The organism is Breznakiella homolactica (genome assembly GCF_016616095.2).
Taxonomy (GTDB): Bacteria; Spirochaetota; Spirochaetia; order Treponematales; family Breznakiellaceae; genus Breznakiella; species Breznakiella homolactica.
In genome coordinates, this window is sequence record NZ_CP067089.2 from 3165979 (window position 1) to 3223649 (window position 57671).

Here is a 57671-nt window from a genome sequence, read left to right on the forward strand (position 1 = left end):
GTCGATTTTCATACTTAAAAAATATATCCATGACATACAGCTGTCAAGGATATGTGATACCCTTCACTATCAAAATTACGAAGGAGTTATTTATGGAAATCATGTTCAGTGAAGCGGCTGAGGTTCTCTGGGATCAGATCGGCCCGGGAAAAAATATGGTCCTGGCTACCCGGAACGGGAAGGGAGTCAGCGCGCGTACGGTCAGCGCCGCGGCTTCGGAGGGAACGCTGGTATTCCTCACATTCTCGGATTCCCGGAAATACCGCCAGATGAAGGACCGCCGGGAGGCGGCTTTCTGTATCGACGGAATTCAGCTTACCGGAGAAGTCACCTTCCGCGGTCTTCCGGGGGATGAGCAAAACCGGGTTTCCGCGGCGGCCATCCAAAAGGCGTTCCCGGAGTGGTTTGCCCTTTATTCAGTTATGCCCGGAGCGGAAGTGATCGCCTTTACCCCGGAAACAGCCGCCGTCCCCGCGGATGAAAAACACATTTACACCATTGATTTCGTGAACCAGCGGGCGGAAAAAAGCGCCATCGGGTAACCCGGCAGGGGCCCCGCATTAGACCTGATTACTCAGCAAAGAAGCATGGAGATACCGGGTTCGGGGGTCCTGCCTGGGCACAGGAGATATGGCTCCTCGTCGGCCTTTGGCCTCGAAAGTCGCTCATATCCCCTGTGCCCAGGCACCCCGCGTTACCAGTACAACACCATGCTTTTTTGCTGCTTTCTCTGTACATAATGCCGGTATCCAACCTTAGATGGGGGTTGGGTATGGGAGAGCTTTTCCGGTGTGGTGTGAGAAGCTGGAAAGGAATACCTTTAGGAAGGGTACATGACCGCAGAACCCACGCTACCTCTGCTGAACCGGTAAGCATACCCAGGGACTCGAAGAGGGGGTAGTGTAAGACCCGCGGAGCGGGGCTGAAACGAGGGGGAGCAGCCCTCTTGACCGGGCAGTACCGAGCCGGTTAAGCCGGAAGGCACCCGGGCGTACTGGCTGCGCCGGGTGTCAGGGAAAAACGGTGTTGAGCGGCTTTCGAGGCCGCAGGCCGACGAGGAGCCAACACCGTTTTTCCCTGACGGGCCCCGCGAACCGGTATCTCCGGGTGCCTTCCGGCTTGTCAGACCCGGTGCTCCCCCCATATTGACAAAATATCTGTATTCTCTGATATTTTAATGAGAAAAGGGTTACAAATCATATTCTTTGTTTGTTTGTAATAAAGCAGGAGGCTTATCGTATATGATGAGAAAATTTGGATTAATTGCGGTTATTGCGGTTGTTGCAGCCGCTGCGGCTGGTGCCCAGACTTTACAGGACGGTTTTTTCTTTGCCCAGGATGACCGGTTTTCTTCCGACGGATGGCGGAATCAGGTTGTTCTTGAGGTAAAAGGCGGCAAGATTACTTCCGCCAACTGGAACGGCACAAACATCATTCCGGGTGTTCAGGACCGGAAAGGCTACGCCGCTTCCAACAGCGCGGCAGCCGATTGGGCTTCCCAGGCGCAGAAGGCCGAACAGTATCTGGTGGGCAATCAGAATATCAACTTTAACCAGTATAATGACCAGGGTGTTACCACCGCCATCAGCGGTGTCACTATTCCGGTAAAACCCTTCTTTGATCTGGTACGGAAAGCGGCTTCGTCCAACCCCGTGCCCAAGGGCATTTATAACAAGGACGGATGGTACTTCGGAATCGCCCCGGATTTCGATCCCTTCGGGACCAAGGATACTGCCCTGATCACCGTGGTGAACGGAACCATTGTGGATGCCATCTGGAACGGCGTTTTCCGGGACGCCAATAAGAGCTCAAAGATTGTCGAGTCGAATTCCGGCCGCTACAACATGGTACGCCTCGGAAAGGCCCGCTCCGAATGGCACGTCCAGGCGGCGGTGGGCGGAGCGGCTCTGGTACGGGCCCAGGATCCCACCCGGATTCCCGTCAAGGCCGATAAGAAAACAGACGCGGTCAGCGGTGTTTCCATCATGATGAAGGACTTCCTTGATACCGCGAACCGGGCTCTCCAGCCTGCCCGCTAAAGGATCGATCACAGCATAAAAAAGGGCTGTCCGGAAGGACAGCCCTTTTATTTTGCCTGTCTGGATGCGGCTCAGAGAGAATCCGCGATTTCCAGCAGCTTCTGTTCCATCGCGGTATTTCCTTTTTTGTTATACACTCCCGCGATATCGCTGAAAAAGACCTTCATTTTTCCCCGGGCTTCGGGGTCGTCAAGGTTTTTCTGCAGATCCGGGATGGACAGTTTCATACCCGGCTCAATCAGGTCCGGATCAAGAACCACATCGCTGGAGGCCAGCATAATCAGCGGGAAATAGTATCCCTTGTCGGAGCCGTAATATTTTACGGTAATGGCGGAAAGGGTGTCCCCTTTGACCACTTCATAGGATTTTGCTCCATCGAGAATAAGGCTCGACCGGTACCGGTTATATACTTTTTTAAATGCGGCGTTCGCGTCATCCTGGCTGAATTCCCCGCTGGTAGCGCAGGAAACCGCAAGAAGAACCGCGAACACGAGTGTTACAGCAGGTACAATTCTTTTCATTCAAATCCTCCTAGAAAAAAGTATATCGCAGTGAAAAAAATTAATCCCGCTGAAAACAGTACATTATTTTAAATAATTGTCATATAAAAATTACACCAACTTATCTACAGTAATAAAAGATGAGGTGCGTGTTTTGTACAGAGAAAGAATACAACAGCTTTTCGGCGGAGAAGTGGTCAGCTCGATTCGGGATAATGTATACCTTCTGGAACGGAATAACCGGCGGTATGTTGCCAAGGTCAGCAACAATTCATTTAACCATTTCGTGTATTCCAGCGAACTCTACCAGAATACTGCCATCAACGACCCCGATTCGCTGCTCAGCAAAAAAATCGGATTCCGCTATGATGGAAAAAACTACTTTGTCCTTGAAAAGTACGTTGAAGGCGATACGGATCCGGAAACCATCAGGGCAATTATGCCCGGTATTTTTTATAAAATAGGGGTATTCCACAGGGAGAACAAGGCCGAAGGGCGGGTCTGGTCCATGTATTCCGACGGCAGGAAGTTTGATTCCATTGAGGATATGGTACGGTATGAATTCTCCTACCATGAAAGTTACTGGGAGGATACCAAAACCCTGGATCCCTGCCTCAGCGCGGTGATGAATCTTACCAAAGGCTTCCGGACCGTGCTCCACGGGGACCTGCACTTGGGCAATGTGATCCTCAGGGACAGCGGACCTGTCCTGATAGATACCGAATGGTCCGCTTTAAGCCTCAATATGTTTGAATTTGAGCACGTTGATTTTTTTGGTATCAGCAGGGATTACAGCGAAAAAGTGACCGACAATGCCCTGGACTGTTACCGGGCGTATTTTTACGCCCTTGGAATTAACGAAAAAATCTCCAATGAGCTGATCCGGGGGTACAATGTCCTTAAGGTGATGCGGAAGAATACCTATGACCGGTATTACAAAAACTATGAAGACTTAAAAAAGATTCCCGGCCTGCTCCAGCGGGTTCTGGCCTGGCCGGCCAGCGGGATGGAACAGATCAGTATGCCTGTCCTTCCGGCAGCCGCTCCCTGAATTCCATCACGGCATAGGGCGCCCCGGATGTATTTGCGAGAATGACCGAAAAGGTTCCTCCGTCATTGCGGTGGGTATGGGGAACCAGGATATCCCCTTCCACCGCGGCCGTTTTGTATTCGGCCCGCATCATTCCCGGGGTAAAATCGTCCGGCACGTAATTTGAAGCAATATCCACATACCGGGCGTTATTCATGTGGCCGTATTTATCCAGGTGCTGTTTATGGACAACGATGTTCTCTTCCGTTGATTCCATGGTATCGGGCAGCCGGACCCTGCGGGAAAGGACTTCCATGTCCAGCGGTTCATGGATTACCACGGAATGGAGTATTTCCTTGGGCAGGCGGGTGGGCGTTCTTTTCTGCAGATCGATGAACGGACCGATGGCCGCGGAGCCGATACAGAGGCTGCCGGAGTCCGTGTACACGGCGCTGCTCCGGTAGCCGAAAAGGCTGTCGCAGCCGCAGACCCATGATTTTACGGTTACTTCTTCGCCGTACGCCGGCAGCCGTAAAATATTCATCTGGCGGTAGGTCAGGTACATGCCCGTCCCGCGGCTGCTGAAATACCCGGTGAGTTCCGGGTCGTCATCCATCTGGAACCATGACGCGTTCTGCAGAAGGTCCACAGCGGAACCGAGCTTCAGAAGGCCGTCTTTTCCGATATGGCCCATGCCGATTTTTATTGAATATTCATACATGCCGGTTTCTCCGGGGTATATTCTAAAAGAATACACCCCCGTGTGTCACCCTTCGGGGAATATCAGGATTCGTCGGGCACCGCGCTGAGGGAAGCCGGCATTCCGGCTTCCCTGTCCTGGGGAGCTGCCACCCCGGGGGATTTTCTGAGGTACGCTATGAAGAAAAAAACCGACACCAGGCAGTTGAGGAGCTCCCCGGAGAAAAAGGACAGGTAAATCCCCGTGATCCCCATGAACCGGGGCAGCACCGCCAGGCTGATCTGGATAAAACCGATGCACCGGAGCAAAGAAATTATAATTGACGGTCCTTCCTGTTCCGTGGTCTGGAACAGGAGAATGTTCATAAGAGAAACCGCGATCGGGAAGAATCCCAGGAAATAGAACCGCATCATATCCGAAGCCATCCCGGTGAGTTCCGGATTGTCCCTGCTGAAAAGCCCCGCCAGGTTATGGCCGAAAAAGAACACCAGTCCGTAAAAGACCACCGTCAGGACAAGTCCGGTTTTGATCCCCAGCTGGTGGATTTTCCGGACATTGGATTCGCTGCCCCGCCCATGGTTGAAACTCAGAATCGGCTGGGCTCCCTGGACAACGCCGATCAGGACCATGTTGAATATGGAACAGATATACATCACCACACTGTACGCCGCCACCCCCGGGGCGCCGAGCCGGGCGACCATGACAATATTGAAGCTCAGGGCAACCGCTGACTGGCTGAATTCCATGAGAAACGATGATGATCCGTTGTAAAATATTTTGAGCAGTTCCCGGGGTTTAAACACCGGCCGCCTCAATCGGAGGGTGCTCTTTGACGACAGGAAATGGGTCGCGAAGACCCCCACGGAAATCATCTGTCCGATCCCGGTGGCCACCGCGGCGCCGGCGATTCCCCATCCGAACCGCATAATAAAAAGGTAATCCAGCACGATGTTGACCAGCGCCCCCGCCAGGGTTCCCGCCATCTCAAGCCCCGGATTGCCGTCATTGCGGACGAAAATACTTATCCCCAGGCCGGGCATATATATAATACCGAAAAGCGCTATCCAGCGCAGATATTCAACGGAAAGGGGGAGCAGTTCCGCGTCGGCGCCCATGAGAGAACACAGCTGGGGCGCGAATAGTATCGACCCCAGGTTCACGATGACCGAAAGTCCCGCCAGGACGGCAATGCCCTGGCAGAATACATTGTTCGCGGATTCCCGCTCATTCCTGCCGCTGTACAGGGAGAACAGATTGGCTCCCCCGATGCCCGCCAGCATGGTTAGGGCAATCTGGAACATAATAAAGGGATATACGATATTTACCGCGGCCAGGCCGGTTCCGCCCACACCCCGGCCGACGAAGATGCCGTCCACCACGGTGTACAGGGATGACACCACCATCCCGGTGATAGCCGGAAGGGCGTACCGGAAGTATACCGCTCCAATAGACTGCTTTGCCAGTTTTGTATTCGCCATACATTCTCCCGCCGATGGGTCCGAATACAAAAAAACCGGATACGCGAATATCCTCTTTCTGCGATGAAACCCATCGTATAAAGACAAAATTCGCTTATCCGGTAGCTGGCCGGCACAGCCGGCGGAAACCCGTCAGCGGCTGTACCCGGGGCCGACAGGGTTTATTAATCCTGTCTACCTCCGCGTACAAAGAAATTTATACAATACCGCAAAAAATGTCAATAAATGCGGCAGGATACCCGCATTATACTGTGGTACTCGGTACAGAAGCATGGGGATACCGGATCCAGGGGTCCCGTCGTATGAAAAAAATCCCGCAGAGCGGTATTTCTTTTCATACGACACCCCGTGTTACCTTTTTTCACCATGCTTCTGTATCGTTTCTGTGTATAATGCGGGTATCCTGCCTGGTGGGGTGCTGGGTGTGGGGGAGCGCTTCCGGTGGCGGTTGGGCCAGGGTAACTGTATTCTACTGTGGTACTCGGCACAGAAGCATGGGGATACCGGATTCAGGGGTCCCGTCGTATGAAAAAAATCCCGCAGTGCGGTATTTCTTTTCATACGACACCCCGCGTTACCTTTTTACACCATGCTTCTGTGCCGTTTCTGTGTATAATGCGGGTATCCTGTCTGGCGGGGGTGCTGGGTGTGGTTTGCTGTATCGGGATTTTGTAACCGGCGGGGATCCGGAGTGGGGGTAGCGGAGAAGCGTTTGTGCCGTGAAGCGGCGCAAACCTTCGGAGCGCAGGGGGAGCAGCCCTCCCGCGAAAGGCAGCACCGAGCCGGTTAAGCCGGAAAGCACCCGCCGTACTTACTGGTAACGCCGGGTGTCGCATAAAAATGGGGTTGGTTCCGTGTCGGCCTTCGGCCTCGAAAGTCGCTCAACCCCATTTTTATGCGACGGGCCCCGCAGAACCGGTAAAACACGGGTGCTTTCCGGCTTGAAAGACCCGGTGCTCCCCCGCTTACTGGAGATCCAGGCCGTTGATGTTGTCCACGGGCATGGAGAATACGATGCCCCGGGCTTCGCTGGATATGCCGTAGGACTGGCTGATTGCCTGCATGATAGCCGTTTTTTTATCCCGGGCCGCAAGGATAGTGATGATTTCCCGTTCATCCTGGACGGAAATACCGAAGAACTTTACCGGTCCCGCGTGGGCGACGCTCCGGGCGTTGATAACCGTACCTCCGGTGGCTCCCGCTTCCCGGGCGACGGCCATGATTTCATCACTGTAACCCTGGTTTACCACCGCAATTATAAGATCATGCTTGGCTTCAGTACTCATATGTTCCACTTCCTTCTCAAGTTGGTTTTTTAGTTTTTCCCGGATGCTTTCCTTAAATACCTGAACGATGGGATTGTTTATTCCCGAAAGGGGAATGGTAAAGGCGATGCCCGCTCCGGGACTGTGGAGGCCGAGTTTTTTGCTGACCTGTTTGAGGAGCTGGGGTACCATGATGTCCTGCTCGAGGCAGAGGACCACGGCTTTTTCGCTGCTGCCGATACCCAGGAGGTCGAGAATTTCCGAACTCGCGGTTCCCCTGCCTTTGCAGATAAAATGGAACCGTACATCCTCGGCTTCAAAAACATCGGTGAGTATATTCGTCTTGTTCCAGTCGATGATAAAGACCACCAGCTTAAGTATGGGTATCTTCATATCATTATTCATTCGGATTATCCTCCCCGTATTCGATAATTTCTCCGTTGTCCATACTGAGTATGCTTTCTGCCTGGTCTTCTTCGGCCTGGGCCGCGGCCTGGGCGGCTTTCATCTTCTTGCCGTACAGGAGACCCATAATCTGTATCGTTATCAGGGGCGTCATGGCGACCATGGCGACGATACCAAACGCGTCGGTCATCATATTTCCCCCAACGCCCTGGCAGGTTCCCATGGCCAAAGGCAGCAGGAATGTGGATGTCATGGGCCCGGAACAGACCCCGCCGGAGTCAAAGGCGATACCGGTAAAAATCTTGGGCACGAAAAACGTAAGGCCCAGGGCTATGGCGTATCCGGGAATAAGTATCCACATGAGCGGAACCCCCGTGAGTATCCGGGCCATGGAAATCCCCAGGGCCGCGGCCATACCGATGGAAAGGCCCCGGTTCATGGCTTTCTGGGGAATGGCACCCCCGGAAACATCCTCAACCTGTTTGTTGAGGACGTGCACCGCCGGTTCCGCTTGGACAATGAAATACCCGATAAGCATTCCCAGGGGAACAAGAAGCCATTTATACGATGAAGACGCCAGTTCGGACCCGAAAAGCTGCCCCACCGGTATAAACCCCACATTGACCCCGGTCAGGAACAGCACCAGGCCAATGAGGGTATATATAAAACCAACCCCGATCCTCGCCATCTGGCGTTTCTGGTACCGTTTCGATATGAGCTGGAAAATGATAAAGAAGACCACAATTGCCGCCAGGGCAATGGCTACTTCCTTAAGGTACTGGGGAAGATGAATCGCAAACTGGGTCACCACATCCCGGGATGTTTCCGCCACGGGAATCGTGTGGGTTGCCACCACCGCTTCGGTGGGTTTATAGAAAATCCCCAGCATAAGGACCGCCAGGATCGGACCGACGCTGCAGAGGGCAACCAGGCCGAAGCTGTCGTCCTGGGAATCCTTATCGGACCGTACCGACGCAATACCAACACCCAGGGCAAGGATAAACGGTACGGTAATCGGCCCCGTAGTAACCCCGCCGGAGTCAAAAGCCACGGCAATAAAGTTATTGGGGGTAAAAAAGGCAACAATAAAAATGATAATGTAGAAAATTATCAGCAGGATGGAAAGCCGTATCTTGAAGAGGATCCGCAGGACGGCGATTGCCAGGAAGACCCCGACGCCCACGGCGACCGTCATGATCAGAACCATGGACGGAATCGACGGTACCTGGCCCGCCAGGACCTGGAGATCCGGCTCCGCGATGGTAATAATCACCCCCATCACAAAGCTTATGACCATGGTGAGCAGCAGCTTAGTGGTTTTCGCCAGTTCCACCCCGATGCCTTCACCCATAGGCATCATAGCCATGTCGGCGCCCATGGTAAAGAATCCCATACCTACCACAAGCAGGGCGGCACCCACCAGGAACATCAGGATTGTACCTGACGGCATGGGGACCAGGAAAATGCTGACCACCAGTACTATTACCGTGATTGGCAGCACCGAAGAAAAGGCTTCCATTATTTTTTCTTTCAGAATTTTGTTCACATATTTACCCTTTCTTGAGCCCGGCAAAAACCGGAAGATTTATTATTATCGCTTCTGTCCGGCAATGTCTATCCATTCCTCCCGGAGGATACCGTACCGAAGTTCGTCGTATAATAGGCCTTCTTTGATCCGTTCCCGGCGGAGACATCCTTCCGGACGCATGCCGATTTTCCGCATGATCCGTTCGGATGCCGCATTGCCGCTGTGGCAGCTGGCATTAACCTTCTGAACACCGAAACCGGCGAAGCACAGGTCCATAAGACGTTCCGCGATTTCCGTGGCGTACCCTTGGTTCCAGTGCTCCCGCGCAAGGAAGTATCCGATTTCCGCGGAGACAGGATTATTTTTAATATACTTAAATTCGCAATCTCCGAGTCCAATAAAATTACGATTTTTCGTATTATATACCGCAAAAGAAACCCAGGGGCCGGCCGCCGCGGCGCCGGAGAGCATTTTGCTGAAATACGCCCGCTGGGCGGGCTCATCGGCGAGACATTCCTGGAAGGTGTAGCGCATCACCTCCGGGTCCGAGATGAGGGCGGCTATGGCAGGGAAATCCTCCTCCTGTACCGCCCGGCAGGTAAGGCGCGGGGATGTGAATTCATTAATCCTGCTGTCCAAAGCTGAAGTCCTCCGATTTGTAGCTGCAGTAGTACCGGCCGGTTTGGGCGGTGAATTTGAGAATACAGTAATCCGGGTCCGCAATACCCCGGGGATAATACTGTTCATCTCCTTTCCGCCAGAACCGCTCCCGGGTTTCCCGGTCTTGCAGGACTTCGAAGCTGCCCCGGAGCAGGACACCCTTGAAGTTGAAGATGCTGAAAAAATACACACAGCCCCGGGGATTCGCCCTGAACTGCTGCACGTGTTTCGACGATGTATTGGTGCTGAAGTATAGCTCATTCAGGCGTTCCCGGTGTTTCGACGGGAGTACCGCCTTGATATTGGGGAATCCGCCGCCGTCGACGGAGCCGATAAAAAAGAACCAGGCCCGTTTATGGAGCCTGTCTGCCTTTTCAAAAACACCGCTCATGGAAATCTCCTTGGGATTAATCTTTTCTGCCTGATTTTTTCCGGGTTTCTTCCCAGCGCCGGAGGTTAAAGAGTATTTTTTCCAGTACATCCTCGAAGCCTGCGATTTCCCGGTCCGAGAACCCCCAGTAGAATATTTCGTTCATTTTTTGGGAAACCCCTTCGAAGTCCCGCCGCATTTCCCGGGCTTTTTGGGTGAGACAAATCGTTATCTGGCGCCGGTTTTCCGGGTCGGGCTGCCGTTCGACGATTCCCATAGCGGCCATACGGTCCAGCATACCCGTGAGGCTGGTATTGGCCAGGCTCGTCCGCCTTCCGATCTCCGTCACCGTAAGGCGGTCTTTTTCCCAAAGGACAAAGAGTATCCGACCCTGGGGGCCGTTGATATCGAGACCCTGTTCCGCCAGGATTTTTCCGAAGATCCGGTCCTGGAGCTGTTTTATCCGGGAAATGAGCATTCCGCCTTTGGTTTCCATAGATTGCTGCCTTTAATTCTATATAGTATTATACGTGAAAGTATATTGCTATATAGTAGCAAGTCAATCAGAATGTGATTTATAGAACGGACGGGATTTGAAAAGCTTCAAAACTTACTATAATAACGTTATTGGGTTGATTTCATGGACAGCTTGTCCAGCTCCAGCTTCAGCGCGCCGATGGAAATGAAAATCTCGTACAGCGAAAACAGGAGTGAAACCATCATAAGCACCAGGCTCACCGCGAAGAGAATCTCCGCAAGGGTGATGTAGCTGAGCAGCGCCAGGAACATACAGAAAACGCAGAAAAAGAAGCTTAGGACACCGAAGAGCTGGGTATACTTGATTATGCTGAGCCTGACCCGGAAGTTATTGATCTGCTTAAGGATATGTTCTTCGGGTTTTTCCGTATAAATCGAGATAAACTGGCGGATCAGGCTGGAAATCGCCAGGAAACGGTTGGTAAAGGCCAGCATGAGCAGGGAAATGGCGGAAAACAAGAGCGCGGGGGTGGTTATATTGAATTCCATGGATACTCCTTAATGCGAACTGCTGTCACCTTTTAAGTATAGAACATCACGGCGGAACAGGGTATCCGAATCGGGACGATCTACAGGAACAGCGAAATCAAGGCATCAACCACTTTGCCGATGGGAAGGATTGTGATGTTTGTTGTGTTCTGAATTACGATAATCACGAAGAGCAGGGGCATACCGATACGCATAATCCGCTGTTCGGTTTCGGGCCTGAGATTGAGGCCGGAAAAAAATATATGGCTCCCGTCCAGGGGCGGTATGGGAAGTATATTGAATACAAAGAGCCCGAAGTTGATGGCCGCCCCGTAATACAGAAGTATTACCCCATGGACAAAAAGCTGTGAACTCCCGTCGTTCCCGATGACATAGACTAAAAAACGCAGGATCAGGCAGAAGAGTATTCCCAGCAGCAGGTTTGATACCGGACCGGCCAGGGCTATCAGGGCCTTATCCCGTCGGGGTCTGGACAGGTTCTGCGGGTTGAACTGCACCGGTTTTGCCCAGCCGAATCCCGCGAACACGATAAACAGCAGGCCGATTATATCGATGTGTTTCAGGGGATTGAAGGTAAGCCGTCCCTGGTCTTTCGCGGTGGAATCGCCCAGTTTATACGCCGCGAATCCATGGCAGAATTCGTGGACCGTAAGGCCGATGAGCACCGCCGGGACGGAATAGAGCAGATATTGCCAGTCCATGGCTAGTTGTACCGGATATACCGGAAATTTACTATAGGAACTTCTAAAAATTGAAGTTTTTAGAAGTTCCTTACAGCCGTTTCCCCAGATACTTCCGGACGAATCCCGAAGGCCGGTAGGTCATTTTCGCCTGCCTGAGGCCTTCTTCCCCGAGATCCTGTTCCCGGTTTATATGGGTGTAGTACCGGGGCAGGGCCGCGGCAAAGGCCTGGTTTATAAACTGGTAGATACCTTTGTATTCATCAATGCCTTTTTCGAAATGGATGGCGAACATCCGGCCTTTGGCGAGGCTCTCCCCCAGGCACCAGCCCGCGGGTTTCCCGTCGACGTAGTACATGGCGCCCCGCATATTGAGGTCTTCAAAGAGTTCCAGCGCTTCTTTAGCGGCCGTGTAATCCCCGTCGGTCCCCTTATCCGCACGCCACCGGTCCAGAACCTCCAGCGCCTGAGGGACCAGTTCCCGGGTCAGGGGCCGTTCCTCGTATTTGTAGGAATTGATAAAGGCGTTTACCAGGTTCCGTTTTTTGTGGTACTTCTTGCCCGACAGCTCCGCCAGGTCGGTCCTGAGGTACAGATAATCGAAATTGTCCCGGTCTTCGGTGACTTCAATACCCCACTGTTCCAGGTGAATCCGCTGGGGATCCAGGACCGAGTCGGATATTCCCTTCCAGTAATCATGGGTATTGAACAATTCGGTCAGCACACCGTGCCCCGGAACCGCGCAGGGGGTCATGAAGAATTTTTTGCCCTCCCGCTCGCCGGAAATAATAAAGGTCTTATCCGGTACCCAGGAGACCCGGTAATTATACCGCTCCCGGAACAGATACAGGTTTGAGAAGGTATATTCCGAGACTCCGTCGGGGGTCATGGAAAGCCGGGGGTGCATATCGGGTTTAAGCTCGAAGCTCATGGGTGCGAAATCCGGGAAATTAGGTACTATCATTATAGATTAAGTATAAGAAATCCCGCAGGGCGAGACAAGGAGAAAGGGAAGTAGAGACATGGCACCCGCATTATAACTGGCACCCTCCACAGAATCATGGTGATACCGGGTCCGGGGGGCCCGTCTGATGGAAAAAATCCCCGTACCGGGGTTTTCTTTCCATCAGACACCCCGCGATACCGGGAGGACACCATGATTCTGTGTCGCTGCCCGGATATGCTGCGGATACCCTGCCTCAAAGGGAGGTGCGCAGTACGGGAGCCTATTTGTTGCGTTTTGTGGCTTCCAACCGATGATGCTACCCTTCCGAGGGTCTTTCCTTTTTATAATGCGGTTGCCCTGAAAGTACAGAGACTTACAAGCCGGAACGCACCCAGGGAGGATTGGTGCCGCGGAGCTTGTCGTGCCATCACGGCCGGGTGCGTTCCGGCTTAACCGGCTCTGTGCTGCCCATAGAGGGGGTGGTTATCTCTGCGGTGGGGCTTTCTTATTTTTCCTCTTGTGTTTTTTTTGGGTACGGGTATCTTGTATTGCATACCGGCGGAAAATTCCGTATTTTTACGCCAGGATTTTACGTATTTACAATAAAGGACACACCATGATTCTGTCGGGACTTCAGATTAAGGAAAAAATCGGCAGGGAGATTTTTATCGAACCCTTTTCAGAAAAACAGCTCAACCCCAACAGTTACAACCTGAGGCTCCATAATGAATTGCTGATATACGATGACGGTATCCTCGATATGAAGCGGGCCAATAACTATTCATCCCTGGAAATACCTTCCGAGGGCCTGGTGCTGGAACCCCGGAAACTGTACCTGGGGCGGACGGTGGAATACACAAAAACCGAAGGATATGTCCCCATGCTCGAAGGCCGGTCCTCTATAGGACGGCTCGGACTTTTTATCCATGTAACCGCTGGATTCGGTGACGTCGGCTTTGCCGGCTACTGGACCTTGGAGATTTTCTGTATTCAGCCGATCCGGATATACTCCGATGTGGAAATCTGCCAGATTTACTACCATACCATCGACGGCCAATACACCGGATATACCAGCGGAAAATACCAGAACAACACCGGCATTCAGCCCAGTTTGCTGTACAAGGATTTTGAATAACCCGGCAATTCGCCGAACTGATTCAGAATATCCGCAGTAATCCCCTCCACGCGGGTCCAAAGACTTTCCCGTAAAAGCCCCCGCCACCCAGCCCTCCCTTCCAAGCCAGGGGCCCTGCATTACAACAACCAACGGCAAAGAAGCATGGCGCAGAACGGTAACGCGGGGTGTCAGAAGATAAAAATACCGCCCCGCGGATATTTTTATCTTCTGACAGGACCCCCGGCCCCATTCTCACCATGCTTCTTTGTTTTGTAAAAGTATAATGCATGGACCCTGGGCGCCCTTTACGGATGGTGATTTTCACTCCATACTGTACGTATGAGTACATCAATCAGCGCAATCAGCGATACTGAAATGAACGGATATGTGGTTCCGCGGTTTATAAAATACACGGGCTACTGGACCACCAGTGACCGCCATGTGGAAGATACTCCCTCCACACCGGGCCAGTGGGATCTCGCAAAAGCCCTGGCGGAGGAACTTAACGGCCTCGGTCTGGCGGATGTGGAACTAACGGACCACTGCTACGTCATTGCCCGGCTCCCGGCGACCTCCGGAAAGGAAAACAATCCCGTGGTGGGGTTCCTGGCCCATATAGATACCTCCAGCGACGTGTCGGGAAAGGATGTAAAACCGATCCTGGTAAAAAATTACGACGGCAGACGGATTGAACTTCAGGGTGGCTTTGCCCTGGACCCGGCGGAGGATCCGGACCTGGCCTCCCAGAAAGGAAGGGATATTATCCATACCGACGGCTCGACCCTTCTGGGCGCGGACGACAAGGCGGGGATCGCCGAAATCGTGGGAGCCGTGGAATATATTATTAAACACCCGGAAATTGAACACGGTCCGGTGGAACTGATCTTTTCACCCGATGAGGAGACCGGCAAGGGGCTGCCGGAGATTCCCCTTAAAACGCTTAAATCCAAGGCGTGCTATACCCTGGACGGCGGCCCCATCGGGGAGCTCGAAATCGAATGCTTCAACGCCTACGGGGTGCATGTTGAATTCCAGGGTAAGGTGATCCATCTGGGCCACGCCCGGGGAGAACTGGCCAACGCCGTGCTTATGGCCGCGTATTACGCCGCCATGCTGCCGCGGTCGGAGAGTCCCGAAGCCACCGACGGGTATTACGGCTATTACTGTCCCACGGAGATCACGGGCAAACTGGAAACCGCCTCCCTGGAGGTGTTTATCCGGGATTTCGACCATGACGGCGCTCTCCGCAGGATTGAGGCCCTCAAGACCTTCGCCAAAGCCGTGGAGGCCCAGTTCCCCGGCGGAACCGTTACGGTGACCCCGAAACTTCAGTATTATAATATGAAGAAGAAAATAGACGCCCAGCCCCGGGTCCTGGAAATCCTCAAGACCGCGGCTGACAATCTGGGATTGTCTTTTACCTTAAAACCCATCCGGGGAGGAACCGACGGCGCCCGGCTTACGGAGATGGGAATCCCCACCCCGAATATTTTTACCGGCGGCCGCAACTTCCACAGCCGGACCGAATGGGCCTCGGTGCCGGATATGCTGGCCGCGTCCCGGCTGGTGATCGAGCTGATCCGGCTCTGGGGCGGGGAAACGAGTTAAGAAACGTTAAGGAGTTGATGATGAAATATACCTTCAAAGTACCGGATATGAGCTGCGGCCACTGCAAAGCTCATATTGAAGAGAGCTTTAAAAACTGGGGAAAGGCGGCATCCTACGCGGTGGACCTGGAAGCCAAGACCATCACCGTGGAAACCGACGAACCCCAGGCTTCCGTGATCCGGGTAATCCGGGACGAAGGATACACCCCGGAAGCGGTATAATTCCGGAAAGAACGACGCCGCCGGCGTTAACCGGCGGACGCCGGATTATTCCGAAAGCAGCCTGTTGCAGGTCAGAGTCAGCTGCCTCAGGGCGGCTTCCGCGTCCATTGAGCTGCGGATTATCTCCGTCCGTTTGGTAAGATAGAGACTGTTTATTTCCAGGCCCTTGGAGCCGCCGGGCCAGGAAACCCCGGGGACCATATATTCAAGCTGGGCGTAAGCCGCTTCCTGTCCGGGAATTACCGGAACCTGGGCTTTGGTGGAACAGAGCCGCCCGGTGGAGCTGGAGGTCACCATGGCTTCGGGGTCGGTGATAAAATCCAGAAACCGCCACACCGCATCGTATTTAGCCCGGTCTTTGGTAAAGCTTATGATGGTGCCGCCCGCCGCGGGGAGCGCCCTCTGTTTTGTTCCGAAGGAAGGGAATTCCGCGACCTTCAGCGTGAAATCAGCGGAATTCCGTATTGATGAAAGCAGGGAACACAATTCCACATACATGGCGACTTCTCCGGCGATAAAATTCGCCATATCCTCATCGGGGGTACTGACCGGTTCCAGCCCCAGCCGGTTGATTGTCTGCCAGAGTTTAATAGCTTCCACGGTTTCCGGCGTATCGAATGAAACCCGGGTTCCGTCCGGTGAGAGCAGGGTTCCGCCATTGGAATACACCAGGCTCATATCGGAACCGAGATCACCCTTCCAGATGGTAATAGCGTATTTTCCGGTCCGTTCCTTGATTATCCCGCCGACCCTGATCACGTCATCCCAGGTTCTGGGAACGTCCGCGCCGCTGAGGCCCGCGGCCCTGAAAATATCTTCGTTATAATACAGGACATTGTTGGCCAGACCGAAGGGAACGGCAATCTGGTCACCCTTTACCGCGCCGAGGTTCAGTACCGGCGGGATAAACTTGTCCGCAAACGCCGCGTACTGTTCCAGGCTGGGAGCCAGCTCATTGACCGGCGTGGGATCCATTTCGGTATGGATATAATCCAGGAGACTGTACCCGCCCATGAATAAATCCGGAGCGGGGTTTCCCGCGGCTACATCTATGATCATATTCTGCAGCAATTCAATAAATTCTCCGGGTTTTGAGGTGACCTCTATCTTTATATCCGGATTCTGCGTCTCAAAGTCACTGATTATCTGCAGCACCGCGGCTTCGAGTTTTCCCGAGTACCGGTGCCACAGCTGCAGCGTAACGGTATTGTCCATGTCCTTTTTTCCTCCCGCCCATATAATTCCCGGCAGCAGCGCGATACCCGCCAGAAGTACTATGAATTTTTTCATTGTGCCCCCTAAAAATGTACCGGTACTGTACCACAGGTATTTTGTACATTCAATGAGTTATCTTATAATTCTGAGGAGTATCTTCCTCTGCGGACAGGAAATCTGCGGCATGTTCCGGGAACAGACGTAAAAACAAGTCCGGAAAGCCCGCCGCCCCCGGGAACCCGGAGTGGGGGCAGCGAAAGACTTGCCGCTTGCAGCGGCAAGTCTGCAGCGAGGGGGAGCAGCCCGCGCGGCCGGGCAGCACCGGGCCGGTTAAGCCGGAAAGTATCCGGCCGTAATGGTAACACCGGGTGTCATATAAAAAGGGGAATGAGTGACTTTCGAGGCCGCAGGCCGCTGAGGAACCATTCCCCTTTTTATATGACAGGACCCGCGGTACCAGTAATCCCGGATACTTTCCGGCTTGTCAGTCCCGGTGCTCCCCCCTTTCATTGACACCTCCTTGCCGGCGTGTTTATACTTATTTTTATGGAAATATTAAGTGAAGTATACCGGGATCTTATAAAGAAAGTTGTGGCTTTATCCAAATCGGAAACGGTAGTTACCGAGCATAATGTGTACCAGGAAGCCGTGCCGGGGCTTATGCCGCTGATCGATACCATGGTGGGGGATAAAATGCTCCCCGGTTCCGGTATAACCGGCATGGAAAACCTCAGCGATCTCTACGAAAAAGCCGTTTCGGGCAAATCCTGCCTGCTCCTGCTGGAACATTACAGCAATTTTGACCTTCCCATGTTCATTTATCTCCTCCGGCAGGAAGGGGAGCTGGGGCTTAAACTCGCGGAACATGTGGTAGCTATCGCGGGACTCAAGCTTAATGAGGACCCGGTGGTGGCGGCCTTCGCGGCGGCCTATTCCCGGATTGTTATTTTCCCCAGCCGTTCCCTGACGCATCTGGACGCGGAAAAGGACCGGGAAGAGCTTATCCGTATCAACTCTATCAACCGGGCGGCCATGAAAAGTCTCAATAAAGTTAAATATGAAGGAAAAATGATCCTTGTGTTTCCCGCCGGAACACGGTACCGCCCCTGGGAACCGTCGACAAAACAGGGTGTCCGGGAAATCGATTCGTATATCAAATCCTTTGATTATATGTGTCCCGTGGCAATCAACGGGGAGCTTCTCCATATACGGCAGGGAAAAATGATGGATGATTCCATCAGTCCCGATGTGGTCCGGTATACCGCGGGCCAGGTTATGCCCTGCGCCGAATTCAGGAACAGGATGCGGGATGAGGCGGAAGCCGCCGGGATCGAGGATAAAAAGCAGGCCGCGGTGGACGGTGTCATGAAAGTTCTGGAGGAACTCCATGAGAAAGCCGAGCCGGACCGGCAGAAGATTATCCGGGAGAATACCCAGTCATAGCACCTTCTTTACAATAAAATAAGAGGAGAAACCATGGCTTTTACGGAAAGTAAAAAACTCAACACCAAAACAGAGATTCCCTATCTCGGGCTGGGAGTGTTCCGGTCCAAGGAGGGGGATGAGACCTACAATTCGGTCCGGTGGGCCCTTGACGCGGGATACCGGCATATAGATACCGCGGCGTTTTACGGCAATGAAGGGAGTGTCGGAAAGGCTGTCCGGGACAGCGGTATCCCCCGGGATGAAATTTTCATCACCACCAAGCTGTGGAACGATGATATGCGCCGGGGCACCCAGGAAGCGGCCTTTGAAAAAAGCCTTAAAAATCTCATGACCGATTATCTGGATCTGTACCTTATCCACTGGCCCGTACCCGATCACTATGTGGCATCCTATAAAATACTCGAAAGACTGTATAAGGATGACCGGTGCCGGGCAGTGGGGGTAAGCAATTTCGAGCCCCACCATCTGGATACGCTTATGAAGGAAACATCCCTGGTCCCCGCGGTAAACCAGGTTGAGCTCCATCCGCTGCTTAACCAGCAGCCCCTGCTGGATTACTGCGCGAGCCATGGTATCGCCCTGACCGCCTGGTCGCCCCTGGGCGGCACCAAGGTTGATCTGCCCCATGACCCGGTCCTTACGGAAATCGGCAGGCACTATGGGAAATCCGCGGTTCAGGTTATTATCCGCTGGAATATCCAGCGTGGGGTGGTGGTTATCCCCAAGTCGTCCAACCAGCAGCGTATTATTGAAAACGGGCAGGTCTTTGATTTTGAACTGAACAACGAGGATATGGCAAAAATCAACAGTATGAACAAAAACGAACGCTTTGGGTCGGATCCGGATAATTTTAATTTTTAAGACCAGACTAGTTCAATAACCGCAGGTATCTCGGACACATAGTGTCCGAAACTAGTCTGATGAAACAACGGAGTATTACGGTGATCACGGCAATTATTTTCGATATGGACGGGGTGCTGGCGGATTCTGAGCTGCTCCATGTCCTGGCCAGCCAGCGGCTGCTTGAGCGTTACGGGGTTACCGTGGACGAAGCCTTTCTCCGGCGGTATACCGGCATGGATAACGCCGTTTTTCTCGGGGATGTGATCCGGGAATTCGGCCTGGACGCGGCTATCCCCGAACTGCACAAGCAGCGGGTGGATATCCTCGTAGGATTGCTCCGGGAACAGGTTGAACCCGTTTCGGGTATGGAAGAGATGGTCCGGGGAATCTCGGATCTCCCCGTAAAACGGGGCCTGGCGTCATCGTCGCCCCGGCCGGTGGTGATGACGATTCTGAAGAAATTCGACCTCTTCGAATGGTTTGACGCCGTTGTGACCGGGGACGATGTGGAACGGGGCAAACCTGATCCCGGGATTTTTCTTGAAGCCGCCCGGCAGCTGGGGGTTTCTCCCGCGGACTGCATTGTGGTGGAGGATTCCAAAAACGGTGTCGCCGCCGCTGTTGCCGCGGGCATGGACGTTATTGGGTTTTTCAATCCCAATTCCGGAGATCAGGATCTGTCCAGGGCCGGCAGAGTGGTGGATTCCCTTGAGGCAATTCCGGGGCTTATCAGGGCATCCGCGGTATGACCTATCCAGGCCAGACACAGAAGCGTGGAGATGCTTTTTGAGGGGGCCTGTCGTATGAAAAGAAATCAGCCTGTGGCTGGTTCTTTAAAGTATTGATATAAGGCCGTTCCAGCGGCCTGCGAATACCGCTCTGCGGTGTTTTTTCATACAAACCTCTGGGTTGTCAAACCAGAGGTTTGAAGACACCTTGTGCTGCCGGTTCCGCCATGCTTCTGTGGCGGTTTTGTTTTAAATACTGCAGACACCCTGCCTTATCAGGGGTCCGGGTATGGATAGTTAAAATTGTGAATATTTTTCAGAGATCCGATGCGTTTTACCTTCTTATTTTCTTTCTTATCCTGATTTCGGCGGGGACAGCCCTGCTTTTGATTCCCGGCGCGTGGAAAGGATACCCCGATACTCCCGATTCCCTTACCCTGGTCGACGCCCTGTTTACCGCTACTTCGGCGGTATGCGTTACCGGCCTGAGCACGGTTAATACCGCGGGGTTCAGCCGGCTGGGGCATATCATCATTATGCTGCTTATCCAGCTCGGCGGCCTGGGCATTATCAGTTTTACTTCGATCCTGCTGAGTATTCCCGGAAACCGGCTCCCCTTCCGGCGGCTCAATACGATCCGGGCATTTTACATTGACGGCGTCGAATACAATCCCCGGCGGATTGTGCGGAACATAGTTATTATCACTTTTCTGATTGAATTCCTGGGCGCTGTCCTGCTTTCATTCTTTTTTTATTCCGGCGGAACCGAAGACTGGTTATTCGCGGGAATATTCCACGCGGTTTCCTCGTTCTGCAATGCCGGGTTTTCGCCCTTCGCGGCAAACCTCGTTGATTTTGCCTATTACCCGCCGGTTCTTATTGTCGTGATGCTTCTGATTATAACCGGGGGGCTGGGGTTTATTGTGCTGAATGACATAAGCCGCCGGGTTTCGGGAAAGCGGAAACACCTGAGTTACCACAGCCGGGTAGTGCTGGGTATGACGGGACTGCTCCTCGCCGGCGGAACCCTCTTTTTCCTGATGTCTGAATGGGACCGGGCGTTCCGGGACATGGAGTTTCCTGTCGCCCTGGTGAACGCCCTGTTCCAGGCGGTTACGCCCCGGACCGCGGGTTTTGAGGCCGTACCTCAGGCGGCGCTGAGCCAGCCGTCGCAGATGCTCACCGGCCTGCTTATGCTTATCGGCGGCGCTCCGGGGTCAATAGCCGGGGGCCTCAAGGTAACCACGGTTTTTGTGGTTCTCATGGTAATGTTCCGGCGGCCCGACAAAAACGGCGATATAAAGGTTTCGCACCACCGCCTTGCCGCGGGTACCATAAACAACGCGGTGGTGTATTTTCTCAAAGCTCTGGCGCTGCTGCTGATCTGTACCGCGGCGCTCAGTGTTGTCGAAGGCCTCCAGGGGGACAGTTTCGGGGCGATTGTGTTTGAAGTGCTTTCCGCCTTCGGAACCGTGGGGCTGACCGTGGGAATGACGCCGGATCTGACGGTTCCCGGAAAACTGGTAATCATCGGCGCCATGTTCGCCGGCAGGGTCGGGCTCATTGCCCTGGCGTTCCCGGCGGCCCGCCACAGATCCTATGACATAACCTATCCTGAAGGAACGGTATTATTGGGGTAATATATAATCAAATAGTCTGAATTATTTGATTATATCCGATTGTAGGTGTTTCTGATGTAAGTATTGCTAATTCATTGCATCAGAAACGTACATTAAAGGTGGATATGAAACAGGTTGCTATTTTAGGGCTGAGCCATTTCGGAAAAAGCGTACTGGATGAACTTCTGGGCCTGAGCGTTGACGTTTTTATCGTGGACCGGGACCGGGAGGTCGTCGACCTTTACAAGGATACCTCCGCCGGATCGGTGGTACTGGATGTGCTTAACGTGGAAACCCTCAGGAAGGTGCTTCCCGACGGCGTGGATGCGGTGGTCATCGACATGGGTGACAGTATTGAAGCGTCAATTCTGGCCACCAGCTATTGTTCGAAGCTTGCCATACCGACGATCATCGTAAAGGCAGAGACCGAGCCCCACGCGGAGATCCTTGAACTCGTGGGGGCGACAAAAATCGTTTTTCCCAGCAAGGAAGCGGCCAAACGGATTACCCCGCTGCTCCTGTCTTCGGTGCTCCTGAGCTACCTTCCGGTGAGCGGACAGCTCGCTATTGTGGAAGTCGGGATACCGGAACACATGCTCGGCAAAACGGTTATGCAGACGGAACTCCGCCGCAAATACAACCTCAACCTCATTTCAGTGCGCCAGCCCATGGATGAATATGAACAGTTCGACCCATCCTACCGTTTTAAGTCCGGTGATATCGGTCTGTTCTCGGGTACCGATGCCGCCCTGGAAGCTTTTACGGGGAACGTACTCAAGGAGCGGGAGCACAAAGCCGTGGCGGACCAGATCCGGAAATTCTTTAAAATTCAGCAGAAGAACTCATAAGCGATGGCCTGTATTGCCCTGCGTTTTACCGCCTCGGGCCATATCTTTACATCCCCGGAGGACGATCCCGAAATCCTCGCCGCGGCGCTGACCACCATTCCCTATGAAGAAGAATTCTGTATTTCCCTTGATTTCGATCCCGGTTATATCGCCGCCCTTATGGCTGCGGGTTTTATGGTAATGTCCATGGAGCAGCAAATCCCGGGATACGAACCGGAAACCCTGCTCCTGCCCAAGCTGCACCGGGAGCGTTCGGTGGTTTTTTTCCCGGAACTCCACGCGGGAAAAACCGCCCGCCGCCTCATCCCCCGATATGAGCTCAATCCCGAAGAGAATTTTGAAACCGTACTCCGGGGCTGCGCCGAAACCCACGGCGAGGACTGGCTCACTCCGGAACTGCAGCGCAGCTTCGGGGCAGTCGCCCGCCGGGATGACCTTTCCGTACGGATGCGGACTTTCGGTCTGTACCGGAACGGCCGGCTCGCGGCGGGGGAGTTCGGGGTATCCATAGGCGGGGTCTATACCAGCTATTCCGGGTTTTTCCGGGAACCCTCCGCGGGCACGGTGCAGATGGTTATGACCGGCCGTTTCCTGGAACAGGCGGGCTATGCCTTCTGGGATCTCGGCATGCCCCTGGAATATAAATACAGCCTCGGCGCACGAACCCTGGACCGGGAGCGGTTTATGGAACTTTTCCGGGACGCCAGGGAAGCAGCGCCGCCGATTCATTTACATTGATATTACCGCATCCTATGGTAGAATTAGATGAGTTCCGCATTATAATGCCGGGATTGTAATTAAGACAATTATGTTTAGTTCAGTTGATATAATGGACGACGAAAATTACAGCATGGATTTTCTGATCTTCAGATATAAATAAACTGATACGTATGCCGTGCATTGTTTATACCCGGGGGGTAGATGGTATGGCGGAAAGTCGTATGCTGATATACAAATATCTTTCAAAATATATTCTTGATAAAATTTCACTGACCGAGTGGGTTGATATCGCATTAGAATTAATCGGCACTGGAACAGAGAATGAAAATCTGTATATTTTAGCCGGCTTAGACAGTAAATCGGATATCGACGGCATCAGAAAATATCTGGATTTCATTTTAGATGAAATGAAAATTTCTTCACCCTCGGAAGAAGACGCGGCGGCCTATCTGCTGTACTGGTATTGTTCGGATCTGGTAAACCGCAGGATGGAGCCGGAAGAATTTCTGAGAACGGTTTATGATGAGCTGTTCAATTATATTGCCGGAACGTATACGGACAAAGACTATACGCCGGCCCAGGAGTTTATTCTTTTTTATTGGCAGCTGGATGACCTGGAAAATGAATTGGTTCATTTGTCTCCAACGGCCGGCAGAGAGGATGAAAAGAAAAAACTTTTTAAGCGCTGCGCTGAGCTGGCTCTGATGTATGTAAATGAGAATGAAAATACAGAACAAATATTTTTACGTAACGGCAAAGAGAAAAAATGAATAACCGGAGTTTTAAGTCAATTAACAGGGAGAGAAAATGGTAAAAATAAAGGACCGTAACTATTCCATACAATCATCCGATGCCGCGATAGAAGTCAGGTCACTGCGGGATAGTGATCTGCCGTTTTACGCGGAATGGTACAAGGGCCGCTTTACGGATGATTTTACTGCCTCCTTATCCGAAAAAGAATTTGAACGGTTTCTGCAGCGGGATTTGAAAGAGAATTTGCTGTTTATCATTTTCAGGAACGCTATTCCCTGCGGCGAAATTACGGTGTGGAATGATACGACCCTGGTATTTGATAACGGGATTTACGCGAAGCCGGTTTACAGTATTTGGTTTAAATTTTACGGCGCGGGAGACGATGCCTTTAAAACCGAATCCCTGAAATTATTTATAGAATTGGCGAAGACGGCAAAAGAAAAAATCAATACTCTGTATACGTTAATCAGCAAAGAAAACGAAAACGACGCTCCGGTGTATAAACAATGCGGATTTGCCGAAATCGGGCCGGCCTTTTACAGATCAAAGACAGAAAAGTTTATGGAAAAAAACGGGCTGGAGAATGTGTATAAATCATCTCAGATGCTGATTCGGCAAATCGGATGAACCGCGGCGGTGTCCGGGATTAAGAGGGGGAAGCAGCGTGAAGAGGCTTCTGTTTTTTGGGTACAGGATAGACCTGTCTTCCTGAAAAAAGAAAACTATGGCGATGTATTTGAATATCTTTTTCCGGAACCGGAAGTATTGGATAAATGCCAATAATTTGTTTAATTTTAATAAAACAATGAACAAAAAGTTACCATAACAATTATATTTAGTATCTTTTATGGTAGAATAAAGATATGGGTTTTAAAGATTTTATTGCCGAAGCCGGAAAACCTCTTCCCCTGGGGGCGACCATTACCGATCAGGGGGTGAATTTTTCTCTTTTTTCCAGGAATGCCACCGGCATAACTTTGGTTCTTTTTGAATCCCCCGAACCTGACAGCGCCTATGAGGAAATTGAATTAAGCCCCCAGAAAAACCGCACCGGTGATATCTGGCATTGCCATATCCGGGATATCGGGGCGGGAGCGCTGTATCTGTACCGGGCGGACGGCCCGTATATTCCCGAAAAAGGTCTCCGGTTCAATGTGCAAAAAGCCTTGATCGATCCCTACGCGAAAGCCCTGACGGATCTTTCCGGCTGGGACATAAAATCAGCCATGGGGTTCAATCCTGAGCAGCCCTATGACGATCTTTCTTTTTCATACAAGGATGACATTCTCAAGAACCCCCGGTGTATTGTCATCGATGATGAATTTGACTGGCAGGGGGATAAGCCTCTCAATTATCCTCTGCGGTTCAGTGTGCTCTACGAAACCCACGTCCGGGGGCTTACCGCGGGCCGGGACTCCGGGGCTGAATATCCCGGGACGTACCGCGGGGTGATAGAGAAAATTCCCTACTTAAAAGAACTGGGTATTACCAGCCTGGAGCTGCTGCCGATCCAGGAATTCAACGAGCGGGAACTTCCCCTGGTCAATCCCAGGACCGGGGAAGAACTTAAAAATTACTGGGGGTATTCCACGGTGGCTTTTTTCGCGCCTAAATCTTCGTACGCGGCGGATAAAACCCCCGGAGCCCAGGTGCGGGAATTCAAAGAGATGGTCCGGGAACTCCACAAGGCGGGTCTTGAGGTTATCCTGGATATTGTGTTCAACCATACCGCCGAGGGCAATGAACGGGGGCCCACATTTTCCTTTAGAGGGCTGGACAACACCATCTATTACATGCTGGATGAAAACAAACGGTATTACAAGAATTATTCCGGCTGCGGCAACACGGTAAACTGCAACCATCCGGTGCTGCGTTCCCTTATCCTGGACTGTCTCCGGTACTGGGTTGTGGAGATGCATGTGGACGGATTCCGGTTTGACCTCGGTTCGATCCTGGGCCGGGACCAGGACGGCAAACTCATGGAGAATCCTCCGGTGCTGGAACGCATCGCCGAGGATCCGGTGCTGCGGCACACCAAGATCATCGCCGAAGCCTGGGACGCCGGCGGCGCCTATCAGGTCGGCTGGTTTCCCGGGGGCCGCTGGGCCGAATGGAACGACCGTTTCCGGGACGATGTGCGGAAGTTCTGGCGTGGCGACAGCCATGAGGTACAGCATCTGGCGACCCGTCTGGCGGGGAGCTCCGACCTGTACCTCCGGGACGGCAGGAAACCCTTTCACTCTATAAATTTTATTACCAGCCACGATGGTTTTACCCTCCGGGACCTGGTCAGTTACGAGCAGAAACACAATGAGGAAAACGGCGAGGAAAACCGGGACGGCGGAAACGAAAACTACAGCGCCAGCTATGGCTTCGAGGGGCCGGTTTCCAACCCCGCGATAGAAGCCCTCCGGGAACGGCAGATGAAGAACTTTATCGCCACCCTGATGGTATCCCTGGGCACCCCCATGGTATTGGGCGGTGATGAGCTGGGCAGAACCCAGAGGGGCAACAACAATGCCTATTGCCAGGACAATGAGGTTTCCTGGTATGACTGGCGGCTTCTGGAAAAAAATGAGGGACTTTTCCGTTTTGTTAAGGAAATGATTGCCTTCCGGCTCCGGCATCCCGCCTTTATGCGGCCCGAGTTTTATTCCGGCAAGGACGGCAACTACAACGCCATTCCCGATATCAGCTGGTTTGATGCCGAAGGTCACACTCCGGACTGGGAAAAAGCGGATATGCTTCTGGCATTCAGAATCGACGGAAGCAAAGCCGATATAATCGCCGACCGGGACGACAATGATTTCTGCATTATGTTCAACGCGGGCCCGAAACCGGTATCCTTTACCGTCCCTCCGTCCCTGGATGGAAAAAAATGGTACCGGGTTATTGATACGGGCCTGGAAAGTCCTGATGATATTGTTCCCGTGGGGAAGGGGCGCCTGCTGAATCCTCAGAATACCTATACCGTCAGGGACCGCAGCATGGTGGTGCTAATTTCCGTAAAGGTATGATAGTATACATCCATGGCAGAAGAAATTCCCTTTATTGAATTGTCGGATATTACCTTTTCCTATCCCGAGGCGGAAACCCCTGTTTTTTCCGGGTTTTCCGGAAACCTGCCCGGGGGATTTGTGAGTCTCGCGGGACCAAACGGAATCGGAAAGTCGACCCTTATGCTCCTGGCCGCCGGCCGGCTGCTGCCCCAGAAAGGGCGGGTCAGGCTTCTCGGAAAGGATACGGCGGATTTTGCCGACGAGGAGGAACGGAACCGGTTCGCCTCCTTTGTGTACCAGAATATGGAATTTGAAACTCCCGAACCTCTGGAAGCGGTTCTGTCACAGGTATATTCCGGGGGCTTCCACGAAAAAAAATCCGACCAATTTTACAAAGATGTACTCAGGACTTTCGGGCTCACGGATCTCGCCGGCCGGTCTCTTTCAAAACTTTCGAAAGGGGAAATGCAGCGCACCCTTCTGGCGTTTTCGGTCCTCTACGGATCCCGTTCAATTTTTATGGATGAACCCGTTTTTGCCCTGGAGGACAAACAGAAGGAAGAAGCCCTGGAGTTTTTCCGCGGCTACAGCAGGGAAAACCGCGTTACGGTGTACGTTTCTCTCCATGAGCTGGATCTAACGAAAAAATACGCGGAGACCGTACTGCTTTTCCACAGAGGACATACCATTGATGTGGGTTCTCCCGCGGAAATACTTACCTCCGAGGCGCTGGAAAAAGCCTACGGCGTTCCGGCGGCCATGCTCAGGCAGAAGGAATATCTGGACCGCAAAAAGCTGGAAGAAGAATCGGATTTATTGAAAAACCGCGGCGATTCGGAATAACCAATACTGAAAGGTAACGCGGGGTTCTGTGACAAGGCTGCCGGCAGCGGCGAAGCATCGCATCGTGGAGAAAAGGTCCCATGATCTTGCTCCAACAGGTAATTCATACGCCCCCTAATTCAGCACTACCGCATCATTGAAAAAGGTAAAACGAGATGTTGCGGAAAAGCTACCGATAACGGAGAAGCACTGCATTAGGGAAGAAAGTAGCATAGGGTGTCATGGGAGAATTGATAACCAAGGGTCATCAATTCTCCCATGACAGGACCCTCGGAAAAATTTATATGATGCAGTGCTTTGGAGGAAACCATGGATGAAAGCAGCTTTATCTTGGGTGTCGACCTGGACGGCGTGGTGGGTGACTTTTACGGAGCCATGCGCCGGATCACCGCTGAATGGGTGAACAAACCCGTGGAGGAGCTGACCGAAGAAGTTTCCTTCGGGCTGGAAGAATGGGGAATCGGCGAATACGGCGGGTACGACCGCCTGCACCGGTTTGCCGTGACCCAGCGGGACCTCTTCCGGGTGATGACCCCGGTTACCGACGCGCCGGCAATCCTCCGGAAGCTGTCGAACCGCGGCATCAGGATCAGGATCATCACCCACCGGCTGTTCCTCAAATATTCCCACCGTACCTCGATCACCCAGACCGTGGACTGGCTCGACAACTACGATATCCCCTACTGGGATCTTTGTTTTATGAACGACAAAGGCGCGGTAGGCGCCCATGTTTATATCGATGATTCCCCGTCCAATATTGTCCGGCTCCGCAGCCAGGGCTGCAGAACCATCGTCTTTACTAACTCAACGAACCGGGCGCTATCCGGCCCCCGGGCGGATACCTGGCAGGAAGTGGAACGGCTGGTAACCGACGCCATGGCCGAATGGACCACCGGTACCCTGGATCTTTTCGGCGCTACGGGTTTCCGCTCCTGCTGAACTGACCGGGTATGGCCGATATCGTCCTTGCCGCGATCAACGCCAAGTGGATACATCCCTCCCTGGCGCTGCGGCTGCTAAAAGCCAATCTCCGGGAACTCGAAGACCGGACGGAAATTCTCGAATTTGCCCTGCGCCAGCCGCTGGATGAAAAGGTCCTTCCCATTCTTTCAGCATCACCGAAAATCCTGGGACTGTCCGTGTATATTTGGAACCACCGGGCAACCCTGGAACTGCTGGAGGCCCTTGCCGCGGCCTGGGAAGCGGAAGGCCGGGAACGGCCTTTGATTGTTCTGGGCGGACCCGAAGCCGCGTATCTTTCCGCGGATTCCGGCCTGGCTGCCGCCGCGGACTGGATCTTCCGGGGAGAAGGGGAACACGGATTCCGGGATCTGTGCCGCTCTTTCCTTGGAGGACCGGAGAAGTCCGGAGCCTCGGGGAAATCCGCCGGCTTCGCGTTATCACCGCATATAAAAGCTATTGACGGAAAGTTTATTGAGACCCATCCCGCGGATCCGGCTTCCGCCGATCCCGGATACCGGCTGTACACCGGGGAAGACCTGGCCAGGAAACTTACCTACGTGGAGGCTTCCCGGGGCTGTCCCTTCGGGTGCGAATTCTGCCTCAGTTCCCTGGACCGGTCGGTCAGGGATTTTCCTCTGGATGGATTCCTCACGGAAATGGATGGACTTATCCGCCGGGGAGGGCGGTCATTCAAATTTCTTGACCGGACCTTTAACCTCGATACGGACCGGGCCCGGAGGGTTATGGAATTTTTCCTTGACCGCCTTACTCCCGGTATGTTCGTTCACTTTGAAATGGTCCCGTCCCGGTTCCCCCGGGAACTCCGGGAACTGCTCACCCGTTTTCCGGCGGGCAGCCTCAGACTGGAAGTGGGCATACAGACTTTTAATCCCGAAACCGCCCGGGCTATCGGACGGCCCAGCAGCCCCGAGCTGGAACTGGAAAATTTTGAATTCCTCAGGAATAATACCGCCGCCATTGTCCACGCCGACCTTATCGCGGGGCTCCCCGGTGAGGATTTCGTCTCCTTTGCCGAAGGCTTTGACCGGCTCTGGATGGTCCGTCCCACGGAAATTCAGCTGGGAATCCTCAAGCTGCTGCCGGGGACACCCCTGGCGCGGCATACGGTTCCCTTTGGCATGGTGTATTCTCCCGAACCTCCCTATGAAGTAATCGAGACCGCGGCGCTGCCCCGGAAAGACCTTGACCGGATAAAGAACTTTGCCCGGTTCTGGGAACTCATCGTAAACCGGGGCCATTTTGAGGATCTTGGCAGCCGCCTTTTTCCCGAAGGCCGGCGGATTTTTGGGGATTTCATGAACCTGTCGGACCGGCTTCTGGCGCGGTTCGGCAAAAACTGGGGAATTGACCGGGCGGCGCTCCGGGCCGCCCTGGAAGAAGAAGCGGCCCTCAGGGCACCGTAGCCATGAAAATGATAGATTCTTTCTTCATGAACTGCTTCTTTTTAATGATAAATTCCTCCCCGTCATAGGTGATGGTCACTTCCAGGGGTTTGCCGTCCTTGATTAATGGCGAAACCGTTTTTTCGAAAAGCGCTCTGCTGCTGTCGGAGGAGCCGACGGAAATCACATGGATCAGGGCCTTGAGGTTGTAATGTTTCTCTTCCGGGGGTTTCCCCTCACGGCCGTAGATCTCCCGGGCAATCTCCAGGGGTTCGACCAGAACGGAAAAGGCGGGTTCTTCCCCGACCTGCAGGTTCCAGCCCATGAAATCCCCCTCCAGCACTGAATGGTTCAGCATCGCGGAACCAACGGTGTTCCCGAACCGGAAGGTGCCATCCAGGTCCATGGGCAGGCCACCCACTTTCCAGTACCCTTCGCTGGTTTCGGCGTAACCCGGAGGCAAGGCGGCTTCCGGTTCTCCGTCGGCAAGCTGTTCCGCCACTTCGGAATAGCTCCGGATCCGGAGATCCAGAAGCTCCAGCAGTTTTTTATCCATCCAGATCCGGGAATCCGAGATATGGGACGCATAGGCGTCATTGGCGGTCATGATGTCACCGCCGAACCGGGTGATGGTATAAATTTTCGGAACATCAATACGGTAGATCAGGGTGATATGGGTTATAAAATCAATCGCCGAGTAGGCGATGCGGGAACGGGACGCCGACCGCTTGATGCTTTCAAAATTACTGATCCGTTCTTTCAGCTCTTTCTGCAGGGCCTTGTTCAATTCAATTTTATTCTGAATCTCCGCGTACTGGTTCCGCTGGAATACCGGTCCGCCCTGGACTATCAGATCCTCGGAATTGTACCGGGTAACTTCCTCAAATTCTCCCAGAACCCATGAACGGTTGAATTCCGGCAGGTATTCGGAAACATCCCCGGCGGTCAAAAACATGATGCTGCCGGAATCACTGGATTTCTGGGACTGCATAAGCAAATAATCGGTTCCCGCTTCCATAATGTAATGGAACAGTTTTTTATCACTGTCACCGATCCGCTGCTCCAGTTCCTGTTTGAAACTCTCCGAAAGCCCGTCCATCGCGTCCGGGGGAATATCCAGGGTAACAAAAAATATCTTCGGCGGGCCGTTCCTGCCGGGGAGGTAATCCCGCTTGAGGTAGGTCCACATTTCAACGGGGTGGAGCAGGATCGTGCAGGTTTCGTTGTTCCAGGTTATGCGGAGATCGCATTCACCTTCAAAAAGATTGAAATTGGGAATTTCATACAACCACTCGGAATCTTTTGTATCACCGTTCCAGAGATATCCCCGCATGGCCGTATCTATGGACGGACCCCGTTCGCCCTTCCCATCAGGGTACGATCCGGTATCGAGAAAATCATCGGCGGCAAATTCCAGGGGAGCCTCAACGAAACGCCAGGTATTCTCAAAGATAGGTTTTGACCAATAACCGGTTTTTCCCTGGGCATCGATTCCTCCGACCCGGAGTTCCCGGGCGGCATTGCCCTGGCCGTTCTGGAGAATGGTTATGTGCCGGGTAAGCCGGGCCTGTCCCGGCAGGGTGATAGGAAACTGTTTGAGCCATGTTTCCGAAGGAAGGCCCCAGGCCGTGAGGTTGGACCGGTAATTGGTTCCCGGAAGATTCGATTTATAGGGAACATACGTATATTTGAAAAACATGGGATCGCAGCCGATGATGTCAAAATCAGCCAGCCGCGTATACATTTCCCCGGCCTCATTGATGAGAAAAAGCGTGGATGCGCTCGCGGACATCGCCGCGGCCTTAAAGCTCCCCCGTTCCGGGCCGATATAGTTCCGGCTGAAGTCCGAGGGCAGGCCCGTATCGCCGTAGCAGATTTCCTGTCCATCCTCCAGCAGTATATATGTGGTGGCGATTTCCTGGGTTCCGTTGTGGTGCTGGTTGCCGAAGGGATCTTCATACCATAAGACCTGGGCGTTGCGCTTGCCCATGGCCCAGGCAACATTGCCGGCGGTCCGCTTGTCGATATACAGTGGTTCCACCGCCGGCCAGCCCTGGCCGTCGAACCATTCGTTGTTCTTCCGGGAAAAGATCCAGTCGAAACAGATACGGTAGAACTGCCCGTCCGAGGACAGGGCTACCAGCTCATCCGCGTCAGCGGAAATTTCCACAATCGCCCGGGGATCGCGGAATTTCTTGTTTGAACTGTTGTTGGGGAGCCCGGTTTTCATGAACAGTATCCAGTCCCGGGGCCCGGATTCCGGGGTGATCCCCTTATACCAGATAAGTCCGTCCTTAACCACGTAATAGTGGTAGGTATTAAAGCTCTGGGTCCGTGTTTTTAAATATACCGCATCGGGAAATTCACCGTTGATATCTTCTTTTTCATAATTATCCCGGGGAAACCCCTGCATATTGGCCATGTGGGGATTGGTCGCTTCACTGGACTTTCCCCCGGATGCGCAGGACCCGAGCAGCGGGAATAGTGCGATAGTACACAAAAGCAGCAGCAAATTGTGTAATTTTACGGTATTTCTCTTCATATTAAGAAGTATAGTAAAAAAATCCAGTCCAGCCAATTAAGTTACCGCTGTTTGTGCATACCGCAGTTTTGTATTACGTGAACAATCCCGACAGGTACGCTTCCAGATTGACCTTAATCGGCATAAGATACAGGTTGAAGTTGTTGGCGGTGCAGTAATTGAGGACCCTCCGGCCGAAATCCACGTTCCAGTAAAGGTCCGGTTTAAAATGCTTCGGAAATACCGCGCGGTTCCGGGATTCCCAGTAGCCGCGGCTCGATTCGGTGAGCACCGGAGAAATGCCCCAGAAGACATTTTTGCCCTCAAGATATTCAGCGTAAATTTCGAGAAGCCGGAGATCAAAAAAAGGCTGGCTCATGAAACCCGCGGCCCCGGCGTCTTCCTTTTCCTTAAGATAATCAAGCTCGAACCGTATATTTGATCGGTAGGGATCAAAGGCGCCGTAAATTTCGATGCCGGGCATTTCCTTTTTAAGTTTTCTGATAAAGGGAACCGTTTCCGTGGGATAGGTCCGGTGCCCCGGATCCTTGGGAGGATCCCCGGCAATCACCAGAACCTTGGTAATACCTCTGGAGGAGAAGAATTCCCGGTGGGGAAAGGGCTGATCCAGATCAAAGTCAATTGCCCTGAGGTGGGGAATAAAACCGAATGGGCGGGGCTTATCCGGTCCTGCGCCTGCGTCCAGTATATCGTTGGCTTCCCAGGAACGGATAGAAAAACGGAGCAGATCCGGAACATTGATGTGGCTGATCCGGGGAAAAGCCAGCGCGGCGGCGGCGCCGCTTTCCAGGGCTTCCCGGTCCCGGGGGACTATTTCGAGGGAAACAAGCATCAGGCACCGGTCCAGAGTTCCGCCCGGAAGGCAACCAGGCCGCTGTCCTGGTGCCTGCCCTCAACGGCGATGGTATCGGGTTTATCTCCCGCGGGCCCCGCCCAGATTTCGGAGGTTTCCCCGGGGAGGATTTCGGAAATATAATTGATATCCAGGCGCATCTGCCGGGCGGCGTACAGCAATTCCGGGTCCAGAATATCCTGTATCCACTGGACATACCGGGCGTTGTTAACGTGTCCGTTGTAATCTATATCGGAATACGCGGCGTTCCGTTCGGTTTTTTTTGAGAGACCCTCGATGACGTCAAGGCCGCGGGCGCCGTCGGGCAGGGAATCGATGCCCTCGTTTTTCGGCATGTTTTCCATTACGGACTGCGGCCTGAGGGGGCGTTTTTTCGCCACATCGAGGACAACCCAGCCGCTGCGGCCCTTAACAACAGGTATATCGGATTCATCCCTGATATCGTAATCCCTCACGGCAAAAAGTTTCTCCGCCCCCCGGGGCCAGGTTCTGACCTTTATGGGTTCCCCCAGCCTGGGCCGGCGTTCGAGCATGACCGACATTCTCGACAGAATCCATGCCTGTCCGGTCCTTTCCAGGGCTTCCCTTCCGACACCCAGATGTTCCGCGTGGGCAATGGCAACTTCCTGAAAAAAGTCGAATGTCCCCGAAAGCGTGAGCCGGTCGGTTTTATCCACATCCCAGAACCGCATAGGAAAAGATTCCTGCCAAATATCAATCATTTTTTTACTCCAAGGTTTTATTTTGATTAAAATACTATAAAAATTCAATATTGAGGGGGAAGTACAGAGACTGAAAATCCGGAAAACACCCGAGGAGTACCGGTTCTGTTTTTATATGACATCCGGCGTTACCAGTACGGTACGGAGGTTTTCCGGTATAGATACAACAAATATATAGAAAAGAAACCATTTTTCATGGCAATCGCAGAATTTTGATTGTACCGGGGATTTATTCAGATATAATTGTATAGTAGATAAAACAATGTAAAAAGAGGAAATTCATGGCGGTAAAAGTTATTTTTCATGTGGATGAAAACCACAAATGGGAGCTTGCGCTGAAAAACGCAGGCAATTTGCTCAAAGCTGTCGGCAAAAACGAGGCCCGGGCGGAAATTCTCGCCAATGCCGAGGCGGTCGGGTTTTACCGGAAAAAAGACCACAACAAGGAAACCGCCGAGTTGATGGATGATCTCCACGAAATGGGAATAATCTTTAAGGCCTGCAACAACGCCCTGGGGAATTTTAAAATCAGCAAGGATGATATTTTTCCCTTTGTAAAGATCGTTCCCGTGGGGGTGCTTGACCTGGCCCTTAAGCAGGATGAAGGATACGCCTACATAAAGCCGTAACTCATTACCGGGCAAAGAAATCTTTGGCAGCCGGGTTGAGGACCTGCCTGCAGGACAACGGTTCAGCGCTTTTTGAAAAACAGAAAGTACAGGCCTTCTATGGACATGCGGCCGGTGTCGTTGATCCGGTAATCTCCGTAGGAATCACCGTTAAGAAACAGGGTGCTGTCCCGGGTTTCATAGGAATAGTGCCCCGCGAGGCCGGCGTTTTCGAAAACCGAACCGCTCAGGACCGCCGATTCGCCGGTAAACAGTATCTGCGCGTTTTCTCCGTGGTACAGTTCCTGCCATACACCCGGCAGGGAAGGGTCGCTGCCTGACAAATCCGGGGCTGTCGCGCTGTCGCAGGCCGTTAAAAATACACAGCACAGCACAACAATGAGAATTCCGGCATGCGTCGTCTTTTTCATGGGCACCCCGCTGCAACCGAAAAATCCGGTACGTACATAATAATGCATATACCGCAAAACCGCAATCTGCGCGGCCATGGATATTTTTGAGCTTTAATTCAGCCAAATAATAAATTTGACAGATGTCATATGCTGTGGTATACTATTTTTAGTAAACTAGTTTACTAAAAGGAATTATCCATGGGATCAGTGAATATTACCGAAGTCGCCCGCCAGGCGGGGGTATCAAAGGCGACGGTTTCCAATTTTCTGAACAAAAAATCGGATAAGCTTTCCGACGAAACCCGGGCAAGGATTGAGAAGGTTATCAGCGATCTCAACTATATTCCGAGTTTCGGCGCCCGCCGGATGCTGAACAACCGGACCCAAACCATCGGGATAATTCTGGAGAACATGAGTATCCAGTCCATGTTCTCCATCGCCTTTTACGGCTTGGTCCATGCCGGAATCAGCGAAAGTTTCCAGGACCATAATTACCGTTCCCTGATCATTCCCATCTCGGAGAGTTTTTCCCGGGAAGGGGTGGATTATCTCAAGGAACTGAGCCGGGGTATGGTTGACGGATTTCTTCTTTTTAATATCCGCGAAAACGACCAGTACATCAAAGCCTTTGCGGAATTCAAAATTCCCTTTATGTGTTTCGGCCATGTGCAGGCGCAGAATGTGCCGAATTACGTTGGTACGGATTACCGGAACGGCGTTATAAAAGCGGTGGAGCATCTTTTTTCACACAACCTGAACAATATCGCCGTTTCCGCGGGCATTGAGGAATCCATTGTCGGAAGCCAGATTAAGGAAGGATTTATTGAAGCCCATAAAAAACACGGACGCAGCTGCAATCCGGCAAATGTGATAACCGGCAAGCGCGACCACGATGAGTCGGTTTACGATGAATGCCTCGCCCTGCTCAGTTCCGGTGAAAAACCGGACGCGTTTATCCTTTCGGAGAGCCACTACCATGACCTGGAGCGGGCGGCGAAAAAACTGGGACTAAAAATACCCGAGGACATTAAATGTATCCTCTTCGCGTATTATCCCCGCACCGCTTCCGGAAAATTTACGTACCTCAAGGCGCCGCTGCACGATATCGGAAAAAGCGGAGCCGAGAATCTCATAAAACTGATCAACGGCGAAAAAATAAAACCCTGCCTGTTCCCCCTGGAACTGGTGATGGGCCGTTCCTGCGGCTGCAGCTGATAAACCCGGCGGATTGTCCGCCTGTTTATATTAAGCATCAAAACGGAGGTCTTTAATGAAGAGATTTGTATTGTGTTCGGTACTTGCCGCAATGTGCGCGGCTGTTTTTGCCGGCGGTTCCCAGGATGGGGCAAAGCTGGTGGTTTGGGATAAATCCGAATACGTTGCCGCTTATAATGAACAGTCAAAGGCGCGGCTTGAGGAATTCGGGAGAAACAACAACATCGCCATTGAGTACGTCATTGTTCCGCCCAACGATCTCAGGTCAAAACTGTTCGCGGCTATTGAAGCGAAAAATCCCCCGGACATCGTGCTTACCGACGACTTCCTGGCAAAGCAGTTCGCCGGGATGAACCAGCTGGCGGATGTTTCGGAAATCCTCAACGCGGTACCGTTCACCAAATCCGGCCGGGACCTGGCGTTTAACGAGGCGGGCAACTACGTGGTGCCCGTGGCCATGCTCGCCCCCGGGCTGTACCTCCGGAAGGATAAATGGGAAGCCGCGGGGCTGCCCTATCCCAAAACCTGGCTGGAGCTGCTGGATCACGCGAGAAAGGTGAACGATCCGGCGAATGATTTTTACGCCCTGGGATACCCCATGGGCGCGTCCGGCGGCGGCGACGCGGAAGGCATGGTCCGTTCGGTGATACTTTCCTTCGGCGGGATTCCCGTGGACAAGGACGGCAAGGTTACGGTCAATTCGCCCCAGAGCCTGGAGGCCCTCAAGTATATCGCCCAGCTGTACCAGGAAAACCTCTGTCCGCCTTCGGCCATAACCTGGGATGACATGGGCAACAACACCGCCTACATCGCCGGTTCCGTCGGGGTCATCCAGAATTCCCCCAGCGTTTTTTCCCAGCTCAAAAGTGAAAACCCCGACCTGTACGGCAAGACCGCTATTCTGAGCTGGCCCTCCGGACCCGCGGGCAACTTTACCCTCACCGGCGGCAACGCCTATATCATCTTCAAGAACGGCAAGCAGACCGAAATGGCAAAGAAGTATATCACCGAATTCTTTGAGCTTGAATTCTACAAGAACCTGGTTATCCAGATGGGCGGCATGTGGCAGCCCGTGGTTGAAAAAGCCGACCTCGATCCCTTCTGGGAACTCCCGGAAAACAAGGGCTGGCTGGAAGCTTCCCGGGGCGGTGTCCCGAACACCCATCCCGCGCCGGCGAATGAGCTGACCACAAAAGCTTTCGCGGAGCAGCTCTGCGTCAAGGCGGTGCAGAAGATCGTCCTCCGGAATATGGATCCCCAGGCCGCTCTCAACGAACTTGAAGCCGACCTCAAGCGGGTGCTCAACCAGCGGTAATCCGTTTTACTGCGGACCGGGCAGCGGCGGCTGCCCGGCATTCGCTGCCTTTTTCCGGCGTCACCGCTGGTACGGAGGGCAGGTATTTTCTAACATCCCGGAGGTGCCCATGGTCAGATCCCTTAATTCGGAAGAAAAAAGAATAGGCACTTTTTTTACCCTGCCTGTATTCATCCTGATTTTTCTCGTCATGGGTTTTCCCTTTATATACACGGTGTACTTAAGCTTTACCGACAAGACCGCGGGATACGATCCGCGTTTTATCGGGTTCGCCAATTATATTTCCAATTTCAAGGATCCCCAGTACTGGCTGGTGATCCGCAACACCGTCATATATACGGTGAGCTGTATCATTTTCAAACTCGTTCTCGGCATGGCCTTCGCGCTGCTGCTGAACGAGAAATTCCGGGGCCGCAGTATTGTCCGGGTTTCCATGCTCCTGCCCTGGGCAATCCCCGGTATGGTTGCGGCCAACACCTGGAAGTGGATGTACAACGACCAGTACGGCATCATCAACGCCGTCATGCGGAATATCGGTATTATTTCGAAACCCATCCCCTGGCTTGGGGACATGAAGCTCGCCCTGCTTTCGGTCATCATCGTCAACATTTGGCGGGGAATTCCTTTCTTTCTTTTCAGTATCCTCGGCGCACTCCAGACCATTGACGACCAGCTCTACGACGCGGGAAAAATCGACGGCGCCAATATGGTCCAGCGGTTTACGAAAATAACCCTGCCGTCGGTGTTGCCCGTGGTGGCTATTTCGACGTTGCTTTCAACGATCTGGACCTTCAATGATTTTGACAATATCTGGCTAATAACCGGCGGAGGCCCGCTGAACGCCTCCAGCGTAATCGCGACCTATACCTATGAGGTGGCGTTCCTCTACAACGAAATGGGCAGGGCTCTCTCCATAGCCGTTTCGGTCATTCCGGTTCTCGTTCTTCTCATGCTTCTGGTGACGAGAAGAATGAACACCAGGGACGCGTAGGAGGAACCATGAAGAAATCGAATATACGAAACGCGAGAATCAAAACCGCCATGGTTTACATTGTGTCCCTCATCGGAATCGTCTGGTCCCTGTTTCCGATTTACTGGATGCTTAAATCATCCCTGACACCGAACTCGGAGATGTACGGCATCAACCCGTCGCTGCTGCCTTCAAAGATAACCCTGGAACACTACAAGCAGCTTTTTACCCAGACGGTTTTTATGCGGTACTTTCTGAACAGCCTCTATGTCGCGGTGTTCTCCACCGTGGTGGCCCTGGTCCTGAGTATTCTGGCGTCCTACGCTATGACCCGGCTCAATTTCCGGGGACGGAATTTTATGCGGAAGAGTGTGCTCTTCGCGTACCTGCTTCCCACTGCGGTGCTGTTCATTCCCATGTACATCATGATCAGCCGCATCGGGCTGGGGGACAACAAGAACAGCCTCATCATCGTATACCAGACCTTCATCATACCTTACTGCTGCTACATGCTGATGAGCTACTTTACGGCGATTCCGAAATCCATGGAGGAGGCAGCTTTTATCGACGGCTGCTCCCATCTCCAGGCTTTGATGAAAATAGTGCTGCCCATCGCGGCTCCCAGTATCGCGGTGGTGGCGACCTTCGCCTTCACCCTGTCCTGGAATGAATACCTGTACGCCCTGGTGCTCACCACCAGCGCGAGCCAGCAGACCGTAACCATCGGTATTTCGGGGTTCCGGTATTCGGACAATTATATCTGGGGACTGATCATGTGTTCTTCGGTGATCGCTTCCATTCCCGCGGTGGTGCTGTATATGATGGCCCAGCGGTTTATGGTGAGCGGCCTCGCCGCGGGAGGGGTCAAGCAGTAAGTCTGAAAAATTGAATGTTACGGTTTTACGGGTTGAGATAAAATAACACAGAAAAGAGGTTCCAAAATGGAAAAAGGGAATGATGGTATCGCCGGAGGGTTCAACAGGAACTCCGCGCCGTCGCAGCTGAGGATCACCGATATCCGGTTCGCGAAGATCGCCGGGGCTCCCATGGACTGCATCATGATCAAGATCCTGACCAACAGCGAGCTGGAAGGATACGGCGAGATCCGGGACTGGAGTTCGGAAACCTACGGCCTGATGCTCAAGAGCAGGCTCATCGGCGAGAACCCCTGCAATATAGATAAAATCTTCCGGCGGATAAAACAGTTCGGCGGCCACTCCCGCCAGGGCGGGGGCGTCTCCGGGATTGAGCTGGCCCTCTGGGATCTGGCGGGGAAAGCTTACGGTGTCCCGGTGTACCAGATGCTGGGCGGAAAGTTCCGGGACAAGGTCCGGGTATATTCCGACACCGACTGCGAAGGCAAGCCCGACGGCAAGAAGATGGGAGAAGCCCTGAAAAAACGGATGGGCCTGGGTTTCACTTTTCTCAAAATGGACTGGGGGGTTGAACAGCTTCTGGGGGAAAAGGGTGCCCTCTGCGCGCCCCTGGGTTACATCGACGAACTCAAGCAATACCAGGAATACATGAACGACTCAGCCCCGGAAAACCGGGATAAATACAAACGGGCCTACGATGTGATCAACATCGCCCATCCTTTTACCCAGCTCCAGATAACGGAAAAGGGCCTGGATATCCTGGAGGATTACCTCGCCACTGTCCGGTCGGTTATCGGCTACGATATTCCCCTGGCGGTGGACCACTGCGGCCACATCGGCGTCACCGAATGTATCAAGCTCGCGAAGCGTGCGGAGAAGTACAACCTCGCCTGGCTCGAGGATATACTTCCCTGGCAGATGACCGAAGCGTACAAGACCCTGTCCTGTTCATCGGCGGTGCCGCTCTGTACCGGCGAGGACATTTACCTCAAGGAAAATTTCAGGCCTATTCTGGAGTCGTCGGCCCTGTCGGTGATCCATCCGGACATCCTCACTTCCGGCGGGATTCTTGAAACGAAGAAAATCGGGGACATGGCCCAGGACCACGGCGCGGCCATGGCGATCCACATGGCGGAGACTCCCATCGCCTGTCTCGCGGCGGCCCACACCGCGGTGGCTACTGAGAATTTCCTTGCCCTGGAATTCCATTCTGTTGATATTCCCTGGTGGAAGGATCTCGTTAAGACCGGAATGGACCCGATCATCAAGGACGGCTTTATTGAAGTTTCCGACGCGCCGGGCCTGGGAATCGAGGCCCTCAACGACGAAGTTATCCGGGAACATATCCACCCGTCTTCTGACGGTATCTGGGTTTCCACGGATGAATGGAATCACGAATGGTCCCACGACCGGCTCTGGAGCTAATTCCGGCGGTCAGAAAAATATCCATGAAAGGAGCATACCATGGAAGCCAAAGCATACGATGAAATCCTCTCTCTGCAGAAACGCTGGATCCGCATCCGGAGCGCCAATTTATACGATACCATGGATCACATGGGTTACGGGGACCAGTGCCTGGACCTTACGATAAAACCGATCGTTCCCGGCGCGCGGATAGCGGGGGTTGCGGTTACGGTCCAGGGCCGGCGGGCGCCGCTGACGGAGGAGGATCTGAAAAAGAATCCCAAGCTGCAGCCGGACTTCGACGACTTCCAGACAATAGCCCATCCCGGCTGCGTCATTGTGGTGGACGGCGGCGGTGAAGCTTTTACCGGAAAATTCGGAGAGATGACGAGCTGGGCATTCAAGCAGAATGGGGCAACCGGCATTGTGGTGGACGGGTATATCCGCGATTACGAGGGGCTCGTTGAAATTCCGGATTACACGGTCTGCGCCCGGGGGACTTCACCCATCGAGTCGAACCGGCGCTGGATCCAGGCGGATTTCAATTCGATTATCGGAATGCCCGGAACGGTAACCTCCAGCGTCCGGGTCGCCCCCGGGGACTGGATCATCGGCGATACCGACGGGGTGATCGTGGTTCCGAAAGAAATCAGCATGGAAGTTCTTGCGGAGGCGGAAAAAATTGAAGACGCCGAAGAAGGCATGCGCCGGGATATGCAGAAGGGTATGACCTTTTCCGACGCCTTCAAAAAATGGGGCCGGGCGTAATTTTTTTCAAATAAAATGCTGAAATTACTTGACCCTCCCCCGCGGGGGAGGGCGTACAGTTGACGTATACCACCTGCAAGGAGGCAGTATGTCACTGTACAAATCAGCGGCCGGGCTCGGACTGGCCATTTTTTCTCTTGGGTTCTGCGGCTGCAACGGCGGGTTTTATAAACCGGGAGACGCCGGAAAGGAACCGGTTGCAAACGCGGTATCCGGCGCCATTCCCTATGACGGCAGCGGCACGGTCCGGATGGAAGACGGCGTTGATCTCCATGTTTTTTCCCGGGGGCATGGCCGGAACGTACTGGTTGTCCACGGCGGACCGGGCTATCCCAATGACGGCCCCTGGCCCGCCTTCGAGGAACTGACCGGGTCCTACCGGTTCGTCTACTACGACCAGCGGGGCTGCGGCGGTTCATCCCGGCCTATCCCGGAGTTCGGGAAAAACTTCTACAAAAACATGCTGGCCCTGGACGCTTCCCTGGGGCTTAAAAAACACATCGAAGACATTGAACGGTTCCGGCGGCTTCTGGGGGATGAAAAACTCATCCTGGCGGGCCACTCCTACGGCGGATTTATCGCTTCGCTTTACGCCTGTGAATTCCCGGAGAAGGTGGAAAAACTGATCCTGGTTTCCCCGGCGGATCTCCTGGCCATGCCCACGGAGATTGATCTGTACAGTTCCGTGGGCAGGCTCCTGGACGGGGACGATAAAAAGAACTTCGATGCCTACATGAAGGGTTACTTTGACTATTCGAAGATATTCGAAAAGTCCGAGGCGGACCTGGTCCGGCAGAACTATGAATTTATCCCGTTTTTTGCCAAAGCCTACGAAGCCGCCGGCAACGCTCCGCTGCATACGCTTCCCGCCCCGGATAGCATCGCCGGCTTCGGCCACCACGCGATGTTCCTGGGAATGCCCCGGAAGTACGACTGGCGGGAATGTTTGAAGTCTGTTCCGGTGCCGGTCCTGGTAGTCCGGGGCGGCCGGGATCTTACGCCTCCGGCGTCTTCAACATACGAGACCCTCTTCCCCAACACTGATTCCGCTGTAATTCAAAACGCCGGCCATTATATGTTCAACGAAACTCCCGGAGAATTCGCCGCGCTGTTTGATGCCTTTGCCGCGGGGAAATAAAAGTACCATTGAGGATTGATGCGGGGCCGTTCCCGCGGCTCCGCAGGCTAACTGTTTCCCGGCTGCCCCGCGGCTTCAATTTCCGCGGCCCGTTTAAGAAAAAGCTCCCGGTGCCATTCAAGATGTCTGAAAAAATCTTCTATTATACTATCGAGGGGTTTTTCACCTTTTTCGCTTATCCATACATTGGAAAGGCTTTTGGGGTCAGCGTTTTTTATGATATGGAGCAGATACAGGTTGTAGGATTTCCAGAGTGTGATGAGGCAGGAGTAATCGCAGGACTGGGCGTGGGATATGGTTTTCCAGCTTTCCGCATCGTAGGGCGGAAAACGAAGTTCCTTCTCCGTCTGCAGCCGGATAAACCGCTGGTGGTTGTTTGAGGCTGAGTCGATCAGGTGGCCGACCATTTCCTTAAGAGACCACGCGTCGGAATTGAGCACCACACCGGAAACCGGCGCGTATCGTTCCATCATTTCAAAGAAGCTTTCGATCTGTTCTTCATAAACTTTTGGTTCGGAAATCATGTCTCGGTGCCTCCTGCTTTATGTATATCCCGCATGGACCGGGAAGGCAAGGGGGAAAACTATGTGGTATGATTTTTATTAATGCTGAACCGGAGAGCAAATGTGAAACACAATGTACGGCGCCTTACTGCCGACGGCTGCCGCCTTGCGAAGGGAAAGAACCATATTTATTTCTTCACCGACCTGGATATTACCTATTATATAGAAAGGATTAAACCATCGGGAATTTCGGCGTCCGCGTATTTGGCAGAAACCATCGCCAAATTCCTGGCGGATAACTACCTGCATATAACCGGCGCGGATTACCTGAAAAATAAAAACCAGGAAATTGATATTGAAGTCCAGGTTGAGAAAACCGTTGACGGCTGCCGAATCCCCTACGGGTATATTCTGCGGGACGCGGCGAAGAAATCTTCGGAGGAACTCCAGGCGGAGATCGCCGGATTCAGGGAAAAGGAAGAAGACGGGACCCATCCCCTGGGATTTTTCCCGGGATTCCTCCGGCGGTCCGCGCTGAGGATTATCATGTCCAGCTTCGGCCTGCGGCAGAAATACCTGGGAACTATTTCACTGACCTCCGTCGGCAGCGTGAGCCGCCATTGCGGGTATGTGCAACCCCTGACCCTGGCGGACTTCTGCCTGGCCGCCGGCTCCCGGGAGGAACGCGGTGGCCGGTGGTTTCAGAGATTCACCTTCGTGTTCAACCACGACCTCATCGACGGCGGCGACTGCGGCCGGTTCATCGACGAATACCAGGAGATTCTCCTGGGGAAAAAGTGAGGCCGTCCCGTCCCGGCTTTCAGTCTTTCTGTTTTACGGTCTTGATCAGCTTTTTGATGCCGGCTTCAATACTGCAGATGTTCCGGTAGAATTTTCCGGGATGATGTCCAATTAAATTCCTTAAAACGCGAAACCCCCGATCCAGCCCGCTGCCGCCAGGACGGTAGCGCCGATGGCCGCGGCCCGCCAGAAGTTACGGGACTTCTCCATATTCCGCAGGCCGTCCCCTAACTGCGTGATAGAGTTCTTCAAGGTCTTCAACTGATCCGAGGATTGTTCCAAGTCCGTCCTCAGCCCGTTCAATTCCGCCAGTGATGTTTCGAGACTGTTCGATAAGCTCACGATTTTCAGATTGGAGTTCTCCAAGTTTTCCGTAAGCTGTACGGAGTTCATCTTCAAGGCTGCCAGCTCGGCGGAGAGCAGCTCCGTGGAGTTCCTCAAGCCGCTGATGGTCAGCGAGAAGCGCTGCAGTTCGCTCCCGGTAATCAGATACAGTTCTTCCCCATAGGAGCCAGCCGGCGAGCAGGCCAATGCCGAGGCCAGCAGCAGCACACAGCAGAATGGTTTTGTTTTCCCCCACATTATTCCTCCTTATGCTCCCGGTTGGTGTGATCCAGTTCTTCCCGGTAGTATTTTCCCTTGAAGGCGTTGTCCGCCACATTGGTTCCCTGGTACCCGAGCCCCGCGGCGACAATGCCGCCCACGATTATGGGTCCGATAACTTTCGCGACCTCCGGAGAAATGAACAGTGTAATAAGATACAGCCCGATGAGGGACCAAAAGGACGCCCAGAAGGCGGTCGATTTTTTTGTGACCATGGAATGGCTCCGGCAGCAGTGGGATTGGGGAATAATCCCCGATGTAAAAAAGAAATGACGGCGCGGAAGGATGCCACACCGTAACTCAGTCCCTGCCCGGCTGACCCGGAACAGGGAGGATTAGTATGTATCATTTTGAAATTGAATATGTACTAACAATAGTTAGGAAATGGGTCTTTAGGTACAGACAGCCTCTGGTTCAGATTACTGGAACAGCTTCTATAGAAGATTTACAATATATACCTTGCCGAGATCCTCCTCCTCCTTCTTTGATGGATAAATTTTTCCCAGGCTTATCTATTCTCCAGTATTCTCCGCTGAAGTCCCGTATATTTCTTCACAGCTCTTACGGAACCGGGCATTTCGGTTCCCGGAAAAAGGAGCAGGGAGACCCCATGCCTGAAACAAGACGGAACTGGATCAATATACTGAACGCCTACAAAGAAAAACTTTCCGACACATGCTCTGTGGAGGTGCTTATCGGAGAACCCGCAGGGCCTTCCCAAAATCTGCAGGTAAATCTAATCCCGATTCCCCATCCCGTAATTTCCGGTAACGGCCGGATCCGGCTTCGCCTTCGGGCCCTGCTGCAAAGCGGTATCCCCGGTGATGACACATCAATTTCACATTTGCTTGATACATCCCTCCTCCTCGCCGGGTGGTTCAGCGAAACCCAGGGAGGTATCCGCATCGCGGACAATCTATTTGCCGTCGCATACCACCACCCTCTCCGGAATGATGATGAATCGTATGGTCCGGAGAATATCAATCTGTATAGTTACGACGAACGTTGGCTCGTCGAACTTGAATTTAATTATGAGGCCGCGGTCAATGCGGTCTCGGAAGGAGTCTAAAAAATGGATTTGACGAAAAGTCAGAACCCCAATTCCATGACCCTGGGTTCGGCGAAAATTGAAATCGCCCAGAAACCTGTGTCGATCATCAATGAGTCCGGTAAAAAGGGCTACCAGCTTGTAGGCCTCGAAGATCTCGGCCTTGCCAGGGGTATCAGCATTACCCCGGCAAATACCAAGATTGAAGTGGTCGCGGACAATGGAACCGTCCCCATGAAAGGGCAGACCGGCAAGAAGATTACCGTGGCTTTCTCCCTGCTGGAACGGCACATCCCTGTTCTCGCAAAGGTAATGGACGGTGTTGTTTCTGTTGCATACGAAGCCGGCGAACTTACCACGGTTACGGACAAACACCTGCCGGGCAGCGTGGAAAAGGACAGCCCCATTCCCTTGAGCAAATTCAACTACAACGGGAACGCTCCGGAAAATGTTGAGGTTGAGCAGGATTCCGTCCTGGCGGAAAACACCGATTACCGGATCATTGAATATGCCGGTGCGTATTTTATTGTTCTTATTTCCGACAACTTCGACAGCGCAAAGGAACTCAAAATCAGTTACAAAGTTACCCCGGCGAAGAGCTATACCATGAGCCAGGGCGGTTCCGGTATTGCCAGGAACCTTGCCATGCGCCTGACCAACAAACGCCGGGCCGACGACGGCCGGATGATTTCCCGGACCTGGGAACTCCCCTACGGGTTCTGCGTATCCGACGATGTTATTACCCTCAAGTCAAACAACGACGCCGACAATGTGGCCGAAGTTCCCCTGAGCTTCGAATTCTCCCCCCATCCCGACATGGCCGACAATATGGACCTTGAAGCCATGAGCCTCATCCGGGAAATCCAGGAAGTCTAAAGAAAAGGAAAAGGAACAGAACCATGCAGACAGAAACCATAAATCTTGATGCCCTTAGGGCCCCGTCACGGAAAATCGTCTTTCTCGGCCGCGAATACGAACTTGGATACATTCCCTCCGGCGCCGCAATCCCCATGATCGAGTCCTACAATGAACTCCTTCAGAAGCAGACAAAAGCAGCGGGAGGTATGGATCTGGATTCATCCCTGCGGTACGCCGAGGAAAACGCCAAAGAAGTTGTAGAAGATTCTATTGATTTTATTGCCCGGTTCTGTTCCTTTTTTTATCCTGATGTCACCCGTGACGAAATCTCCAGGGAAGCATCTAAGGAAATGGTGGACCAGTTCTTTATGGAAATCATTTCTTCCATTGTGCGGAATTCCGCCAGGGGAAACACCGGAGAATCCGGCGGAGATTCCGGAGACTCAAAAAAAAACACGACTGGGCCGAGTCAATAGACCGGCTCTGCATACTCTACGGAGTAACTGAAGACTATGTGCTCCGCCGCTGGGCCATCGAAACAATAAACCGGAAACTGAAAAACGGTGTTTCCTTTGATCTTATGCGGCGGGGCATGCTTGCCGGCGGAGAAGAATCCGAAACGCTGACCAAGGAAAACGAAAAGGATTTGTACGGAGCGTATTTATAATGGCAGTAACAGCATATGAAGGTGTTTACAATATAGCAGGGGATCTCGGTGAATCAAACAAAGCGCTTGCTGAGTTCAGCACAAAAGCCGAAGCGGCGAACACATTGCTCGAAAATATTAAAACCTCATCATCCCTGGCGGCGACTGCGATTATTTCCCTGGGACTCGCGTTAGTACAATCAAAAGAAAAGCTGAATGAAATTGATAAAAGCCTCGGCAATGTAGACGACTCCGCCTCGGGCCTGGAAGACACCATCGGTGATCTGACGAAGAAACTTGAAGCCCTGAAGAAAGCGGCCGACCAGTCGCAGAAGAGCCTTAGCAAATTAAAAGAAGGGATCGGCGATTCCAAGGACGAAACGAAAAGCTTTGGCGAAGTGATGGAAAAAGACGCGCTGCCTGCGGTAAAAGATTTTTTAAGTCCCGCCACAGCGCTTAAAGATGTTTTCGAAAAATTCGGCGCGGACAGCAATCACCCCATAGTTGCTATGGGAAACATTGCGGAATCAACAATTAAAACAACCACAACAGTGGTAGGTTTTGTTTCAGCGCTTGGCAAAGCACGCAAAGCATTTCAAGCCCTAAAAGGTTTAGCAATAACAAACCCAGCAGGGCTCGCATTAGTAGCGGTTTCAACAGCGATTTCAGCTTTTATCTCTTTGAAAAAGACAATGGATGATTCAAAAAAAGCTCAAGAAGAATCAAGAAAAACAGTAATTAAAAATACAAATTCCATTGTTGATCATAAAATTGAAGCCCAAGCATTAGGCGAGCAATATCTCGTTTTAAATAATTCGGAAGACAATTTTGCCAAAGCGCTAATAGAGCAGCAAATTATCAGAAATAGGTTAAAGGAAATCTATCCTGAATTAACCACATCAATTATTGAACAAGCTGTAGCAGAAAACCAATTAGGTCAGGTTATAAAAAACGCTTCAGAAAATAAAGATAAAGAACAAGAAAAAAATATTTCAGATCAGATAGAGGAATTAAATAAAGAAATAAAGAAAAGCGAGCGCTTAATAGTAACACATAAAAAGGATATAGTAACTATTTTGTCCGGATTAGGGGTAGAAGAAGAAACATTACTTTCAAATCCCGACCTAGTAGAAGAAATATTTGCATTAAATAATCAGAGTGAATCATTCGTCTTTATAAAAAACCTATTACGTGATATTGAGACAGAAAACGCAAATATAATACAAAAAACCAATGATATATTAGATGCAAATAAGTCATTAGAGATATTAAAAGCACCTATAGATAATAATTCTTCTGCCACCGATATTTCCCGCAAAGATCAATACGAAGCTTTAAACGCCGAATACGAAAAGAAATACGAATTCGCAAAAAAAGCCGGCGGTGATTTGCTCAGTGTTGAACTTGAATGGCACCAGAAAAAACAAGCCCTGTTATTATCCTTTACCCACGAAGATGCCGAAGCGGCGGAAGCCAACGGCAAAAATTATGGGGAAGCCCTGACCAATGCCCTTGAATCAAGTATTGCCGAAGGTTATGAAACCACAGAAACACTCCTGAAAGAATCCCAAGCCCGGATCGATATACTTACGGGAAATTTTTCTATAAAAGACAATAGAACTCCGGCGGAAAAAGTTAATGCCATCGTAAAGCCTCTCGAAGGAAAAAAAGGCGTAACCACAGAAGACGCGCTCCGGGGAATAAACGAAAAAGCCGCGCAGGCGGCGGCATCGGAACTGGACATTATCCAGGAGTTAACCGAAAGCTATAACGCGCTCAATGGAGTTAAAAAAGCTAATGAAGCAAAAGAAGATAAAGAAGATCTTACTTTAGGAAAAGAACTTCAAAAAATAGAGGAAAAACGAAAAGAAGCGGAGCTTCGGCGCGAAGAAGCGCTCGCTATGCAAACGGAAAGCGCGGCAAGGCTTTTAATCATTGAAAAAGAAAGGATCGCTCTCATAGCCGAAAACAGCATAGCGGCAATCGAAAAAGAAATCGCTTTGAAAAAGGAACTGGGAAAATTTGGCGACCGTGAAGAAGGCGCGCAGAATCTTTATGATGAATGGGACGCGATAAAAAAGGAAGAAGATGATTTAATTAACAGCAATCCGGGAAACCAGGAAGAAAAAAATCAACAGGAGGAGCGCCTATTAGAAATTCGAAAAAGAGAAAGGGAGATTGCCCAGGAACTTCTCGATTTCGATTCCGAAAGGAAAGCCCTTCAGGAAACCCAGGCGGCCATAATAAACAAGCAAACTTCTTTATTTGGCGAATACAACACGCTCGTTAATTCTGCGGTAGAAGGGGATAAAGAACGGGCCGAAGTTTTAAAACAAGAACTGGATGAATTTGAAACAAAAATAAATGACATTTCTGAAAAACTGTTTATCGCTGAAAAGAAGCAGCTCGGCCAAACCACTGAAAATGCCATAGCGGCAATCGAACAGGAAATAGAAGCGAAAAAAGAATTAGGTTTGTTCGGCGATGATAAAAAGGAAGCAGAAAAAAATGCCCTGCTGGAAAAACAGGCGGCCTTAAAAGCAAAGCAAAATGCCCTGCTCTCGGAATATAACTCGCTCATGGCATCCGGTACGGAAGAAGATGTAGAACGCGCGGAAATATTAAAAGAAGAAATTAAGGAACTTAAAACCGCGATTGATGAGGTCGGGAAAGAATTAGACTCAACACCAGAATGGTTAAAAAATATTGAAAAGTTCTTCTCGGAAGTGGCTAAATACGGCGGTTATATTGCTGACGTCTTCAACAACATTAAGGATACCGTTTTTGCGTTCATGGACAATAACCAGGAACGGGCAGCCCAGGATAATGCGAATAAATTACGGGAAATCGAAGAAAACAAAAACAGAGACCTCGCCGCATTCGATGAAGAACTGAATACCCTCCGGGAAGAAAACCGCCTTGAAAACGAACGCCTTGAAGAAGAATACAAGGAACGGATGTACCAGGCCCAGATAGCCGAGTACGACCGGAACATCACTGAGCTTGAAGAAGCCTTTGCCTCGGAAACAAATATAGAAAAACTCCGGGAGCTTGAAAAACAGCTGGAAGCGGAAAAAAAGAAAAAGAAAGAAGCGGAAGATCAGAAGAAAAAGGAAGAAGCGGAAAAGAAAAAGGCTGAAGAAGATTTAAAAAAAGAAAATGAACTTTTGAACGCCAAGAATGAGGCGGAATATCAATATACGGTTCAGAGGATTAATGTTGAAAATGAAGCAGGCAAGGCCGAAGCTGACGCTGCCATTGTAAAATCCCGATGGGAAAAGGCCTCAACCATTTTGACCCTTACGCTAAAAGCGGCGGAATATACAGTAAGGGCTATCGGGGACGCTGCCGGCTTTAACTTTGTAGGTGCTGCCATGCATACCGCAGCTGCGGTTGCCGCCGGCGTCCAGGCAGGTTTTGCCGCATCCGCCCCAGAGCCTCCTCAGTTTACGCCGCAGCCCATTCCATCACCGCCGAAAAAACTTGCCGAAGGCGGTATCTTCATGCCCAGTATCGGCGGGACCTCTATCCTTATGTCCTCCGGAGCCAGGGCGGTCGTTGCGGAAGCCGGAGTGCCCGAACTCTACCTACCGATCACTCCGGAAAACATCGATTCCTTGTTCAGGAACACCAAACATCAGCAGATAAATCAAGGCGGATTCACCTATGCCCCGGTGTATGAACTCAATTTTTCCAGCAATGAAGGTGACACCAAAGAAGACGTATTCTCTTATCTTAAAAATGAAGTATCCAGGGATCTTTTGGAACTGGTTGAAGACGCGAAAAGACAATGGTATGTAGGAGCCTGATCAAATGACATTACAGGAATTTTATGACGAGGGAAAATATACTGATTTTGTATTAATTGACGGGAATGTGTTTGTCCTGCCCCAGGGATTTAAGCTGAGCAGAAATCCGGCGGAAAAGGTAAATCTGGTAACCATGGCAAACGGCCGCAAGCGAAAGGACATCATGCGCCGCTGGAACAAATACAGCTTTGCCTATGAAATACTTCTTGAAACGGATTTTCAGAAACTGATGACCATTGTCGAAAAAGCCGCGGACGCTTCTTCAATTACATTGTATCTGAAAAAGCAGCACCCCCTTCCCGAAGAACCGTATGAAAAAGCCGACATCGACATCATACAACCCCCGAAAACTTCATACAAAAACCGGGGGCAAATATACATTCACAACAGCGTAAATTTTGAAATGGAGTGAGCCATGGAACAACGTTTAATTGAAATGATTAATGGCATAAAGGATTTTGTGCCGGAAAAAATAGGCGAAGATGAACCCTTTGAAGCAAACCGCTGGAACACTCTGGTTGATTACCTCAAAAGGAACAACGAAATTCTTGAAAAGATGGAAACCGTTGTACCACCGGTGGGCTTTATTTACATCCGTCTTCCCGGGGCAAAAACCCCATATGAATTGTGGGATATGAAACCGGAACAATGGGATAATATTTCCCGGCATTTCCCCAATGTTTTTTTCCGGGTAGAGGATAGCGGGAATGATAAAAATACCACTAGACCTTACGCATCAGTTTTTAAAGAAAGCGTATCCCTTGATAGTGAAACCCCTCAAACTGATTTGACCTATAACGAAGGTGACGGAGGAACCGGCGGCGGGCAGATGGATGCGATCCGTGATATCACGGGTAATTTTTTTGCCCAGGGAACGGAAAATGCCGAAGACGGGGGAGGTGCCTTCAAGACTGAATCCACTGGCAGAAATGATAAAGGATATTCATCAGGGCGCCAATATCCCTATGAAAGAAGTTTTATGGCATCCCGGGTCGTCCCGGTAGCCAATGAAAACCGCCCTAAAAATATCACCGTTCAAATCTGGATGAGGATATCATGATTAACCGGCAGGGAGGTAAATCCCCACTTACCATGTTCCGGGGGATGCAAATATGATCAGAACCAATGCGGAAATAACCGGGATCATTACCGGGGATAGCCGGATATTCGGTGCGGACGCAACTTTCAATTACCTAGCCTTAAAGCATGATCCTTCGGTACAGATTTACGCCAATAACGCGGTTGACGGTTCCATCCCGGACCAGATTATTGAACCTATGGTTCCGTATAGCCATGACCGGCTTTTTACCGGCTCGGACATCCGGAACAGGGTATTCCCCTGGTCAATAAACATCCACCGGGGACGCGGCTGGCAGCAGAAAAGGACTTTTTATAAAAACAGAATTGGTTATATTGGAAATAAAGCTGATGAAGATGGAAATGTGGATGACACCATACAAGTCCGTTTTGCCCCGCGGAATATTTCTCTGATTACCATACAAACTGACTGTGATAGAATCATCCATGACGCGGTCATTACTAGCTTTAACGGGGATATCAAGACAAATGAATATGAACTCAAGGATAACCAGTCGGATACATTGTTAATTCCCTGGAAAGGGAGAAAGGCTTCTATCATTTCTATAACAATAACCAAAGGTACCCCTGGCAAACGGATCTGGCTTATTACATTTTCTCCGACTAAGGTTGAACACTATACCGAAGACGATATTATCGAAATAAAACATGAAATAAAAAAAGCCCAAAATAAAGAAGGCTCCATCGGCAGATTATATATCCAAAGTCTTTCCATGTCGTTGTTCAACAACAAAGAACGCCCCTTCGATTTCATGAACACGAAAAGCGATCTGTACAACTCCCTCCGGAAGGGTGTGGAGATTTCCGTGGATCTTCCGCTGAAGGGAACTTCATTCAAAAAGGAGCTGGGGGTATTTTATACCACATCCTGGGAAGTCTCGGAGGATACCGCCACCGCAGCGGTGAAAGCTGTCGATTACCTGGGAACTATAAAAGACAACGAGATCAACGAGCTAATCATTGACAATACCAATGTGATGGACTGTTTCTTAACGCTGGCAAACCGGCTGGGATTATTTGAAAATAAAATAGACCAGTCTCTCGAGAAGATCGCCCTGGCTAAATATGCTCTCCAGGGAAAAGCCGGCGATCTGCTGAACAACCTTTGTGAGTTAAGCCAATCCGTCTGTTTCATGAATGCCCGGGGGAACGGCATTACCGTCCGGAAAATTCCCAGCATCCGGGGAACTTCACGTTACCCCCTGCGGTATCTCACCTCCGGCGATTACAGCAAGTCCACAAAAAATAAAATGGGGGATGTTAATCCCAATATCATCCGGACCGAATATACCATTGAGGAATATCAAACCAATGAAGTGATTGTGGAAAAAGAAGTGTTTATGTACAAGGATTTTTCCGGCACACCATTCCCTGAAGAATACAAAAACAAAGGTATTTTTGAAAGGCCCGTTGGGGCCGGAACAGAACCAAGTGTATTGAAGATATTTAAGATACCGGAACACTATATCCATACAGAAATTACTGACCCATTTACCCCCGGTACACTTGAGTATGAAATCACTGAATATGACGGAGAATATCCGGAAGAAGAGAAGCGGAATACCGTAGAAGTGAGAGTTTGGATTTTTAATAAACCCGAAGAAGAGGATGCCCAGTTTACCATTGCGGTGATTGGAAAATCTTCCTATGAGGATATGTTGTTGGAAAACTTTACTCAGAAAATAGAAAAACGCCCGAATGATTATGTCGATCCGGACCTTTCCAAAGAGGATCCCTTTGAACGGAATAAAGCAAACAAACCCCAGGAATTTGAAGTAAAACTATCTGGTAAATATTCCATATCATATATCATTCCGGGAAACCTCAAGAAGGAATTATTCGATTTTGTTATAACCAAAACCGGAACCGGATGTCTGGTTAAGGTATGGAATTACAGTGTCCTGGAACAGGAATTCGCCGTCAGTATTTACGGCAAACGGATTATCGAGTCCAAAGACAACCGGGTTATCCTGCTGAAGGACGACGATGCCATTGCCCTGGAAGGAGAAATCACTAAATCCATCAACCTGAAAGGGATTGCCTCGGACGAAATTGCCAACCAGTTGGCCCGTTCAACCGCCAGATATTACAAGACATTCAAAAATTCCTTTTCGGTTGATCCCTGGGCGGATCCTCGATTTGAAATAAATGACCTCATCGCTCTGGAATCTCCCCGGGGATACGGTTATACCCAGGGAATAATAGAAGAAGTTAATACCACCTATAAAGGATTTTTAGAGCAGAAAATAAAGCTGCTGGAATCAAATAAACACAACCGGGATTGCCGTCTTTTCGGTGAACTCGTTCTCAATGACCGGCCCGTAATGCCGGCAATCCAGGAGGGCTATGTATGAGTACCAGAATTCTTTTCGATGCTGATCCGGATAAAAAAAATCCCGAAAATCTTACAAGCGAAGAATTATTCGATATAAAGAAGGATGCGGCAATCTCGTTGACGCATGATATATTTTACGCTGATGGTTTGACTGTATACGATGTGGAAAAAAAGTCTTTCCTTAAGCCGGAAGTCGATTATGGTTTTGTGTTCCAGGATACCATTGCAACCGAACAGTCTGCCTGGCCGTGTTACAGAAACCTTGAGTTCTACAATAATTATAATTTGCTCCGGGTTGATTACCGTGTGTACGGAGATATTTTAACCGCGGCGGATTTTAATAACATTCAGAAGACTACCACCGAAACAAATATCCTGGTGACGGAATTGGAAAAAATCCAATCGCACCACATCAGCAGTAAAGCTGCACATCAGGCAACTATTGATGCTGAACCCGACCGTATAGTTTTAAGGAACAGCCGGGGAACCTTTAATGTTTCCGAACCCAAGAGTGATTATGAACCGTCAATTAAAAAAGAAATGGACCAGGAAACATGGGAAAGGGAAAATACAGACCAGAACCTTCAGGAACAGATTAACACTATCCGGTATTCTGTTTTTGCAAATGTTATTCCCGGTGAAACAACCGAAGAGGAATTTAAAATCCTGTATCTGAGTTTTGACGGTAAAGCCTATGTGGCCAGCAACACCGAAAAAAGCCATAAGTCCGTTATCGGAATTACTCTCGAGCCCATTTCATTCAATGGTAGTACCGATGGCGAAATCGAAGTTATCAAATCCGGTCAGCTCATTGGATTTTCCGGCTTAATTCCCGGCGCGTCCTATTACCTGGGGACTAACGGCGGCCTGGCACTGCGGGAACATATTCCATCCACCAGCTTCAAAGTTTTTATTGGCGTAGCCAGTTCGGATGATACGCTGGAAGTCAATATCGGCAATGTCGAAACGGACCCCATATCAGGGTCGGGCAATGTTGAGTTGGGGCTGGAAAGCCTTGAGGTAACCCAGATCTATTCACGGGATAAACTGTTTATCACCAATGATACTGTCCAGGGCCGGCGGCAAAAGAAACTCGACATAGGTTTTTCCTATCTTTCGGAGCATTCCCAGGTGGCCCATTTTGATACCGACGAATTTGACCAGTACGGCGAACCGATGTTTACTGTCACCGGTGAACGGATTCTGGCAAACGAGCAGCAGGGAATTCCCATTACGCTAAACAATTCGGTTCCCTATGTGACCGACGCGAAGGCCTTGTATGGAAAGTTCCGCTTGCAGAAGACTTTCCCCGCATCGGATCTCTTTGCCATTGACTTCTGGATGAATTACAAACAGAATGCGGACCAGGTTCTTTTTACATTGTCCATGGGAAGTGATATTTTCCAATTGGAAGTAACCGAAAAAGAACCTCCGTATAATACAGAAAAACCGGATGGAATTCCGTACAATTCGATCCCCACCGACGGGATTTGGTATAACACCCCGGAACCCGGCAGAACCCGATTAACACGGTTCCACAACAATATCTGGACCAGCCAGGATATTATCCTCGATGGCGGAGACGGCGGATTTGAACAGGATCAATGGTACCATATCGGACTATGCAAAAACAACGATACCCTCTTTATATATATCAACCAGAATGTGATGCAGTTTCCCGTACAGTCGGGAAATCAGGAAGCTATACACATTGATGTGAATTCCACACTAGGAGATATTGCCATTGATGAATTCATGGTGGATCCCGTCACCGCGGAAGACTTTGAGAGATTTAAAACCATAACCGTAAAACGCATTCCCTGGGCAAGCCTGGATTACAAGGAAAAATGGACTGTGTTTAATGTGGACGACCCTTCTTTCTTTAAAACTAATATTTTCCAAAGTGCGGATTTCAAAAACGCGGTCATGAACATTTTAAGGGAGGAAAATCTCAATGGCGATCATTGATTTATCACTAAATCATTTCATTATCCCGAATCTTCCGACATACCCAACACCGTTTGGGACGAAGCAGTCAGCCGGAGGAGAGGGCCTTACAACCATGGAAGTGCACCACAACATTGCCATGGTTTTTCAGCGGCAGCGGCCTGCGGTGGTCTCGGAAAACTCCGAAACCACCGTAATTGAGGCGGATGCCACCGTTGTCCTGGATGGCCCGGTTTCGGAATTGCGGTTGGGGTCCGGGGCATTCACCGGCTGCAGACTGGTGCTTATCAACAACACAAACCACAGTGTTTCGCTTCTCGGCAATGACCAGGTTACGGAGATTAAGCCCTATAAAATGCTTGAACTGTTCTGGTTTGGTTCAAGATCAACCTGGGCATCGATGTATGATTTTGAAAACCAAGTAACCGTTCCCTTAGGTACCGTAATCACCTGTTCCGACAGAAAAAACAAAAGCGGATACCTCTATGCCAATGGTTCAGCATTCTTTCCGGAGCTATATCCGGAATTCTACGAACTCTGGAAAACTTACAAATTGGGTTATGACCACTTCGGAATGCCGCGCCTTCCGGATCTGAGAGGTGTTGTTTTCAGGATGGCTGACGATGGGATTGGATTCTCAACCCAGCAGAAGGTATTCCAGTTTGAACCTGATGCAATCAGGAATATTACCGGACAATTTGACGCGCAGGGGTATGATGCCTGGAAGTCGGACTACGGAGCATTTGTGGTTGCAGCATATGGATACGTTGACGGCGGCACATCCGGTTCCGGGAGTTTTGCCCGGGACAGAAGGTTTGACGCGTCCCGGGTTGTCCCGGTGGCCCATGAAAACCGGGTTAAGAGCAAAGCGGTGTATCCGTTTATCAAAGTTTTATAATTAAGGAGAACATAATGTATTCAAACGAACAGGTAATCGAGGCGGTTAATAATCTTTCAGAAAAATACAATACCCTTTACGAGGATTTCGTCCGGCTTCACACTAAGGCAAATGTGGGACAGCCCCTATATTCAAATGCCTATATTCCCTACGAAGGCCACACGGACCACAGTTTTCCCGAAGGACAAACCATACAGACGTTTATCAATGATAATATTCAGAAAATCGGTACCGCAGCCGCCGCAAATTACGGGGCCTGGAACAACAGAAATATGATCACCCTGTCCGCCATGACCGCCGTCCCCAATATTGATACGGCGCCGGTGAATTACGTTGTTCTCAAAATACA

General features: G+C 51.4%; 58 protein-coding genes (2 of these 58 only partly in view). 38 read left to right on the forward strand and 20 right to left on the reverse strand.

What is annotated here, in order from left to right:
• Window positions 1-12: the 5' end (the start) of a helix-turn-helix transcriptional regulator gene (locus JFL75_RS14275; protein WP_215627349.1), read on the reverse strand. It extends 918 nt beyond the left edge of the window; the window shows 12 of its 930 coding nt (coding positions 1-12); the start codon lies at window positions 10-12; its stop codon lies off the left edge, out of view.
• 80 nt (window positions 13-92) lie between these two features.
• Here JFL75_RS14275 and JFL75_RS14280 point away from each other — a divergent pair, with 80 nt between their 5' ends.
• The gene (locus JFL75_RS14280) at window positions 93-542 is read left to right on the forward strand and encodes a pyridoxamine 5'-phosphate oxidase family protein (RefSeq protein WP_215627350.1); all 450 of its coding nucleotides are present in this window, start codon (window positions 93-95) and stop codon (window positions 540-542) included.
• Window positions 543-1241: 699 nt separating this feature from the next.
• Entirely contained in the window at window positions 1242-2039 is a 798-nt protein-coding gene (locus tag JFL75_RS14285) for a hypothetical protein (RefSeq protein WP_215627351.1), read from the forward strand.
• 71 nt (window positions 2040-2110) lie between these two features.
• On the opposite strand, the gene JFL75_RS14290 is transcribed toward JFL75_RS14285, so the two are convergent.
• Window positions 2111-2560 carry a LysM peptidoglycan-binding domain-containing protein gene (locus JFL75_RS14290; RefSeq protein ID WP_215627352.1) on the reverse strand — a complete coding sequence of 150 codons (450 nt, stop codon included), beginning with the start codon at window positions 2558-2560 and terminating at the stop codon, window positions 2111-2113.
• Between the two features lie 172 nt (window positions 2561-2732).
• Between JFL75_RS14290 and JFL75_RS14295 the strand changes: the two genes are divergently transcribed.
• Complete coding sequence (locus JFL75_RS14295) at window positions 2733-3590, forward strand: hypothetical protein (RefSeq protein WP_223292660.1); 858 nt, start codon at window positions 2733-2735, stop codon at window positions 3588-3590.
• Here the strand turns inward: JFL75_RS14295 and JFL75_RS14300 are convergent.
• The 10 genes from JFL75_RS14300 to JFL75_RS14345 all read right to left on the reverse strand — a co-directional run bounded on the left by JFL75_RS14300 (window position 3556) and on the right by JFL75_RS14345 (window position 12612).
• Window positions 3556-4290: an acyl-[acyl-carrier-protein] thioesterase gene (locus tag JFL75_RS14300; RefSeq protein ID WP_215627354.1), complete on the reverse strand. Its 735-nt coding sequence runs from the start codon at window positions 4288-4290 to the stop codon at window positions 3556-3558. The two genes, JFL75_RS14295 and JFL75_RS14300, sit on opposite strands and share 35 nt — an antisense overlap.
• A 62-nt stretch (window positions 4291-4352) precedes the next feature.
• The gene (locus JFL75_RS14305; protein ID WP_215627355.1) at window positions 4353-5747 is read right to left on the reverse strand and encodes an MATE family efflux transporter; all 1395 of its coding nucleotides are present in this window, start codon (window positions 5745-5747) and stop codon (window positions 4353-4355) included.
• 965 nt (window positions 5748-6712) lie between these two features.
• Complete coding sequence (locus tag JFL75_RS14310; protein ID WP_215627356.1) at window positions 6713-7417, reverse strand: hypothetical protein; 705 nt, start codon at window positions 7415-7417, stop codon at window positions 6713-6715.
• The gene (locus JFL75_RS14315) at window positions 7410-8963 is read right to left on the reverse strand and encodes a DUF1538 domain-containing protein (RefSeq protein ID WP_215627357.1); all 1554 of its coding nucleotides are present in this window, start codon (window positions 8961-8963) and stop codon (window positions 7410-7412) included. The genes JFL75_RS14310 and JFL75_RS14315 overlap by 8 nt, the downstream gene beginning before the upstream one ends.
• Before the next feature lie 45 nt (window positions 8964-9008).
• Window positions 9009-9584: a GNAT family N-acetyltransferase gene (locus JFL75_RS14320; protein WP_215627358.1), complete on the reverse strand. Its 576-nt coding sequence runs from the start codon at window positions 9582-9584 to the stop codon at window positions 9009-9011.
• Entirely contained in the window at window positions 9568-9996 is a 429-nt protein-coding gene (locus JFL75_RS14325; RefSeq protein WP_215627359.1) for a pyridoxamine 5'-phosphate oxidase family protein, read from the reverse strand. The genes JFL75_RS14320 and JFL75_RS14325 overlap by 17 nt, the downstream gene beginning before the upstream one ends.
• Window positions 9997-10012: 16 nt before the next feature.
• On the reverse strand, window positions 10013-10471 hold the full coding sequence (locus JFL75_RS14330) for a MarR family winged helix-turn-helix transcriptional regulator (protein WP_215627360.1): 459 nt from the start codon (window positions 10469-10471) through the stop codon (window positions 10013-10015).
• Window positions 10472-10599: 128 nt separating this feature from the next.
• Window positions 10600-11001 (reverse strand): DUF2721 domain-containing protein, encoded by a 402-nt coding sequence (locus JFL75_RS14335; RefSeq protein ID WP_215627361.1) that lies wholly within the window; start codon window positions 10999-11001, stop codon window positions 10600-10602.
• 80 nt (window positions 11002-11081) lie between these two features.
• Window positions 11082-11702, reverse strand: a complete 621-nt coding sequence (locus JFL75_RS14340; RefSeq protein ID WP_215627362.1) for a site-2 protease family protein — start codon at window positions 11700-11702, stop codon at window positions 11082-11084.
• 70 nt (window positions 11703-11772) lie between these two features.
• Window positions 11773-12612: a DUF2156 domain-containing protein gene (locus JFL75_RS14345; RefSeq protein ID WP_223292661.1), complete on the reverse strand. Its 840-nt coding sequence runs from the start codon at window positions 12610-12612 to the stop codon at window positions 11773-11775.
• A 631-nt stretch (window positions 12613-13243) separates the two neighbouring features.
• Between JFL75_RS14345 and dcd the strand changes: the two genes are divergently transcribed.
• From dcd to JFL75_RS14360, 3 genes are all read left to right on the forward strand, one after another.
• A complete protein-coding gene (dcd, locus tag JFL75_RS14350) occupies window positions 13244-13762 on the forward strand; it encodes a dCTP deaminase (protein WP_215627364.1) in 519 nt (172 codons plus the stop codon).
• 321 nt (window positions 13763-14083) lie between these two features.
• A complete protein-coding gene (gene pepT, locus JFL75_RS14355) occupies window positions 14084-15352 on the forward strand; it encodes a peptidase T (RefSeq protein WP_215627365.1) in 1269 nt (422 codons plus the stop codon).
• Between the two features lie 17 nt (window positions 15353-15369).
• Window positions 15370-15573: a heavy-metal-associated domain-containing protein gene (locus JFL75_RS14360; protein ID WP_215627366.1), complete on the forward strand. Its 204-nt coding sequence runs from the start codon at window positions 15370-15372 to the stop codon at window positions 15571-15573.
• A 45-nt stretch (window positions 15574-15618) separates the two neighbouring features.
• On the opposite strand, the gene JFL75_RS14365 is transcribed toward JFL75_RS14360, so the two are convergent.
• Window positions 15619-16863 carry an extracellular solute-binding protein gene (locus tag JFL75_RS14365; protein ID WP_215627367.1) on the reverse strand — a complete coding sequence of 415 codons (1245 nt, stop codon included), beginning with the start codon at window positions 16861-16863 and terminating at the stop codon, window positions 15619-15621.
• Between the two features lie 471 nt (window positions 16864-17334).
• On the opposite strand from JFL75_RS14365, the gene JFL75_RS14370 reads away from it, so the two are divergent.
• The 12 genes from JFL75_RS14370 to JFL75_RS14425 all read left to right on the forward strand — a co-directional run bounded on the left by JFL75_RS14370 (window position 17335) and on the right by JFL75_RS14425 (window position 29974).
• On the forward strand, window positions 17335-18231 hold the full coding sequence (locus tag JFL75_RS14370; protein ID WP_215627368.1) for a 1-acyl-sn-glycerol-3-phosphate acyltransferase: 897 nt from the start codon (window positions 17335-17337) through the stop codon (window positions 18229-18231).
• 33 nt (window positions 18232-18264) lie between these two features.
• Window positions 18265-19095: an aldo/keto reductase gene (locus JFL75_RS14375; protein WP_215627369.1), complete on the forward strand. Its 831-nt coding sequence runs from the start codon at window positions 18265-18267 to the stop codon at window positions 19093-19095.
• 59 nt (window positions 19096-19154) lie between these two features.
• The gene (locus tag JFL75_RS14380; RefSeq protein WP_215627370.1) at window positions 19155-19826 is read left to right on the forward strand and encodes an HAD family hydrolase; all 672 of its coding nucleotides are present in this window, start codon (window positions 19155-19157) and stop codon (window positions 19824-19826) included.
• Between the two features lie 284 nt (window positions 19827-20110).
• A complete protein-coding gene (locus tag JFL75_RS14385; RefSeq protein ID WP_215627371.1) occupies window positions 20111-21445 on the forward strand; it encodes a TrkH family potassium uptake protein in 1335 nt (444 codons plus the stop codon).
• A gap of 104 nt (window positions 21446-21549) precedes the next feature.
• Entirely contained in the window at window positions 21550-22272 is a 723-nt protein-coding gene (locus JFL75_RS14390) for a potassium channel family protein (protein ID WP_215627372.1), read from the forward strand.
• Between the two features lie 3 nt (window positions 22273-22275).
• Window positions 22276-23010 carry a GNAT family N-acetyltransferase gene (locus tag JFL75_RS14395; protein WP_215627373.1) on the forward strand — a complete coding sequence of 245 codons (735 nt, stop codon included), beginning with the start codon at window positions 22276-22278 and terminating at the stop codon, window positions 23008-23010.
• Between the two features lie 203 nt (window positions 23011-23213).
• Complete coding sequence (locus tag JFL75_RS14400) at window positions 23214-23762, forward strand: hypothetical protein (protein ID WP_215627374.1); 549 nt, start codon at window positions 23214-23216, stop codon at window positions 23760-23762.
• 37 nt (window positions 23763-23799) lie between these two features.
• Window positions 23800-24372, forward strand: coding sequence for a GNAT family protein (locus tag JFL75_RS14405; RefSeq protein WP_215627375.1), 573 nt, complete (start codon window positions 23800-23802; stop codon window positions 24370-24372).
• 236 nt (window positions 24373-24608) lie between these two features.
• Window positions 24609-26762 carry a glycogen debranching protein GlgX gene (gene glgX / locus JFL75_RS14410; RefSeq protein ID WP_215627376.1) on the forward strand — a complete coding sequence of 718 codons (2154 nt, stop codon included), beginning with the start codon at window positions 24609-24611 and terminating at the stop codon, window positions 26760-26762.
• 12 nt (window positions 26763-26774) lie between these two features.
• Window positions 26775-27587, forward strand: coding sequence for an ABC transporter ATP-binding protein (locus tag JFL75_RS14415; protein ID WP_215627377.1), 813 nt, complete (start codon window positions 26775-26777; stop codon window positions 27585-27587).
• Between the two features lie 309 nt (window positions 27588-27896).
• Entirely contained in the window at window positions 27897-28526 is a 630-nt protein-coding gene (locus JFL75_RS14420; RefSeq protein ID WP_215627378.1) for a 5' nucleotidase, NT5C type, read from the forward strand.
• An 11-nt stretch (window positions 28527-28537) separates the two neighbouring features.
• The gene (locus JFL75_RS14425; protein ID WP_215627379.1) at window positions 28538-29974 is read left to right on the forward strand and encodes a B12-binding domain-containing radical SAM protein; all 1437 of its coding nucleotides are present in this window, start codon (window positions 28538-28540) and stop codon (window positions 29972-29974) included.
• On the opposite strand, the gene JFL75_RS14430 is transcribed toward JFL75_RS14425, so the two are convergent.
• The 3 genes from JFL75_RS14430 to JFL75_RS14440 all read right to left on the reverse strand — a co-directional run bounded on the left by JFL75_RS14430 (window position 29961) and on the right by JFL75_RS14440 (window position 34070).
• Window positions 29961-32495, reverse strand: coding sequence for a hypothetical protein (locus JFL75_RS14430; RefSeq protein ID WP_215627380.1), 2535 nt, complete (start codon window positions 32493-32495; stop codon window positions 29961-29963). The two genes, JFL75_RS14425 and JFL75_RS14430, sit on opposite strands and share 14 nt — an antisense overlap.
• A gap of 73 nt (window positions 32496-32568) precedes the next feature.
• Window positions 32569-33327: a methylenetetrahydrofolate reductase gene (locus tag JFL75_RS14435; RefSeq protein ID WP_215627381.1), complete on the reverse strand. Its 759-nt coding sequence runs from the start codon at window positions 33325-33327 to the stop codon at window positions 32569-32571.
• Complete coding sequence (locus tag JFL75_RS14440; RefSeq protein WP_223292662.1) at window positions 33327-34070, reverse strand: acyl-[acyl-carrier-protein] thioesterase; 744 nt, start codon at window positions 34068-34070, stop codon at window positions 33327-33329. The genes JFL75_RS14435 and JFL75_RS14440 overlap by 1 nt, the downstream gene beginning before the upstream one ends.
• A 281-nt stretch (window positions 34071-34351) precedes the next feature.
• Between JFL75_RS14440 and JFL75_RS14445 the strand changes: the two genes are divergently transcribed.
• Window positions 34352-34699, forward strand: a complete 348-nt coding sequence (locus JFL75_RS14445) for a DsrE family protein (protein WP_215627382.1) — start codon at window positions 34352-34354, stop codon at window positions 34697-34699.
• Window positions 34700-34761: 62 nt separating this feature from the next.
• On the opposite strand, the gene JFL75_RS14450 is transcribed toward JFL75_RS14445, so the two are convergent.
• A complete protein-coding gene (locus tag JFL75_RS14450) occupies window positions 34762-35109 on the reverse strand; it encodes a hypothetical protein (protein WP_215627383.1) in 348 nt (115 codons plus the stop codon).
• Between the two features lie 180 nt (window positions 35110-35289).
• Between JFL75_RS14450 and JFL75_RS14455 the strand changes: the two genes are divergently transcribed.
• The 7 genes from JFL75_RS14455 (at window position 35290) to JFL75_RS14485 (ending at window position 42776) form a co-directional block, all read left to right on the forward strand.
• A complete protein-coding gene (locus JFL75_RS14455) occupies window positions 35290-36306 on the forward strand; it encodes a LacI family DNA-binding transcriptional regulator (RefSeq protein WP_215627384.1) in 1017 nt (338 codons plus the stop codon).
• Window positions 36307-36361: 55 nt separating this feature from the next.
• Window positions 36362-37621: an ABC transporter substrate-binding protein gene (locus JFL75_RS14460; protein WP_215627385.1), complete on the forward strand. Its 1260-nt coding sequence runs from the start codon at window positions 36362-36364 to the stop codon at window positions 37619-37621.
• 109 nt (window positions 37622-37730) lie between these two features.
• Window positions 37731-38612 carry a carbohydrate ABC transporter permease gene (locus JFL75_RS14465; RefSeq protein ID WP_215627386.1) on the forward strand — a complete coding sequence of 294 codons (882 nt, stop codon included), beginning with the start codon at window positions 37731-37733 and terminating at the stop codon, window positions 38610-38612.
• An 8-nt stretch (window positions 38613-38620) separates the two neighbouring features.
• Complete coding sequence (locus JFL75_RS14470) at window positions 38621-39466, forward strand: carbohydrate ABC transporter permease (RefSeq protein WP_215627387.1); 846 nt, start codon at window positions 38621-38623, stop codon at window positions 39464-39466.
• Between the two features lie 66 nt (window positions 39467-39532).
• Complete coding sequence (locus tag JFL75_RS14475) at window positions 39533-40891, forward strand: mandelate racemase/muconate lactonizing enzyme family protein (RefSeq protein ID WP_215627388.1); 1359 nt, start codon at window positions 39533-39535, stop codon at window positions 40889-40891.
• Between the two features lie 39 nt (window positions 40892-40930).
• Entirely contained in the window at window positions 40931-41638 is a 708-nt protein-coding gene (locus tag JFL75_RS14480) for an RraA family protein (RefSeq protein ID WP_215627389.1), read from the forward strand.
• An 88-nt stretch (window positions 41639-41726) separates the two neighbouring features.
• Window positions 41727-42776, forward strand: coding sequence for an alpha/beta fold hydrolase (locus JFL75_RS14485; RefSeq protein ID WP_215627390.1), 1050 nt, complete (start codon window positions 41727-41729; stop codon window positions 42774-42776).
• Window positions 42777-42823: 47 nt separating this feature from the next.
• On the opposite strand, the gene JFL75_RS14490 is transcribed toward JFL75_RS14485, so the two are convergent.
• Window positions 42824-43300, reverse strand: coding sequence for a DinB family protein (locus JFL75_RS14490; protein WP_215627391.1), 477 nt, complete (start codon window positions 43298-43300; stop codon window positions 42824-42826).
• A 102-nt stretch (window positions 43301-43402) separates the two neighbouring features.
• Between JFL75_RS14490 and JFL75_RS14495 the strand changes: the two genes are divergently transcribed.
• The gene (locus JFL75_RS14495; protein WP_215627392.1) at window positions 43403-44080 is read left to right on the forward strand and encodes a hypothetical protein; all 678 of its coding nucleotides are present in this window, start codon (window positions 43403-43405) and stop codon (window positions 44078-44080) included.
• Window positions 44081-44200: 120 nt separating this feature from the next.
• Here JFL75_RS14495 and JFL75_RS14500 read toward each other — a convergent pair whose 3' ends face one another.
• Window positions 44201-44662, reverse strand: a complete 462-nt coding sequence (locus JFL75_RS14500) for a hypothetical protein (protein WP_215627393.1) — start codon at window positions 44660-44662, stop codon at window positions 44201-44203.
• A complete protein-coding gene (locus JFL75_RS14505; RefSeq protein WP_215627394.1) occupies window positions 44662-44898 on the reverse strand; it encodes a hypothetical protein in 237 nt (78 codons plus the stop codon). The genes JFL75_RS14500 and JFL75_RS14505 overlap by 1 nt, the downstream gene beginning before the upstream one ends.
• 395 nt (window positions 44899-45293) lie before the next feature.
• On the opposite strand from JFL75_RS14505, the gene JFL75_RS14510 reads away from it, so the two are divergent.
• From JFL75_RS14510 to JFL75_RS14560, 11 genes are all read left to right on the forward strand, one after another.
• Entirely contained in the window at window positions 45294-45752 is a 459-nt protein-coding gene (locus JFL75_RS14510; RefSeq protein ID WP_215627395.1) for a hypothetical protein, read from the forward strand.
• Between the two features lie 3 nt (window positions 45753-45755).
• Complete coding sequence (locus tag JFL75_RS14515) at window positions 45756-46607, forward strand: hypothetical protein (protein ID WP_215627396.1); 852 nt, start codon at window positions 45756-45758, stop codon at window positions 46605-46607.
• Window positions 46608-46630: 23 nt separating this feature from the next.
• Window positions 46631-47065 (forward strand): hypothetical protein, encoded by a 435-nt coding sequence (locus tag JFL75_RS14520; RefSeq protein ID WP_215627397.1) that lies wholly within the window; start codon window positions 46631-46633, stop codon window positions 47063-47065.
• Window positions 47066-47103: 38 nt separating this feature from the next.
• A complete protein-coding gene (locus tag JFL75_RS14525; protein WP_215627398.1) occupies window positions 47104-47256 on the forward strand; it encodes a hypothetical protein in 153 nt (50 codons plus the stop codon).
• Window positions 47256-51044 (forward strand): coiled-coil domain-containing protein, encoded by a 3789-nt coding sequence (locus JFL75_RS14530; protein WP_215627399.1) that lies wholly within the window; start codon window positions 47256-47258, stop codon window positions 51042-51044. The genes JFL75_RS14525 and JFL75_RS14530 overlap by 1 nt, the downstream gene beginning before the upstream one ends.
• 4 nt (window positions 51045-51048) lie before the next feature.
• Window positions 51049-51456 (forward strand): hypothetical protein, encoded by a 408-nt coding sequence (locus tag JFL75_RS14535; protein WP_215627400.1) that lies wholly within the window; start codon window positions 51049-51051, stop codon window positions 51454-51456.
• Window positions 51457-51459: 3 nt separating this feature from the next.
• Window positions 51460-52104, forward strand: coding sequence for a hypothetical protein (locus tag JFL75_RS14540; RefSeq protein WP_215627401.1), 645 nt, complete (start codon window positions 51460-51462; stop codon window positions 52102-52104).
• 52 nt (window positions 52105-52156) lie between these two features.
• Complete coding sequence (locus JFL75_RS14545; protein ID WP_215627402.1) at window positions 52157-54496, forward strand: hypothetical protein; 2340 nt, start codon at window positions 52157-52159, stop codon at window positions 54494-54496.
• Entirely contained in the window at window positions 54493-56445 is a 1953-nt protein-coding gene (locus JFL75_RS14550) for a hypothetical protein (RefSeq protein WP_215627403.1), read from the forward strand. The genes JFL75_RS14545 and JFL75_RS14550 overlap by 4 nt, the downstream gene beginning before the upstream one ends.
• 94 nt (window positions 56446-56539) lie before the next feature.
• Window positions 56540-57322: a hypothetical protein gene (locus tag JFL75_RS14555; protein WP_215627404.1), complete on the forward strand. Its 783-nt coding sequence runs from the start codon at window positions 56540-56542 to the stop codon at window positions 57320-57322.
• 14 nt (window positions 57323-57336) lie between these two features.
• Window positions 57337-57671, forward strand: partial view of a hypothetical protein gene (locus JFL75_RS14560; protein ID WP_215627405.1) — the 5' portion only. The gene runs 805 nt beyond the window's last position; only the first 335 of its 1140 coding nucleotides appear in the window; its start codon is at window positions 57337-57339; its stop codon lies off the right edge, out of view.

Excerpts from the sequence above, each read along its gene's own strand:
- JFL75_RS14520 (WP_215627397.1), top strand. The coding sequence starts at position 46,631 with ATGCAGACAGAAACCATAAATCTTGATGCCCTTAGGGCCCCGTCACGG.
- JFL75_RS14490 (WP_215627391.1), bottom strand. The coding sequence starts at position 43,300 with ATGATTTCCGAACCAAAAGTTTATGAAGAACAGATCGAAAGCTTCTTT.
- JFL75_RS14530 (WP_215627399.1), top strand. The coding sequence starts at position 47,256 with ATGGCAGTAACAGCATATGAAGGTGTTTACAATATAGCAGGGGATCTC.
- JFL75_RS14420 (WP_215627378.1), top strand. The coding sequence starts at position 27,897 with ATGGATGAAAGCAGCTTTATCTTGGGTGTCGACCTGGACGGCGTGGTG.
- JFL75_RS14395 (WP_215627373.1), top strand. The coding sequence starts at position 22,276 with ATGGCCTGTATTGCCCTGCGTTTTACCGCCTCGGGCCATATCTTTACA.
- JFL75_RS14340 (WP_215627362.1), bottom strand. The coding sequence starts at position 11,702 with ATGGACTGGCAATATCTGCTCTATTCCGTCCCGGCGGTGCTCATCGGC.
- JFL75_RS14450 (WP_215627383.1), bottom strand. The coding sequence starts at position 35,109 with ATGAAAAAGACGACGCATGCCGGAATTCTCATTGTTGTGCTGTGCTGT.
- JFL75_RS14480 (WP_215627389.1), top strand. The coding sequence starts at position 40,931 with ATGGAAGCCAAAGCATACGATGAAATCCTCTCTCTGCAGAAACGCTGG.
- JFL75_RS14390 (WP_215627372.1), top strand. The coding sequence starts at position 21,550 with ATGAAACAGGTTGCTATTTTAGGGCTGAGCCATTTCGGAAAAAGCGTA.
- JFL75_RS14310 (WP_215627356.1), bottom strand. The coding sequence starts at position 7,417 with ATGAATAATGATATGAAGATACCCATACTTAAGCTGGTGGTCTTTATC.
- JFL75_RS14445 (WP_215627382.1), top strand. The coding sequence starts at position 34,352 with ATGGCGGTAAAAGTTATTTTTCATGTGGATGAAAACCACAAATGGGAG.
- JFL75_RS14470 (WP_215627387.1), top strand. The coding sequence starts at position 38,621 with ATGAAGAAATCGAATATACGAAACGCGAGAATCAAAACCGCCATGGTT.
- JFL75_RS14345 (WP_223292661.1), bottom strand. The coding sequence starts at position 12,612 with ATGAGCTTCGAGCTTAAACCCGATATGCACCCCCGGCTTTCCATGACC.
- JFL75_RS14510 (WP_215627395.1), top strand. The coding sequence starts at position 45,294 with ATGCCTGAAACAAGACGGAACTGGATCAATATACTGAACGCCTACAAA.
- JFL75_RS14335 (WP_215627361.1), bottom strand. The coding sequence starts at position 11,001 with ATGGAATTCAATATAACCACCCCCGCGCTCTTGTTTTCCGCCATTTCC.
- JFL75_RS14325 (WP_215627359.1), bottom strand. The coding sequence starts at position 9,996 with ATGAGCGGTGTTTTTGAAAAGGCAGACAGGCTCCATAAACGGGCCTGG.
- JFL75_RS14370 (WP_215627368.1), top strand. The coding sequence starts at position 17,335 with ATGGAAATATTAAGTGAAGTATACCGGGATCTTATAAAGAAAGTTGTG.
- JFL75_RS14405 (WP_215627375.1), top strand. The coding sequence starts at position 23,800 with ATGGTAAAAATAAAGGACCGTAACTATTCCATACAATCATCCGATGCC.
- JFL75_RS14330 (WP_215627360.1), bottom strand. The coding sequence starts at position 10,471 with ATGGAAACCAAAGGCGGAATGCTCATTTCCCGGATAAAACAGCTCCAG.
- JFL75_RS14535 (WP_215627400.1), top strand. The coding sequence starts at position 51,049 with ATGACATTACAGGAATTTTATGACGAGGGAAAATATACTGATTTTGTA.
- JFL75_RS14435 (WP_215627381.1), bottom strand. The coding sequence starts at position 33,327 with ATGCTTGTTTCCCTCGAAATAGTCCCCCGGGACCGGGAAGCCCTGGAA.
- JFL75_RS14400 (WP_215627374.1), top strand. The coding sequence starts at position 23,214 with ATGCTGATATACAAATATCTTTCAAAATATATTCTTGATAAAATTTCA.
- JFL75_RS14365 (WP_215627367.1), bottom strand. The coding sequence starts at position 16,863 with ATGAAAAAATTCATAGTACTTCTGGCGGGTATCGCGCTGCTGCCGGGA.
- JFL75_RS14500 (WP_215627393.1), bottom strand. The coding sequence starts at position 44,662 with ATGTGGGGGAAAACAAAACCATTCTGCTGTGTGCTGCTGCTGGCCTCG.
- dcd (WP_215627364.1), top strand. The coding sequence starts at position 13,244 with ATGATTCTGTCGGGACTTCAGATTAAGGAAAAAATCGGCAGGGAGATT.
- JFL75_RS14300 (WP_215627354.1), bottom strand. The coding sequence starts at position 4,290 with ATGTATGAATATTCAATAAAAATCGGCATGGGCCATATCGGAAAAGAC.
- glgX (WP_215627376.1), top strand. The coding sequence starts at position 24,609 with ATGGGTTTTAAAGATTTTATTGCCGAAGCCGGAAAACCTCTTCCCCTG.
- JFL75_RS14545 (WP_215627402.1), top strand. The coding sequence starts at position 52,157 with ATGATCAGAACCAATGCGGAAATAACCGGGATCATTACCGGGGATAGC.
- JFL75_RS14555 (WP_215627404.1), top strand. The coding sequence starts at position 56,540 with ATGGAAGTGCACCACAACATTGCCATGGTTTTTCAGCGGCAGCGGCCT.
- JFL75_RS14290 (WP_215627352.1), bottom strand. The coding sequence starts at position 2,560 with ATGAAAAGAATTGTACCTGCTGTAACACTCGTGTTCGCGGTTCTTCTT.
- JFL75_RS14485 (WP_215627390.1), top strand. The coding sequence starts at position 41,727 with ATGTCACTGTACAAATCAGCGGCCGGGCTCGGACTGGCCATTTTTTCT.
- JFL75_RS14360 (WP_215627366.1), top strand. The coding sequence starts at position 15,370 with ATGATGAAATATACCTTCAAAGTACCGGATATGAGCTGCGGCCACTGC.
- JFL75_RS14515 (WP_215627396.1), top strand. The coding sequence starts at position 45,756 with ATGGATTTGACGAAAAGTCAGAACCCCAATTCCATGACCCTGGGTTCG.
- JFL75_RS14460 (WP_215627385.1), top strand. The coding sequence starts at position 36,362 with ATGAAGAGATTTGTATTGTGTTCGGTACTTGCCGCAATGTGCGCGGCT.
- JFL75_RS14280 (WP_215627350.1), top strand. The coding sequence starts at position 93 with ATGGAAATCATGTTCAGTGAAGCGGCTGAGGTTCTCTGGGATCAGATC.
- JFL75_RS14475 (WP_215627388.1), top strand. The coding sequence starts at position 39,533 with ATGGAAAAAGGGAATGATGGTATCGCCGGAGGGTTCAACAGGAACTCC.
- JFL75_RS14430 (WP_215627380.1), bottom strand. The coding sequence starts at position 32,495 with ATGAAGAGAAATACCGTAAAATTACACAATTTGCTGCTGCTTTTGTGT.
- JFL75_RS14550 (WP_215627403.1), top strand. The coding sequence starts at position 54,493 with ATGAGTACCAGAATTCTTTTCGATGCTGATCCGGATAAAAAAAATCCC.
- JFL75_RS14505 (WP_215627394.1), bottom strand. The coding sequence starts at position 44,898 with ATGGTCACAAAAAAATCGACCGCCTTCTGGGCGTCCTTTTGGTCCCTC.
- JFL75_RS14285 (WP_215627351.1), top strand. The coding sequence starts at position 1,242 with ATGATGAGAAAATTTGGATTAATTGCGGTTATTGCGGTTGTTGCAGCC.
- JFL75_RS14540 (WP_215627401.1), top strand. The coding sequence starts at position 51,460 with ATGGAACAACGTTTAATTGAAATGATTAATGGCATAAAGGATTTTGTG.
- JFL75_RS14465 (WP_215627386.1), top strand. The coding sequence starts at position 37,731 with ATGGTCAGATCCCTTAATTCGGAAGAAAAAAGAATAGGCACTTTTTTT.
- JFL75_RS14305 (WP_215627355.1), bottom strand. The coding sequence starts at position 5,747 with ATGGCGAATACAAAACTGGCAAAGCAGTCTATTGGAGCGGTATACTTC.
- JFL75_RS14455 (WP_215627384.1), top strand. The coding sequence starts at position 35,290 with ATGGGATCAGTGAATATTACCGAAGTCGCCCGCCAGGCGGGGGTATCA.
- pepT (WP_215627365.1), top strand. The coding sequence starts at position 14,084 with ATGAGTACATCAATCAGCGCAATCAGCGATACTGAAATGAACGGATAT.
- JFL75_RS14415 (WP_215627377.1), top strand. The coding sequence starts at position 26,775 with ATGGCAGAAGAAATTCCCTTTATTGAATTGTCGGATATTACCTTTTCC.
- JFL75_RS14440 (WP_223292662.1), bottom strand. The coding sequence starts at position 34,070 with ATGATTGATATTTGGCAGGAATCTTTTCCTATGCGGTTCTGGGATGTG.
- JFL75_RS14425 (WP_215627379.1), top strand. The coding sequence starts at position 28,538 with ATGGCCGATATCGTCCTTGCCGCGATCAACGCCAAGTGGATACATCCC.
- JFL75_RS14380 (WP_215627370.1), top strand. The coding sequence starts at position 19,155 with ATGAAACAACGGAGTATTACGGTGATCACGGCAATTATTTTCGATATG.
- JFL75_RS14375 (WP_215627369.1), top strand. The coding sequence starts at position 18,265 with ATGGCTTTTACGGAAAGTAAAAAACTCAACACCAAAACAGAGATTCCC.